Source organism: Meinhardsimonia xiamenensis (assembly GCF_900102905.1).
Lineage (GTDB): Bacteria > Pseudomonadota > Alphaproteobacteria > Rhodobacterales > Rhodobacteraceae > Meinhardsimonia > Meinhardsimonia xiamenensis.
Genome location: NZ_FNFV01000001.1, coordinates 173,530 through 227,959, shown reverse-complemented (window position 1 = coordinate 227,959; position 54,430 = coordinate 173,530). Strand labels below are relative to the sequence as shown.

55 protein-coding genes and 1 tRNA gene (1 of these 56 cut by a window edge) are annotated in these 54,430 nt (G+C 67.9%); 27 read left to right on the top strand and 29 right to left on the bottom strand.

Annotated elements, in window-relative coordinates; all coding sequences use genetic code 11:
- Together BLQ14_RS01110 and BLQ14_RS01105 are read left to right on the top strand one after the other, a co-directional pair.
- Window positions 1–500: the 3' portion of an ActR/PrrA/RegA family redox response regulator transcription factor gene (locus BLQ14_RS01110; protein WP_092497333.1), read on the top strand. The gene continues 55 nt to the left of window position 1, outside the view; the window shows 500 of its 555 coding nt (coding positions 56–555); its start codon lies beyond the left edge, outside the window; the stop codon is at window positions 498–500.
- Window positions 497–844, top strand: coding sequence for a hypothetical protein (locus BLQ14_RS01105; protein WP_092497331.1), 348 nt, complete (start codon window positions 497–499; stop codon window positions 842–844). The genes BLQ14_RS01110 and BLQ14_RS01105 overlap by 4 nt, the downstream gene beginning before the upstream one ends.
- Window positions 845–856: 12 nt before the next feature.
- Here the strand turns inward: BLQ14_RS01105 and BLQ14_RS01100 are convergent, their stop codons facing one another.
- Window positions 857–1,453 carry an HD domain-containing protein gene (locus BLQ14_RS01100; protein WP_092497329.1) on the bottom strand — a complete coding sequence of 199 codons (597 nt, stop codon included), beginning with the start codon at window positions 1,451–1,453 and terminating at the stop codon, window positions 857–859.
- 115 nt (window positions 1,454–1,568) lie between these two features.
- On the opposite strand from BLQ14_RS01100, the gene ahcY reads away from it, so the two are divergent.
- Together ahcY and BLQ14_RS01090 are read left to right on the top strand one after the other, a co-directional pair.
- Window positions 1,569–2,963: an adenosylhomocysteinase gene (gene ahcY, locus BLQ14_RS01095; RefSeq protein WP_092497327.1), complete on the top strand. Its 1,395-nt coding sequence runs from the start codon at window positions 1,569–1,571 to the stop codon at window positions 2,961–2,963.
- 172 nt (window positions 2,964–3,135) lie between these two features.
- Entirely contained in the window at window positions 3,136–3,477 is a 342-nt protein-coding gene (locus tag BLQ14_RS01090) for a DUF2853 family protein (RefSeq protein WP_092497325.1), read from the top strand.
- Between the two features lie 218 nt (window positions 3,478–3,695).
- Here the strand turns inward: BLQ14_RS01090 and BLQ14_RS01085 are convergent, their stop codons facing one another.
- From BLQ14_RS01085 to tsaD, 4 genes are all read right to left on the bottom strand, one after another.
- Entirely contained in the window at window positions 3,696–4,079 is a 384-nt protein-coding gene (locus BLQ14_RS01085; RefSeq protein ID WP_092497323.1) for a DUF1761 domain-containing protein, read from the bottom strand.
- Window positions 4,080–4,158: 79 nt separating this feature from the next.
- Window positions 4,159–4,578, bottom strand: a complete 420-nt coding sequence (locus tag BLQ14_RS01080; RefSeq protein ID WP_092497321.1) for an EVE domain-containing protein — start codon at window positions 4,576–4,578, stop codon at window positions 4,159–4,161.
- Window positions 4,579–4,589: 11 nt separating this feature from the next.
- Window positions 4,590–5,555 carry an NAD(P)H-dependent glycerol-3-phosphate dehydrogenase gene (locus tag BLQ14_RS01075; protein ID WP_092497319.1) on the bottom strand — a complete coding sequence of 322 codons (966 nt, stop codon included), beginning with the start codon at window positions 5,553–5,555 and terminating at the stop codon, window positions 4,590–4,592.
- The gene (tsaD, locus tag BLQ14_RS01070) at window positions 5,552–6,649 is read right to left on the bottom strand and encodes a tRNA (adenosine(37)-N6)-threonylcarbamoyltransferase complex transferase subunit TsaD (protein ID WP_092497317.1); all 1,098 of its coding nucleotides are present in this window, start codon (window positions 6,647–6,649) and stop codon (window positions 5,552–5,554) included. Before tsaD ends, BLQ14_RS01075 begins: the two co-directional genes overlap by 4 nt.
- A gap of 94 nt (window positions 6,650–6,743) precedes the next feature.
- Here tsaD and BLQ14_RS01065 point away from each other — a divergent pair, with 94 nt between their 5' ends.
- The 4 genes from BLQ14_RS01065 to BLQ14_RS01050 all read left to right on the top strand — a co-directional run bounded on the left by BLQ14_RS01065 (window position 6,744) and on the right by BLQ14_RS01050 (window position 10,732).
- Window positions 6,744–7,511 (top strand): uroporphyrinogen-III synthase, encoded by a 768-nt coding sequence (locus BLQ14_RS01065; RefSeq protein WP_092497315.1) that lies wholly within the window; start codon window positions 6,744–6,746, stop codon window positions 7,509–7,511.
- A gap of 62 nt (window positions 7,512–7,573) precedes the next feature.
- Entirely contained in the window at window positions 7,574–9,010 is a 1,437-nt protein-coding gene (locus tag BLQ14_RS01060; protein WP_092497313.1) for a COG4223 family protein, read from the top strand.
- 10 nt (window positions 9,011–9,020) lie between these two features.
- Window positions 9,021–10,613: a heme biosynthesis protein HemY gene (locus tag BLQ14_RS01055; protein ID WP_092497311.1), complete on the top strand. Its 1,593-nt coding sequence runs from the start codon at window positions 9,021–9,023 to the stop codon at window positions 10,611–10,613.
- Between the two features lie 43 nt (window positions 10,614–10,656).
- A tRNA-Thr gene (locus BLQ14_RS01050) sits at window positions 10,657–10,732 on the top strand.
- 44 nt (window positions 10,733–10,776) lie between these two features.
- Here BLQ14_RS01050 and BLQ14_RS01045 read toward each other — a convergent pair.
- Window positions 10,777–11,580, bottom strand: coding sequence for an alpha/beta hydrolase (locus BLQ14_RS01045; RefSeq protein ID WP_092497309.1), 804 nt, complete (start codon window positions 11,578–11,580; stop codon window positions 10,777–10,779).
- Window positions 11,581–11,670: 90 nt separating this feature from the next.
- Between BLQ14_RS01045 and BLQ14_RS01040 the strand changes: the two genes are divergently transcribed.
- The 3 genes from BLQ14_RS01040 to BLQ14_RS01030 all read left to right on the top strand — a co-directional run bounded on the left by BLQ14_RS01040 (window position 11,671) and on the right by BLQ14_RS01030 (window position 16,013).
- On the top strand, window positions 11,671–13,149 hold the full coding sequence (locus BLQ14_RS01040; protein ID WP_092497307.1) for an NAD-dependent succinate-semialdehyde dehydrogenase: 1,479 nt from the start codon (window positions 11,671–11,673) through the stop codon (window positions 13,147–13,149).
- 143 nt (window positions 13,150–13,292) lie between these two features.
- The gene (locus BLQ14_RS01035; RefSeq protein ID WP_092497305.1) at window positions 13,293–14,270 is read left to right on the top strand and encodes a threonine dehydratase; all 978 of its coding nucleotides are present in this window, start codon (window positions 13,293–13,295) and stop codon (window positions 14,268–14,270) included.
- A 60-nt stretch (window positions 14,271–14,330) separates the two neighbouring features.
- Window positions 14,331–16,013 (top strand): Na/Pi cotransporter family protein, encoded by a 1,683-nt coding sequence (locus tag BLQ14_RS01030; RefSeq protein ID WP_245656800.1) that lies wholly within the window; start codon window positions 14,331–14,333, stop codon window positions 16,011–16,013.
- 14 nt (window positions 16,014–16,027) lie between these two features.
- On the opposite strand, the gene BLQ14_RS01025 is transcribed toward BLQ14_RS01030, so the two are convergent.
- A complete protein-coding gene (locus BLQ14_RS01025) occupies window positions 16,028–17,326 on the bottom strand; it encodes a PP2C family protein-serine/threonine phosphatase (RefSeq protein WP_092497301.1) in 1,299 nt (432 codons plus the stop codon).
- Window positions 17,327–17,382: 56 nt separating this feature from the next.
- Between BLQ14_RS01025 and BLQ14_RS01020 the strand changes: the two genes are divergently transcribed.
- Window positions 17,383–17,856 carry an Hpt domain-containing protein gene (locus BLQ14_RS01020; protein ID WP_245656798.1) on the top strand — a complete coding sequence of 158 codons (474 nt, stop codon included), beginning with the start codon at window positions 17,383–17,385 and terminating at the stop codon, window positions 17,854–17,856.
- Window positions 17,857–17,863: 7 nt separating this feature from the next.
- Here the strand turns inward: BLQ14_RS01020 and ilvA are convergent, their stop codons facing one another.
- Both ilvA and BLQ14_RS01010 read right to left on the bottom strand, forming a co-directional pair.
- Complete coding sequence (gene ilvA, locus BLQ14_RS01015) at window positions 17,864–19,111, bottom strand: threonine ammonia-lyase IlvA (RefSeq protein ID WP_092497299.1); 1,248 nt, start codon at window positions 19,109–19,111, stop codon at window positions 17,864–17,866.
- Between the two features lie 49 nt (window positions 19,112–19,160).
- On the bottom strand, window positions 19,161–19,589 hold the full coding sequence (locus tag BLQ14_RS01010) for an acyl-CoA thioesterase (protein ID WP_170068375.1): 429 nt from the start codon (window positions 19,587–19,589) through the stop codon (window positions 19,161–19,163).
- Between the two features lie 118 nt (window positions 19,590–19,707).
- Here BLQ14_RS01010 and BLQ14_RS01005 point away from each other — a divergent pair, with 118 nt between their 5' ends.
- Window positions 19,708–20,937 carry an argininosuccinate synthase gene (locus tag BLQ14_RS01005; protein ID WP_092497296.1) on the top strand — a complete coding sequence of 410 codons (1,230 nt, stop codon included), beginning with the start codon at window positions 19,708–19,710 and terminating at the stop codon, window positions 20,935–20,937.
- A gap of 4 nt (window positions 20,938–20,941) precedes the next feature.
- On the opposite strand, the gene BLQ14_RS01000 is transcribed toward BLQ14_RS01005, so the two are convergent.
- Window positions 20,942–21,664 (bottom strand): sulfotransferase-like domain-containing protein, encoded by a 723-nt coding sequence (locus tag BLQ14_RS01000; RefSeq protein ID WP_092497294.1) that lies wholly within the window; start codon window positions 21,662–21,664, stop codon window positions 20,942–20,944.
- Between the two features lie 19 nt (window positions 21,665–21,683).
- Complete coding sequence (locus BLQ14_RS00995; RefSeq protein ID WP_092497292.1) at window positions 21,684–23,939, bottom strand: NADP-dependent malic enzyme; 2,256 nt, start codon at window positions 23,937–23,939, stop codon at window positions 21,684–21,686.
- Between the two features lie 131 nt (window positions 23,940–24,070).
- On the opposite strand from BLQ14_RS00995, the gene mutS reads away from it, so the two are divergent.
- Window positions 24,071–26,737 (top strand): DNA mismatch repair protein MutS, encoded by a 2,667-nt coding sequence (gene mutS / locus BLQ14_RS00990; RefSeq protein WP_245656796.1) that lies wholly within the window; start codon window positions 24,071–24,073, stop codon window positions 26,735–26,737.
- Here mutS and grpE read toward each other — a convergent pair.
- Together grpE and hrcA are read right to left on the bottom strand one after the other, a co-directional pair.
- Entirely contained in the window at window positions 26,722–27,312 is a 591-nt protein-coding gene (grpE, locus tag BLQ14_RS00985) for a nucleotide exchange factor GrpE (RefSeq protein ID WP_143004449.1), read from the bottom strand. The two genes, mutS and grpE, sit on opposite strands and share 16 nt — an antisense overlap.
- A 9-nt stretch (window positions 27,313–27,321) precedes the next feature.
- Window positions 27,322–28,389 carry a heat-inducible transcriptional repressor HrcA gene (gene hrcA, locus BLQ14_RS00980; RefSeq protein WP_092497288.1) on the bottom strand — a complete coding sequence of 356 codons (1,068 nt, stop codon included), beginning with the start codon at window positions 28,387–28,389 and terminating at the stop codon, window positions 27,322–27,324.
- A gap of 118 nt (window positions 28,390–28,507) precedes the next feature.
- Between hrcA and rph the strand changes: the two genes are divergently transcribed.
- From rph to hemW, 3 genes are read left to right on the top strand one after another with little or no spacing between them, the layout of a single operon-like run.
- The gene (gene rph / locus BLQ14_RS00975; RefSeq protein WP_092497286.1) at window positions 28,508–29,218 is read left to right on the top strand and encodes a ribonuclease PH; all 711 of its coding nucleotides are present in this window, start codon (window positions 28,508–28,510) and stop codon (window positions 29,216–29,218) included.
- Between the two features lie 28 nt (window positions 29,219–29,246).
- Window positions 29,247–29,828, top strand: a complete 582-nt coding sequence (rdgB, locus tag BLQ14_RS00970) for an RdgB/HAM1 family non-canonical purine NTP pyrophosphatase (protein ID WP_245656795.1) — start codon at window positions 29,247–29,249, stop codon at window positions 29,826–29,828.
- Complete coding sequence (gene hemW, locus BLQ14_RS00965; protein ID WP_092497282.1) at window positions 29,806–30,984, top strand: radical SAM family heme chaperone HemW; 1,179 nt, start codon at window positions 29,806–29,808, stop codon at window positions 30,982–30,984. The genes rdgB and hemW overlap by 23 nt, the downstream gene beginning before the upstream one ends.
- A gap of 16 nt (window positions 30,985–31,000) precedes the next feature.
- Here hemW and BLQ14_RS00960 read toward each other — a convergent pair whose 3' ends face one another.
- The 7 genes from BLQ14_RS00960 to hemJ form a co-directional block, all read right to left on the bottom strand.
- Window positions 31,001–31,909: a ParB/RepB/Spo0J family partition protein gene (locus BLQ14_RS00960; protein WP_092497280.1), complete on the bottom strand. Its 909-nt coding sequence runs from the start codon at window positions 31,907–31,909 to the stop codon at window positions 31,001–31,003.
- Window positions 31,906–32,730 carry a ParA family protein gene (locus BLQ14_RS00955; RefSeq protein WP_092497278.1) on the bottom strand — a complete coding sequence of 275 codons (825 nt, stop codon included), beginning with the start codon at window positions 32,728–32,730 and terminating at the stop codon, window positions 31,906–31,908. Before BLQ14_RS00955 ends, BLQ14_RS00960 begins: the two co-directional genes overlap by 4 nt.
- On the bottom strand, window positions 32,723–33,331 hold the full coding sequence (rsmG, locus tag BLQ14_RS00950) for a 16S rRNA (guanine(527)-N(7))-methyltransferase RsmG (protein WP_092497276.1): 609 nt from the start codon (window positions 33,329–33,331) through the stop codon (window positions 32,723–32,725). The genes BLQ14_RS00955 and rsmG overlap by 8 nt, the downstream gene beginning before the upstream one ends.
- Window positions 33,332–33,356: 25 nt before the next feature.
- A complete protein-coding gene (gene mnmG / locus BLQ14_RS00945; RefSeq protein WP_092498278.1) occupies window positions 33,357–35,225 on the bottom strand; it encodes a tRNA uridine-5-carboxymethylaminomethyl(34) synthesis enzyme MnmG in 1,869 nt (622 codons plus the stop codon).
- Between the two features lie 12 nt (window positions 35,226–35,237).
- The gene (mnmE, locus tag BLQ14_RS00940; RefSeq protein WP_092497274.1) at window positions 35,238–36,518 is read right to left on the bottom strand and encodes a tRNA uridine-5-carboxymethylaminomethyl(34) synthesis GTPase MnmE; all 1,281 of its coding nucleotides are present in this window, start codon (window positions 36,516–36,518) and stop codon (window positions 35,238–35,240) included.
- Window positions 36,519–36,542: 24 nt separating this feature from the next.
- The gene (rho, locus tag BLQ14_RS00935) at window positions 36,543–37,814 is read right to left on the bottom strand and encodes a transcription termination factor Rho (RefSeq protein WP_092497272.1); all 1,272 of its coding nucleotides are present in this window, start codon (window positions 37,812–37,814) and stop codon (window positions 36,543–36,545) included.
- Window positions 37,815–37,934: 120 nt separating this feature from the next.
- Complete coding sequence (hemJ, locus tag BLQ14_RS00930) at window positions 37,935–38,387, bottom strand: protoporphyrinogen oxidase HemJ (protein WP_092497270.1); 453 nt, start codon at window positions 38,385–38,387, stop codon at window positions 37,935–37,937.
- A gap of 411 nt (window positions 38,388–38,798) precedes the next feature.
- On the opposite strand from hemJ, the gene BLQ14_RS00925 reads away from it, so the two are divergent.
- Genes BLQ14_RS00925 through dnaQ form a run of 4 tightly spaced genes read left to right on the top strand, consistent with a single transcriptional unit; the run spans window position 38,799 to window position 41,527 of the window.
- Window positions 38,799–39,398: a Maf family protein gene (locus BLQ14_RS00925; protein ID WP_092497268.1), complete on the top strand. Its 600-nt coding sequence runs from the start codon at window positions 38,799–38,801 to the stop codon at window positions 39,396–39,398.
- Entirely contained in the window at window positions 39,395–40,234 is an 840-nt protein-coding gene (locus tag BLQ14_RS00920) for a shikimate dehydrogenase (RefSeq protein WP_092497266.1), read from the top strand. The genes BLQ14_RS00925 and BLQ14_RS00920 overlap by 4 nt, the downstream gene beginning before the upstream one ends.
- Window positions 40,231–40,851 carry a dephospho-CoA kinase gene (gene coaE / locus BLQ14_RS00915; protein ID WP_092497264.1) on the top strand — a complete coding sequence of 207 codons (621 nt, stop codon included), beginning with the start codon at window positions 40,231–40,233 and terminating at the stop codon, window positions 40,849–40,851. The genes BLQ14_RS00920 and coaE overlap by 4 nt, the downstream gene beginning before the upstream one ends.
- Entirely contained in the window at window positions 40,832–41,527 is a 696-nt protein-coding gene (gene dnaQ / locus BLQ14_RS00910) for a DNA polymerase III subunit epsilon (protein ID WP_092497262.1), read from the top strand. The genes coaE and dnaQ overlap by 20 nt, the downstream gene beginning before the upstream one ends.
- A gap of 4 nt (window positions 41,528–41,531) precedes the next feature.
- Here dnaQ and secB read toward each other — a convergent pair whose 3' ends face one another.
- Window positions 41,532–42,059: a protein-export chaperone SecB gene (secB, locus tag BLQ14_RS00905; protein ID WP_092497260.1), complete on the bottom strand. Its 528-nt coding sequence runs from the start codon at window positions 42,057–42,059 to the stop codon at window positions 41,532–41,534.
- Between the two features lie 54 nt (window positions 42,060–42,113).
- The gene (locus BLQ14_RS00900) at window positions 42,114–42,608 is read right to left on the bottom strand and encodes an FxsA family protein (RefSeq protein WP_092497258.1); all 495 of its coding nucleotides are present in this window, start codon (window positions 42,606–42,608) and stop codon (window positions 42,114–42,116) included.
- A 108-nt stretch (window positions 42,609–42,716) separates the two neighbouring features.
- Here BLQ14_RS00900 and BLQ14_RS00895 point away from each other — a divergent pair, with 108 nt between their 5' ends.
- Genes BLQ14_RS00895 through BLQ14_RS00885 form a run of 3 tightly spaced genes read left to right on the top strand, consistent with a single transcriptional unit; the run spans window position 42,717 to window position 45,054 of the window.
- Window positions 42,717–43,379: a Tim44/TimA family putative adaptor protein gene (locus tag BLQ14_RS00895; RefSeq protein WP_092497256.1), complete on the top strand. Its 663-nt coding sequence runs from the start codon at window positions 42,717–42,719 to the stop codon at window positions 43,377–43,379.
- Window positions 43,376–44,422, top strand: coding sequence for a murein transglycosylase A (mltA, locus tag BLQ14_RS00890; RefSeq protein WP_092497254.1), 1,047 nt, complete (start codon window positions 43,376–43,378; stop codon window positions 44,420–44,422). Before BLQ14_RS00895 ends, mltA begins: the two co-directional genes overlap by 4 nt.
- Window positions 44,419–45,054 (top strand): Smr/MutS family protein, encoded by a 636-nt coding sequence (locus tag BLQ14_RS00885; RefSeq protein WP_092497252.1) that lies wholly within the window; start codon window positions 44,419–44,421, stop codon window positions 45,052–45,054. The genes mltA and BLQ14_RS00885 overlap by 4 nt, the downstream gene beginning before the upstream one ends.
- Window positions 45,055–45,096: 42 nt before the next feature.
- Here BLQ14_RS00885 and BLQ14_RS00880 read toward each other — a convergent pair whose 3' ends face one another.
- From BLQ14_RS00880 to BLQ14_RS00855, 6 genes are all read right to left on the bottom strand, one after another.
- Entirely contained in the window at window positions 45,097–46,107 is a 1,011-nt protein-coding gene (locus BLQ14_RS00880) for an alpha/beta hydrolase (RefSeq protein ID WP_170068374.1), read from the bottom strand.
- A 148-nt stretch (window positions 46,108–46,255) separates the two neighbouring features.
- Window positions 46,256–47,560 carry an ATP-dependent protease ATPase subunit HslU gene (gene hslU, locus BLQ14_RS00875; protein ID WP_092497248.1) on the bottom strand — a complete coding sequence of 435 codons (1,305 nt, stop codon included), beginning with the start codon at window positions 47,558–47,560 and terminating at the stop codon, window positions 46,256–46,258.
- Between the two features lie 77 nt (window positions 47,561–47,637).
- Window positions 47,638–48,204 (bottom strand): peroxidase-related enzyme, encoded by a 567-nt coding sequence (locus BLQ14_RS00870; protein WP_092497246.1) that lies wholly within the window; start codon window positions 48,202–48,204, stop codon window positions 47,638–47,640.
- A complete protein-coding gene (mtnA, locus tag BLQ14_RS00865) occupies window positions 48,201–49,319 on the bottom strand; it encodes an S-methyl-5-thioribose-1-phosphate isomerase (protein ID WP_092497244.1) in 1,119 nt (372 codons plus the stop codon). The genes BLQ14_RS00870 and mtnA overlap by 4 nt, the downstream gene beginning before the upstream one ends.
- A gap of 36 nt (window positions 49,320–49,355) precedes the next feature.
- A complete protein-coding gene (locus tag BLQ14_RS00860) occupies window positions 49,356–50,072 on the bottom strand; it encodes a type 1 glutamine amidotransferase (protein WP_092497242.1) in 717 nt (238 codons plus the stop codon).
- Window positions 50,073–50,096: 24 nt separating this feature from the next.
- Window positions 50,097–50,306: a SlyX family protein gene (locus BLQ14_RS00855; RefSeq protein ID WP_245656792.1), complete on the bottom strand. Its 210-nt coding sequence runs from the start codon at window positions 50,304–50,306 to the stop codon at window positions 50,097–50,099.
- Window positions 50,307–50,396: 90 nt separating this feature from the next.
- Here BLQ14_RS00855 and hisS point away from each other — a divergent pair, with 90 nt between their 5' ends.
- From hisS to hisG, 3 genes are read left to right on the top strand one after another with little or no spacing between them, the layout of a single operon-like run.
- Window positions 50,397–51,911, top strand: a complete 1,515-nt coding sequence (gene hisS / locus BLQ14_RS00850; protein WP_092497240.1) for a histidine--tRNA ligase — start codon at window positions 50,397–50,399, stop codon at window positions 51,909–51,911.
- Complete coding sequence (locus BLQ14_RS00845) at window positions 51,908–53,026, top strand: ATP phosphoribosyltransferase regulatory subunit (RefSeq protein ID WP_092497238.1); 1,119 nt, start codon at window positions 51,908–51,910, stop codon at window positions 53,024–53,026. Before hisS ends, BLQ14_RS00845 begins: the two co-directional genes overlap by 4 nt.
- A complete protein-coding gene (gene hisG / locus BLQ14_RS00840) occupies window positions 53,023–53,721 on the top strand; it encodes an ATP phosphoribosyltransferase (protein ID WP_092497236.1) in 699 nt (232 codons plus the stop codon). The genes BLQ14_RS00845 and hisG overlap by 4 nt, the downstream gene beginning before the upstream one ends.
- Here the strand turns inward: hisG and BLQ14_RS00835 are convergent.
- A complete protein-coding gene (locus BLQ14_RS00835) occupies window positions 53,718–54,347 on the bottom strand; it encodes a TetR/AcrR family transcriptional regulator (RefSeq protein WP_092497234.1) in 630 nt (209 codons plus the stop codon). The genes hisG and BLQ14_RS00835 overlap by 4 nt on opposite strands.
- Window positions 54,348–54,430: the final 83 nt, after the last annotated feature.

Here is a 54,430-nt window from a genome sequence, read left to right as displayed (position 1 = left end):
ACGACGACGAGCCGTTTCTAAAGCGACTCGCGCGGGCGATGGAAAAGCGCGGCTTTCGGCCCGAGACGGCGAATTCGGTGGCCTCCGGCAAGGCCATCGCCACGGCCCGCCCGCCCGCCTACGCCGTGGTCGACCTGCGGCTCGAAGACGGCAACGGGCTTGACGTGGTCGAGACCCTGCGCGCGCGCCGGCCGGATTCGCGCATCGTCGTGCTGACCGGCTACGGCGCCATTGCCACGGCCGTGGCGGCGGTGAAGATCGGGGCGACCGATTACCTCGCCAAACCCGCCGATGCCGATGACGTGATCGCCGCGCTGCTCGCGCCCGAGAACGCATTGCCGCCGCCCCCCGAGAACCCGATGAGCGCCGACCGCGTGCGCTGGGAGCACATCCAGCGTGTCTACGAGCTGTGCGACCGAAACGTGAGCGAGACCGCGCGGCGGCTGAACATGCACCGCCGCACTCTGCAGCGCATCCTCGCCAAGCGCAGCCCGCGGTGAGGACCAGCATCTTCACGCTGGTGCTGCTCGCGGCCTGCGCCGCACCGCAAGAGCAGGCCTCAACGCGCGGGCTCACCCCTGATGAAGGGGGCCTTCAGCCCCACGGAACCGAGCTGCGAATCGACTTCGGCCGCGCCCGCGACGGGGTGGTGGAAACGGTGGAAGAGTTGATTGGCGGTCCGCCCCGGTCCCGAACCCTGCGCACCGATTGTGCCTTGATGCCGGTGGAAATCGTCTCATGGAAGGGGCTCGAGCTTGTGTTTCTCGACGGCACCTTCCGCGGCTGGCGCAAGACGGAAGGCCCGCCACCTCTGGTCGCCGGCATGACCTGCGATCCGGGCTGAGATCGTCCCCGATCAGGAAATCTGCCGCATCAGCTCGGCATGGCGGGCGGTGTAGGCCTTGCGCACCTCGACCGGCGGGCGCAGCCGGATGCGCGCGCCCTCGATGAGCGCAGCGTCGGGACGCCCGAAGAAGCGGTCGGCCTCTTGCTCGGTGAAGCCGGCAATCTGCACCGCCTCTAGCCAGGCCGAAACACGGTCGGCCCGCTTTATGCGGCGCTTGACCTGCTGGGGCAGCACCGCAGGCAGGCCGAAGCGCAGGTGAATCGCTGCCGAAAGCCGCGCCTCGAGCTCGGCATACCCGGCCCCGACGGCGGCCTTCACCGGCGAGATCATGTCGCCGATCACATATTCCGGCGCGTCATGCAGAAGCGCGGCAAGCCGCCAGCGCGGCTCCCCGCCGCCGGGCAGGCGGGCGAAGATCTCCTCCACCAGAAGCGAGTGTTCGGCCACCGAATAGGGCCAGTCGCCGCGCGTCTGCCCGTTCCAGCGGGCGACGAAGGCAAGACCGTGGGCGATGTCTTCGATCTCCACGTCCACGGGCGTGGGATCGAGCAGGTCGAGCCTGCGGCCCGAAAGCATGCGTTGCCAGGCGCGGGGGGGTGTCTTCATGACGGCGAGCTTTTAGTGCACCTCGGCGCGGGCGCAAGGGCGGCCAGCCGTGTTGCCGCCCTCGCCCGCCGGTGCTAGAGCCTGCGGCAACACGGAGTTGAGGAGCCGCCGGAACATGGCCAAGGATTACGTCGTCAAGGACATCAAGCTCGCCGATTTCGGGCGCAAGGAAATCGAGATCGCCGAAACCGAGATGCCGGGGCTGATGGCCCTGCGCGCCGAATACGGCGAGGCAAAGCCCCTGAAGGGCGCGCGCATCGCCGGCTCGCTGCACATGACCATCCAGACGGCGGTGCTGATCGAGACCTTGGTGGCGCTGGGCGCGGATGTGCGCTGGGCGTCGTGCAACATCTTCTCCACCCAGGATCATGCCGCCGCGGCGATTGCCAAGGCCGGCGTGCCGGTCTTCGCGGTGAAGGGCGAGAGCCTCGAGGACTACTGGTCCTACACCGACCGGATCTTCCAGTTCCCCGAGGGGGGCGCGAACCTCATTCTCGACGATGGCGGCGATGCGACGCTCTACATCCTGCTCGGAGCGCGGGTGGAGGAAGGCGAGGAAGACCTCATCGCGGTGCCGACCTCGGAGGAGGAGGAATACCTTTTCGCCCAGATCCGCAAGCGCATGAAGGAGACGCCCGGCTGGTTCGTGAAGCAGCGCCACATGATCCGCGGCGTGTCGGAGGAGACGACCACCGGCGTGCACCGGCTCTACAAGATGATGGAGAAGGGGCACCTTCCCTTCCCCGCCATCAACGTCAACGACTCGGTCACCAAGTCGAAGTTCGACAACAAGTATGGCTGCCGCGAGAGCCTCGTCGACGGCATCCGCCGCGCCACCGACACGATGATCGCGGGCAAGGTTGCGGTGGTCTGCGGCTATGGCGATGTGGGCAAGGGCTCGGCGGCGAGCTTGCGCGGTGCCGGCGCGCGGGTGATCGTGACCGAGGCCGACCCGATCTGCGCGCTGCAGGCGGCGATGGACGGCTACCAGGTCACCACGCTCGAGGACGTGGTCGAGACGGCCGACATCTTCATCACCGCGACCGGCAACAAGGATGTCATCCGGCTCGAGCACATGCGCCGCATGAAGGACATGGCGATCGTCGGCAACATCGGCCATTTCGACAACGAAATTCAGGTGGCCGCGCTGCGCAACCACAAGTGGACGCGGATCAAGGATCAGGTGGACATGATCGAGATGCCCTCGGGCAACCGGATCATCCTCTTGTCCGAAGGCAGGCTCCTGAACCTCGGCAACGCCACCGGCCACCCGAGCTTCGTGATGTCGGCCTCCTTCACCAACCAGGTGCTGGCCCAGATCGAGCTGTGGACGAAGGGCGATCAGTACGAGAACAAGGTCTACATCCTGCCCAAGCACCTCGACGAGAAGGTCGCGCGTCTGCATCTCGACAAGATCGGCGTGAAACTGACGAAGCTGACGCCCGAGCAGGCCGAATACATCGGGGTGAGCCCCGAGGGGCCCTTCAAGCCCGAGCATTACCGCTACTGAGGGCGGCGACGCCCCTCGAGGGTTTTCACCGTGTGCCGAAGCCACAGCCGGGACGCCGCGACGCGCCCCGGCTGCGGTTTTTTGTTGCCTCCCCGGTCGGCTCCCGTTTTCATGCCCTCAACGCCCGGTCTCAGCGCCAGGGCGAACGCCGGAACCGCAGGGAGAGAGCAAGATGGGCCGACGCGACGAGCTGATTCAGAAATATGCAGAGGATCTGCGCACCAAGTGCGGCGTGACGCCGGACATGGATCTTCTGACCAAGGTCACCATCGGCTGCGGGCCGTCGATCTATGACCCCGACGCCTCCACCGTCGCCGCCACCCAGCCGGGGGAGCTCGAGACGGTGAAGAACAACTTCCTGATCAAGAAGCTTGGCCTGCCCGACGGGCCGGAGCTGATGGACGCGATCAACGCCGCCATCGACACCTACGGCCGTTCGGAGCGCAACAAGTACCGCGCCGTGCTGTACTACCTTCTCGTCAAGCACTTCGGCAAGGAGTCGGTCTACGACTGACCGGCGGCATTTCCCGCGAAGTGTCGTGCAATTTTAGGCACTTGGCTTTTGCCCCACGCGGCCCGAACGTGTATATCCGGGTCCACGGCCAGGACGGTCGGGACCTCTGGACAGAACACGTGTGGTGCTGAGGGAGCACGTGGGGTGATGGAGGGTCCCGACCGGGGGGACGGGGCCCTCCATTCGCATCCGGGCGCGCCTCCCCGTCCGCGGGCACGTCAGAACAGGTTCAGCACCAGCCCGATCAGCGTCATGCCGATGACCGGATAGCCGCCATCGATCCAGATCAGCCGGCGGTCGCGCTGTCCGTAGAGCACATTGTTGACCATCCACGGCAACACCAGAAACAGCCCCATGCCAAGCCCGGCGACGACGCCGCCGCCGATGCTCACGATGCCGGAGCTGGCAAAGATGTGGCGCATCATCCCCGCCACCAGCAGCGCGCCGATGAAGCTGACGATGAAGGGAAAGGGATCCTTGCGGTTGATGTCCTCGGGCTTGAGGCCGGAGGCTTCCATCCATTGCCGGGCAAGGGCGCTGTACCAGATGGCACCGAACACCCACGCCACCGCGGCGGCGACGATCACGTTGAGCACTTCCATCGCGTCTCTCTCCCTGTCTGACGGCCGGGCCGGAACCGCGGCCTGGCCCGCAGCATAGCGCAAGCCGCGCCCGCCTGTCTCAGGGTTCGACGCCGCCCATCTCGCAGATGATCCGCCATTGCCTTTCGGTCACGGGCTGCACCGAAAGCCGGCTGTTGGTGACAAGCATCATGTCGGAAAGCTCCGGGTTTGCCTTGATCTCGGCCAGTGTCACCGGCCGGGCGAGCGGCTTGAGCGCGCGCACATCCACGCATTCCCAGCGCGGGTCGTCGGTGGTGGGGTCGGGATGGGCCTCGGCAATGACCTCGACGATGCCGACAATCGCCTTGTCCTTCTGCGAATGGTAGAAGAAGCCGCGATCACCCACCTTCATCTCGCGCATGAAGTTGCGCGCCTGATAGTTGCGCACCCCGTCCCACGGCGTGCCGGCCGCGCCGGCGGCAACCATGTCGTCCCACGACCATGTGGAAGGCTCGGACTTGAACAGCCAGTAGCGCATGTATCCTCTCCCTATTCCGGGCGCAGCGGGCGCGAAAGCAGCCGCTCCGCCGCCTCGGCCACGCTCACGCGCCCGTCCACGAGCGCCGCCACAAGCTCGGTGATCGGCATCTCGAGCCCCGCAGCCCGCGCGCGCGCGGCCACGGCACGGGCGGTGGCGATGCCTTCGGTGGTCGCCAGCGTCTCGGCCCGGCCGGCCGCGCCAAGGCGCTTGCCGAAGGCGAAGTTGCGGGACTTCTCCGAGGTGCAGGTGAGCGCCAGATCGCCAAGGCCCGAGAGTCCGGCCAGCGTCTCGGCCTGCGCGCCCTGGGCTTCCGCATAGCGCCGCATCTCGGCGAAGCCGCGGGTGAGCAGCGCCGCCCGGGCGCTTTCGCCAAGGCCCGCGCCGATCACCACGCCGCAGGCGATGGCGATGACGTTCTTGAGCGCCCCGCCCGCCGCGACGCCTTCGAGATCGGTGGAGCGGTAGAGCCGCAGCACCGGCGTGCTCAGCTCCCTCTGCAACGCCTCGGCCCGCGCCTCGTCCGCCGCGGCGATGGTCAGCGCCGTGGGAAGGCCGGCGGCGATGTCATCGGCGAAGCTCGGGCCGGAGAGCAGCGCGGGGCTGGCCTCTGGCGCATCGCGGGCGATGATCCGGTGCGGCGGCAGGCCCGACTCGAGGTCGATCCCCTTGCAGCAGGCCACCAGCGTTTTCTGCCGGAACAGGGTCGCATTCTCCCGCAGGAGCGGCGCGAGCGCCTGCATCGGCACGGCCAGAAGCAGGGTCTCGGTGGCGCTTGCTTCCGCGATGGAAGCGGTTGGATGCATCCCCTCCGGCAGGCGCGCACCGGGCAGGCGTGGCGACTGCCGCGTCTCGCGCATGGCCGCCACCGCTCCGGCATCCCGCGCCCAGAGCGCCACCTCGTGCCCCGCGCGGGCGAGCGCGATGGCCAGAGCCGTGCCGAAGGCGCCGGCGCCCAAGATGCCGATGCGGCTCATGCCTTTGCCCCCCGCTTGCCGCCGCCCAGCATCGCCGGGCTCGCCGCATCGAGCGGCCAGCGGGGGCGGGCCGAAAGCGTCATGTCGTCGCGCCGTCCGAGGCGGAAGCGCTCAAGCCCCGCCCAGGCGATCATCGCGGCGTTGTCGGTGCAAAGGCTGAGCGGCGGCGCAAGAAACCGCGCCCCCGCCTCTGCCGCGACCGCCTCGAGCGCGGCGCGAATGGTGGCATTGGCCGCCACCCCGCCGGCCACGGCAAAGGCGGGCTCGGCCGGCGCCTCGGCCATGTAGAGCGCAAGCGCCCGGCGGGACTTTTCGGCCAGCACCTCCGTCACCGCCGCCTGAAAGCTCGCGCAGAGATCGGCGCGGTCCTGCTCCGTCAGCCCGCCTTGCGCTTCCATCAGCCGGTCACGCTCGCGCAGAAGCGCCGTCTTGAGCCCGGAAAAGGAAAGGTCGCACCCCGGCCGGTCGAGAAGCGGGCGCGGCAGGGCGAAGCGGCGCGGGTCGCCCGCGCGCGCGGCCGCCTCCACCGAGGGCCCGCCGGGCTGGGGCAGGCCGAGAATCCGGGCGGTCTTGTCAAAGGCTTCGCCGGGCGCGTCGTCGATGGTGCCGCCGAGACGGGTGAAATCCTCCACCCCCCGGGCCATGAGAAACTGGCAGTGACCGCCCGAGACGAGAAGCACGAGATAGGGGAAGGCAAGGCCATCGGTGAGCCGCGGCGTCAGCGCGTGGCCGGCAAGATGGTTGACGCCCACCAGCGGCAGGCCGGCGCCGGCGGCGATGCCCTTGGCCATCATCACTCCGGCAAGCAGCCCGCCGATCAGCCCCGGCCCGGCGGTGACGGCAACCGCGTCGATGGCCGAAAGCCGCAAGCCCGCCTCGCTCAGCGCCGCTTCCACGCAGAGGTCGAGCTTTTCCACATGGGCGCGCGCGGCGATCTCGGGCACGACGCCGCCGAAGGCCGCGTGCAGCTCCGTCTGACCCGCGACGATGGAGGAGAGAATCTCCGGCCGCCCACCCGCGCGCTGGCGCACCACGGCCGCCGCGGTGTCGTCGCAGCTGCTCTCGAGCCCCAGCACCGTGAGTGTGTCGGCCATATCCTGCCCATTGCGCCCTGGCGTCCCGGCGGGTTAGCACCGGCGGGAGCCGCACACAATCCTGCCCGCGGCCAGCCGGGAGGAGAAGGCCCCCGTGAGCGACCCCGAGAAGAGCGCCGCAATGAGGCCCGACCTGCCTGCGCCGGAACGGTTGCCGCCGCTCCTTCTCACACGGCCGGCGGACCGCGCGCGCGGGTTCCTGCAACGCCTCGAGGCGTGCCTGTCGCCTCTGCCGCCGGTGCTGATCGCCCCGGTCATGGAAATCCTGCCGCGGCCGCTGCCCGAAGACCTTTCGCGCTATCGCGGGCTGATTCTGACCTCGGCGCAGGCCGCGCGGCTCCTGGCCGCACCGCTGAGCGCGCCCGCCTTCGTGGTCGGCGAAGAAACCGCCCGGGCTGCACGCGCACGCGGCCTCGACGTGCACGCCGTGGCCGAAACGGCCGAGGATCTTCTGGCGCTTCTGCGGGCGCGGCCGCTCGCGGCGCCGCTCATTCACCTGCGCGGCACCGAAACCCGCCTTGACCTCGCCGCGGCGCTTTCCTCGGCCGGCACAGAGACACATGAGGCGGTCGTCTACGAACAGCGCCCGATCCCGCTCGGCGAGGCCGCGCGGGCGCTTCTGGCCCGTCCGCACGCGGTGGTCGCGCCGCTGTTCTCGCCGCGCAGCGCCACGCTTTTCGCCAGGGCGGCGGAGGGGGCGCGGGCGGCGCTTCATCTCGTGGCGATGAGCCCCGCCGTCGCGGATGCGTGGCGCGCGCACTGGACGGGGCCGGAGCCGGAGCGGCTTGCCATCCTTCCCGCGCCGAGGGCGGCGGAAATGGTCCACCATGTCGCGGAGCTCTACCGAAACTGGCCGGGTTGAGCGACAATGACCCCGCGCATAAGTAGGCACGAAGCGCGCGATCTGGACGAAGGGATTGAAGGGTGAAGAAGCAGAGCACCGCTGACGGCACGGCGGAAGAAGCCGGCAGGGAGGCGAACGCCACCGCCGCCGAGGCGTCGGAGGGGCGCTCGGAGGCGGACGAGCGGCACGGCCTTCCCGAAGACGTGGCTGCAGCGAGCACCGGCAACGAGACCGCTCCGCCCAGCGAACCGGAAGGAGGCTCCGACGGGAAGGGCGCGGCCACAGCCGAACCGGCGGGCGAAGCAACGGGCGAACTGGCGGGCGAGTCGGTCGACGACTCGGCCGAAGGGAAAGCGGGCGGCGCGCCGTCTGCGCCTTCGGCACCCGTCGCCACCGAGGTGGCGCCCGAACCCCGGCGCGGCGGCGCTCTTGGCGCCGCGCTAGCCGGTGGCGCGGCTGCGGCGGTCATCGGGGCGGGGCTGATGTGGCTGGCCGCGGAGCGCGGCCTCATCGGCGCCAACACGCAGCTGGCACAGTCCCTCACGCGGCTGGAGGAGCGCCTTGCGGCGCACGAGGCGCGCCTCACCGAGCTGCAGGCACGGCTGTCGGAAAGCGCCGCGACCCTCGGCGGCAGCCTCGACTCGCTCTCGGGCAACCTCGAAGAGGTCACGACGCGGGTCTCGGCCGTCGAGAACGCGCTCGCGGCGAAGGCCGACGCCACCGCGCTCGCCGCTCTGACCGACCGCCTTGCGGCTCTCGAGGCGCGGCTCGCGGCGCTGGAGGTCCAGCCGATCCCGCAGGCGGAGCTGCCCGAAGAGATTGCCGCCGCCTACGAAGCGAAACTCGCGGAGATGAGGGAGCAGCTGGCCGCGGAGGTCGGCAGGCTCAAGGCCGATCTCGAGGCGCGCGTGAGCGCGCTCGAGGCCGAAGCGGCGGCGCGGCTGGCTGCCCTTGCCGAGGCATCCGCGCGCGCCGAGGCACTCGAGAAAGCTGCCCGGGAGATGGAGAACATCGCCGCAGCCCGTGCTGCCCATGCCCGGCTTCTTGCCGCCATCGACGCGGGCCGACCCTTTGCCGAGGAGCTTGCCGAGATCACCCGCCGCACCGGCGCGCAGGTGCCCGAAGCGCTGGCCGCCGCTGCCGAAACCGGCGTGCCCACCGAGGCGATGCTGGTCGAGCGCTTCCCCGAGGCCGCCCGTGCCGCACTGGTCGCCGCAACGCGCGCGGCCGCCGAGCGCGGCGAGATCGACCGCTGGACGGCGTTCCTGCGCATCCAGCTCGGTGCGCGCTCGCTGGAGCCGCGCGAAGGCGATGACCCCGACGCCATCCTGTCCCGCGCCGAGGCGGCGCTGAAGGCGGGCGACCTCAGGGGCGCTCTCGTCGAGATCGAGGCGCTGCCGCCCGAGGGCCGTGCCGCGATGGCCGACTGGGAGGCCAGAGCGCGGGCGCGCCTGAAGGTGCTCGAGGCGGCAGAAGCCCTCGCCGCCAGCCTTCCCACCACCGCGCAATCCAACTGAGGACGACGACATGCTCTGGTCACTCGTCAAGATACTTCTCTTCGTCGTCCTCGTGGGCGCGCTGACCTATGCCGCGGGATGGCTGGCGCAGCTGTCGGGCGGCGTGCGGGTCGATCTCGGCAGCATCGAATTCACCCTCGGGCCGCTGCAGGCGGCGATTGCGGCGCTGGCGTTGATGCTGCTTCTGTGGGTGGTCTTGAAATTCGCCGGTCTTGTCGTGGCCTTCGTCCGCTTTCTCGCCGGCGACGAGACGGCCATCACCCGCTATTTTCAGCGCAACCGCGAGCGGCGCGGCTTCGAGGCGCTGGCCGATGCGCTGGTGGCGCTCGCCTCGGGTGAGGCGCGGGTGGCGGCGGCCAAGGCCCAGAGGGCGGAAAAGCTGCTGCACCGCCCGGAGCTGACCAGCCTCATCGTTGCCCAGGCCGCCGAGATGACCGGCGACCGGAAACGCGCCGAAGACGCCTACAAGGCGCTTCTGGCCGATGAACGCACGCGTTTCGTGGGCGTGCGCGGGTTGATGAAACTGCGCCTCGCCGAAGGCGACACCGACACCGCCCTGAAACTGGCCGAACGTGCCTTCGCGCTGAAGCCAAAGCACGAGGAGGTGCAGGACATCCTGCTTCGGCTCCAGGCGCAGAAGCACGACTGGAAGGGCGCGCGCAAGACGCTCGGCGCCAAGCTTCGCCACGGCCAGCTGCCGCGTGACGTGTTCCGCCGCCGCGACGCGGTGCTGGCGCTCAGCGAGGCGCGCGAAGTGCTGGCCGAGGGCAACTCCATCGAGGCGCGGGAAGCGGCGATCGAGGCCAACCGCCTTTCGCCCGATCTGGTGCCTGCCGCGGTGATGGCCGCGCGCGCCTATATCGAGCAGGGCAAGCCGAAACTCGCCACGCGGATTCTGGTCAAGGCCTGGGAGGCGCAGCCGCATCCCGATCTTGCCGCCGCCTTCGCCGAGATCGTGCCGGACGAGACCCCGGCCGAGCGGCTTCATCGCTTCCAGGCGCTGGTGAATGCCAACCCCGACCATCCCGAAACGAAGATGCTCCTGGCCGAGCTCTACATCGCCGCGGAGGATTTTCCGGCCGCGCGCCGGGCGCTCGGCGATCTGCCCGAGCGGGAACCGACGGCACGCGTTCTCGCGCTCATGGCCGCCATCGAGCGCGGCTCGGGCGCGCCCGAATCGGTGGTGCGCGGCTGGCTGGCCCGCGCCGTCACCGCACCGCGCGGGCCACAGTGGGTGTGCGACAACTGCCAAGCGGTGCATGCCGAGTGGGCGCCGGTATGCGCCAGCTGCGGCGCCTTCGACACGCTGAGCTGGCGCACCCCGCCCGAGGGCGCAATGCACATGACCGGCACGGCGGGGATGCTGCCCCTTCTTGTCGGCGACGACCGCGCGGCGCCGACACCGCTTCCGGCCGATGGCGATGCCGACGCCGGGCCAGCCACCGCGCCGTCCGAAGCGCAGGAGGCGGAGAAGGGCGCGCCATCGGCGCCACGGGCGGATTCCGGCCGGCCGGAGGCGGAATCTCTCGGCGAGGCGGAAGCCGCGCCGGTGCTCGAAGCCGAACTTCTCGAAGACGACTCGGACGCGGAAGACAAAAAATAGGGCTACACAGCCGCGAAATCGGGTGATAAGGAGCGGCCCGTCGGCCGGTGTAGCTCAGCTGGTAGAGCAACGCATTCGTAATGCGTGGGTCGGGGGTTCGAGTCCCTTCACCGGCACCACCCCTCCCTCCCGGAAAGATGCCTTCCTTGCCGGAACGGCGCCTTCAGGCAAGGCCGCCGACAATATCGGCAACCATGGGCGACCCGGGCTCCGCAAGCGCATCGATCACGTCGAAATGGTGCCTGCCCGGCGCGATGCGCAGCCGTGCGCGCGGCCAGCCCCCGGCGGCCCAGCGCGCCTGATCGAGAAACACCGGCCGCTCCTCCGCGCCGACCCAGACGATCGTTTCCACCTCGTCGCGCGGCTGTGCGAGGAGCGGGCTTTCCGCCGCCGCCTCGTCGGCGTCGAGATGCAGATCATCGTTGATGACGGTCTTGAGAAGCGGGCGCAGATCGCACAGGGGCGAGATCGGCACCACTCGTCGCATCCGCGCGGTCACATCGGCCGAAAGTGCCACGTCGCGGCAGGCCATCCGCAGCGACAGGTGCCCCCCGGCACTGTGCCCGGTGACCACGAGCGGCCCTTCGGGAACGCGCTCCGCCGCAGCTTCCAGCGACGCGGCCACCTCGCGCGTGATCGCCCGGATCCGCGCCCGGGGCGCCAGCGTGTAGGAGGGCATCGCCACCGCGAAGCCGTGCGCCAGCGAGCCCGCGGCCAGATGCGACCACAGCGACTTGTCGAACCGCCGCCAATAGCCGCCGTGAACGAAGACAACGAGGCCCCGCGCCTTCTCTTCGGGGCGGAACAGGTCAAGTCTCTGCCGCTCCCCGGCACCATAGGCGATGTCCAGCTCCGCGCGCCGCCCAAGGCTGGCGCGAAACGCCGCCGCCTCCGCCTCCCAGCGCGGCGGGTAGCCCTCGGCACCGGGAATGTAGCGCGCGTTCTCGTAGTCGTCCGAAAGGTCCATGGCCGCTTCCCTTGCATCCGTCCCGCTTTGGAACGACAACAAAGCCAATGCTACCGCGCGCCGCAAGGCGACAGCCAGAGGGAGACAGCCATGCTCGACAGCCGCACCGACCTTTCCGCCCTGCTGAAGGACCCGGGCCTGCTGGAAACCCGCGCCTATCTCGCCGGTGAGTGGTGCGCGGCCGATGACGGCAAGACCTTCCCGGTCAGAAACCCCGCCCGCGGCGATGTCATCGCCGAGGTCGCCGATGTCGGCCGTGCCGAGACCGCCCGCGCCATCGCCGCCGCCAACGAGGCGATGAAGGGCTGGGCCGCGCGCACCGCCAAGGAGCGGGCGCAGATCCTGCGCCGCTGGTATGACCTGATGGTGGAGCACGCAGACGACCTTGCCGCCATCCTTACTGCCGAGCAGGGCAAGCCGCTGGCCGAGGCGAAGGCCGAGATCCTCTACGGCGCGAGCTTCATCGAATGGTTCGCCGAGGAGGGCAAGCGCGTCTATGGCGAGACCATCCCCGGCCATCAGCCCGACAAGCGGCTTCTGGTGCTGCGCCAGCCCATCGGCGTGGCCGCGGCGATCACCCCGTGGAACTTCCCCAACGCCATGATCACCCGCAAGGTCGGCCCCGCGCTCGCTGCAGGCTGCTCCATCGTCGTGCGCCCGGCCGCGCTCACACCGCTCTCCGCGCTCGCGCTCGGTGTTCTGGCCGACCGCGCCGGCCTGCCCAAGGGGGTGCTGTCGATCATCACCTCGACCGACTCGGCGGGCATCGGCAAGGAGTTCTGCGAGAACGAGACGGTGCGCAAGCTCTCCTTCACCGGCTCCACCGAGGTCGGCCGCATCCTGCTGCGCCAGGCCGCCGATCAGGTGAAGAAATGCTCCATGGAGCTCGGCGGCAACGCGCCCTTCATCGTCTTCGACGACGCCGATCTCGACGCCGCCGTTGAAGGGGCGATCGCCTCCAAATACCGCAACAACGGCCAGACCTGCGTGTGCGCCAACCGCATCTATGTCCAGGCCGGAGTCTACGACGCCTTTGCCGAGAAGCTCGCCGCGCGGGTGCGGCAGATGCCGGTCGGCGACGGGCTCGAGCCCGGCACCGTGCTCGGCCCCCTCATCAACGCCGATGCGGTGGCGAAGGTGCAGGAGCACATCGAGGATGCCGTGTCGAAGGGCGCGAAGATCGTCACCGGCGGCAAGCCGCATGCCTTGGGCGGCACCTTCTTCGAGCCCACCATCCTCACCGGCGTGACCCAGGAGATGAAGGTGGCGCGGGAAGAAACCTTCGGCCCCCTCGCCCCCCTCTTCCGCTTCGAGCGCGACGAGGACGTCATCGCCATGGCCAACGACACCATCTTCGGCCTTGCCGCCTATTTCTACGCCCGCGACCTCTCGCGCGTATGGAAGGTGGCCGAGGCGCTCGAATACGGCATCGTCGGGGTCAACACCGGCATCATCTCCACCGAGGTGGCGCCTTTCGGCGGCGTCAAGCAATCGGGCCTCGGCCGCGAAGGCTCGCGCCACGGCATCGAGGAATATGTGGAGATGAAATACGTCTGCATGGGGATCTGACCGGAAAGGCCAGGCACCGGCGCCGCCCCTCTCACCCTGGGTGCAAATACCCCCGCCGGAGGCAGCCGAGCCGTCGCCCCGCAAGGGGCGGCGGCGAGAGGAAGGACTTGCGCCGCAGGCGCGCAACCGAGCAGGGAGCCAGCATGGCACTCTTCACCACCGCCGAGCTCGAGGCCGCCGCGCGGCTCGTCCACGCCCAGGTTCCGCCCACCCCCACCCACCGCTGGCCGCTTCTGGCCGAAGCCACGGGTGCGGAGGTCTGGGTCAAGCACGAGAACCACTGCCCGACCGGCGCCTTCAAGGTGCGCGGGGGCGTCACCTTCATCGACTGGCTGAAGCGCAGCCAGCCGGGCATTGCCGGCATCTGCACCGCCACCCGCGGCAATCACGGCCAGTCCCAGGCGCTGGCGGCCACGGCCGCGGAGCTCAGGGCAAAAATCTACGTCCCCCGCGGCAATTCGGTGGAGAAGAACGCCGCCATGCGCGCCTACGGCGCCGAGCTCATCGAGTTCGGCGATGACTTCGACACCGCCCGCGAGGAGGCCTTCCGCGTGGCCGAGGCCGAGGGGCTCGCCATCGTGCCGCCCTTCCACCGCGAACTGGTGCGCGGGGTGGCAACTTACGCCTTCGAGATGTTTCTCGAGCACCGCGATCTCGACGCCGTCTATGTGCCGATCGGCTGCGGCTCGGGCATCTGCGGCACGATCGCGGCGCGCGATGCGCTGGGGCTCTCCACCGAAATCATCGGCGTTGTCGCCGAGGGCGCGCCCTGCGTGAAACTCTCGGTCGAGGCCGGCCGGCTGGTGGAGAGCAACGCCGCCCGCACCTTCGCCGATGGCGTCGCGGTGCGGGTGCCGGTGCAGGAGGCCTTCGATGTCTATTCGCGCGGCGCCTCGCGCATTGTCGCGGTCGGCGACGACGAGATTGCCGCGGCGATCCGGCTGATGTTCCGCGCCACCCACAACATGGCCGAGGGCGCGGGCGCCGCCGCCCTCGCTGCGCTCATGGCCGAGCGCGCGCGCATGGCCGGGCGCAAGGTGGCCGTCATACTCTCGGGCGGCAACATCGACACGCCCTGGGCGGTCGAGGTGCTCTCGGGCGGCACGCCGGTCCCCGCCTGAAGGGGCGATTGCAGGGGGCGCGGCGAAATGTAACAGTCCCGCAACGGGCTTTGCGCGCGCATGCGCGAAGCGACGATGGCGGGGGCATTGGGCCGGATGTCGCTGACGCTTCTCAACATCGCCGGCGCGGCGGCGCTTCTGATCTGGGCGGTGCGTCTTGTGCGCACCGGGGTCGAGCGCGCCTTTTCGGTGCCGCTGCGCCGCTTCCTCAGGAAGAGCGGCGACAGCCGCGCGCTTGCCGCCCTGAGCGGGGCTGGTGCGGCGCTGGCGCTGCAGAGCGCAACGGCGGTGGCGGTGCTGGCCACGGGCTTTGTGGCGGCGGGGACGCTCGCGCCGGTCACGGGGCTTGCGATCCTGCTCGGCGCCGATGTCGGCTCGGCCGCGATCACCCAGCTTCTGGTGCTCAAGCCCGCCTGGCTGCCGCCGCTTCTCCTCCTCACCGGGGTTGCGATCTTCATGCGGGGGCGTCGGCGGACCATGCGCCAGACCGGCCGTATCCTGATCGGGCTTGGCCTTGTCTTCATCTCGCTGTCCATGATCCGCGAGGCTGCCGCGCCCATCCGCGAAAGCGCGGTGATGATGGAGGCCATCGAGGCGCTGTCACGCGACTCCATCGCCCTCTTCGCGCTGGCCGCCGTCTTCACCTGGCTCGTGCACTCGTCGGTGGCCGCCGTGCTCCTCATCGTGACCCTCGCCGGACAGGGTGCGATCGGTGTTGAGGCCGCCGGTGCCATGATCCTCGGGGCCAATCTGGGCGGCGCCTTCATCGCCTGGCCGCTCACCGCCGGGGCACCGCTTCCCGCACGCCGCGTGGTGCTCGGCAACCTCGCGCTGCGCGGCGGCGGGGCGCTGATCGCGCTCATGCTCGCGCCGCATGTTCTGCCGTTTTTGGGCCCCACGCCCGAGCGCGCCGCCCTCAACCTCCATCTCGCCTTCAACGGCGTGCTGGCACTCCTCGCCATCCCCCTTGCCGGCGCGACGCTGGGCCTTGTCGCGCGGCTCATGCCCGATCCGGTGGAGGGCGCGGCGCTCGAGCGCGCAAGCGCGCTGGACGAATCCGCGCTCGACCAGCCTGCGCGGGCGCTCGCCTGCGCGCGGCGCGAGATCCTCCGGCTCGGCGAGGAGGTCGAGGCGATGCTGCGGGCGATCATGCCGCTCTACGCGCGCTGGGATGAAGCCGCCGCCCAAGGCATCCGCGAGAAGGGCAAGGAGGTCGCGCGCATGCACATGGGCGTGAAGCTTTACCTCGCCCGTCTGCAGAAGGCACACCCGCAGGATGAGGCGCTGGCGGAGAAGGCGCTGACGCTGACGCGGCTCTCGACCCATCTGGAGAGTGCGGCCAACACCATCGCCTGGAAACTCCTGCCGCTGGCCGAGCGGCTGCACGCCAAGGGTCTGCGGTTCTCGGCCGAGGGGCTCGAGGAGATCACCGACTTTCACGACCGGGTTCTGTCGAACGCGCGCCGCGCGCTCGATCTGCTGATCACCGACGATCCGGGCGCGGCGCGGGCGCTGGTGGAAGAGAAGGCGCGCGTGCGCGCCCACGAGGAGGCGCTGGAACGCTCGCACATCGAGCGGCTCAGGCGCGGTCAGTCGGAAAGCATCGACACCTCCAACATCCATCAGGAAACCCTGCGCGAGCTCAAGGCGATCAACTCCGATTTCGTGATGCTCGCCTACCCGATCCTCGCCGGCACGGGTGATCTGCTCGATACGCGGTTGCGGGGCGCGGAGACATCCTGACGGGCCCCGCCCCGTCAGCCCGCCCCCGGCCGGTAGTCGACCAGCACCGCGGATATGTCATCGGCAAAATCCTCCCGGCCCGTGCGCGCCTCCAGCTCCCACAGCAACGCATCGAGGAAATCCCCGGCGCCAAGCGCGGCGTGATGGCGCATGAGCCGGGCGAGCGCGGCTTCTCCGAGAATCGCGCCGCCTATGTCCCGGCACTCCGAAATCCCGTCGGAACAGATCAACAGCCGATCCCCCGGCCTGAGCACGACCTCGAAGCTCTCATGGCGCGCCTCGGGCAGCAGCCCGATGGGCAAGCCTCCCTCGCCGAGCAGCGTCACATCACCCCCCGAGCGGAGCAGCATCGGATGCGGGTGACCGGCCTGCACCATTTCCAGCCGCGCGCTGGGCACATGCAAGGTGGCATAGAGAAGGGTGAAGTAATGATCGGTCTTCATCTCCTCGAGAAGGAGGCGGTTGAGGCTGTCGGCCACCTGATCGGGAGGACGCAACCGCGTCTGCCCCCGCCGCGTGCCTTCGAGGGCAATGTTTTGCCCCGGTGAGTCGCCCGAGAGGTAGGAGACAAGCCGCGCGGTCATCAGCGCCGAGGCGATTCCATGCCCCGACACGTCGATCGCATAGAGCCCGATCGAATCGCCCCCCGCGTCGATCACGCCGATCATGTCCCCGCCGACGTGACCGGACGGCTGCAGCAGCAGGTTCACGGCAAACGGGCCGAACCTGTGACTGCGTTCGCGCACCAACGCCTGCTGAAGCGCCCGCGCCTCCTGCAGGTCATGTTCCAGCGTGTTGTTGAGGTTCTGCACCCGGGCAAGCGCCGCCTGCAGCGCGTGATTCTTGGCCTTGAGCTCCTCCTCCATGCGCAGGATGCGCTCTCCCGCCCTGATCCGGGCGCGGAGTTCATTGAGGTTGACCGGCTTGCCGAGAAAGTCGTCAGCGCCCACCTCGAGCCCCTCGGCGACCTCCTCGCTGGAGTTGCGTGCCGTGAGCAGCACGAAATAGCCATAACCGGCGCGGGGCAAGGCCCGGAACTGCCGGCAGAACTCGAGCCCGCTCATCCCCGGCATCATCCAGTCGCTCAGAATGATCTCGACCGGATGCGCGCGGCACAGCGCAAGCGCCGCCTGCCCCGACTCTGCCTCGATGACGCGATAGCCCCAGCGTTTGAGCACCGTAGCCAGCACCCGTCGCTGCGCGCGGCTGTCATCGACCACGAGGACGAGGCGGCTTTTCCTGACCGCCGGCGCCGGATCGGGCGGTGGGCATGTTGCCGGCGGGGCTTGCGGCCGCGGTTGGCTGACACGCATCGAAATCACTCCCTGAAAAACGGCCGTGCAGCCCCCTCTTCGCAGGGCAGCGGCTAATGGCCCGTAAAGAGGAAATTTCGCCGAAAAATCCGAGCATCATCGCGCGCCGCGCCACAATTCCGCCGTGCATGCTTAAGGCCGCTGAAAGGATCTGGTCGCAGCCTGCTCTTGCGGTGGGGGTGCCGCTTGTGGAGCGTGCCGTGATTGACTGGAAACGCGTCGAAGAGCTGAAAGACGAGGTGGGGCCTGAGGACTTTGGCGATGTGCTCGAGGTCTTCCTGGCGGAGATGGACGAGATGATGAACCGCTTTGCCCGCGCGCCACAGACACCGGTCACCGCCGAGGAGCTGCATTTTCTCAAGGGCTCGGCACTCAACCTCGGCTTTGCGGCCCTCGGCGCCCTCTGCACTGAACTTGAGCCCGCCTGCCGGTCTGGCGAACCGGTGTCAACCGCGCGGCTGACAACCTGTTACCAGCGTTCAAGGGCCTGCTTTCTCGCCAATCTCGACTCCGGGCCCGCAGCGGCGTGAAACAGTGTCAGATCACGAATTCGGCCAGCGTCTCGTCGCTGGTGATGTCAGTGTAGACCATCCCGGCCCGGTCCATCCGCTCCATGAGCGCGTCGAAATTCTCGGGCCGGGACGTCTCGATACCGATGAGAACCGAGCCGAAGTTGCGAGCCGACTTCTTCAGATACTCGAAGCGCGCGATGTCGTCGTCGGGGCCGAGAAGCTCGAGAAAGTCGCGCAGCGCGCCGGGCCGCTGCGGCATGCGCAGGATGAAATACTTCTTCACCCCCGAATAGCGCTGGGCGCGCTCCTTCACCTCGGGCAGCCGCTCGAAATCGAAATTGCCACCCGAGGTCACGCAGACAACCGTGCGCCCGCGGATCGCCTCGGCGATGTCGCCCAGCGCATCGACCGAAAGCGCGCCCGCCGGCTCAAGCACGATGCCCTCATGATTGAGCATCTCCATGATCGTGGTGCAGATGCGATCCTCGGGCGCCACCAGCACATGGCCGGGGTCGATGTCGCGCAGATGGGCAAAGGTCTGCTCGCCGACCCGTGCCACCGCCGCGCCATCGACGAAATTGTCAACCTTGGGCAGCGTCACCGGCTCGCCAGCCATCAGCGCCGCCGTCAGGCTCGCCCCGCCCTTGGGCTCGACCAACCAGAACTCGGTGTCGGGCGCCTCGGCGCGCAGGAAGCTGCGCACCCCGGCCGAAAGCCCGCCACCGCCCACTGGCAGCACGACGACATCGGGCGCGCGCCCGAGCTGGGCCAGAATCTCCACCCCCACCGAGGCCTGCCCCTCGATCACGTCGGCATCGTCGAAGGGGGCCAGAAAATGCGCCCCCGCCTCCTCGCAATAGCGGCGCGCGGCGGCAAGCGTGTCGTCGAAATAGTCGCCCACAAGGCGGATCTCGATGGCATCGCCGCCGAAAACCTCCGTCTTGGTGATCTTCTGCCGCGGGGTGGTGACCGGCATGAAGATCACCCCGCGCACGCCGAAATAGCGGCACACATAGGCCACGCCCTGCGCATGATTGCCCGCGCTCGCGGCAACGAACACGCGCTGGTCGGGGCTCTCCGACAGCACCTTGCGCATGGCGTTGAAGGCGCCGCGGATCTTGTAGCTGCGCACCGGGCTCAGATCCTCGCGCTTGAGCCAGATGTCGGCGTCATAGCGCTGGGAGAGAAAATCGTTGCGCGCGCAGGGGGTCGGGGGAAACAGCGAGCGCATCGCCGTCTCCGCAATCCGCGCCTTCTGGGAAAACTCGCTCATCCAGCCCCGCTAGCAGAGCGCGCGCCCCGCGCCAATGCGCCAGATCGGCTCACGCCTCGGCCACAACACGCGCCTCGAGCTTCTCGCGCACCTGCGGCGGAATCGGCGCCGAGCCACGCGTCTCGGGGTCAAAGAAGACCTCGACGAGGTCGTAGGTGGCGTGAAGCTCGCCCGTATCGGCGTGAAACATGCGCAGGTGAAACGTCACGCTGCGCCCGCCCACCCGCTTCACCGCCCCGTCGATGCGGATGAGATCGCCCGCCTTCAGCTCGCGGATGAAGGTCGTGGTCGCCCGTGCGGAGACCGTGTGCACACCATGCTCGGCCAGCATGCGCGAATAGGGCAGGTCCAGAAGCGTCCACATGTGATATGTGGCGTCATCGAAGAAGGGCGCGTAATGGCGCACGTTCATGTGTCCGAAATGGTCGTGATGCCAGGGGTGAACCACCCCGCGGAAAAGCTCTATCCAGTTGCTCATGGCCTCCTCCGTTTGGCCGCAACGAACCACCCCCGGCGCGGCTTGGCAAGCCCGCCTTGCCCGCGCGCGAGCGTCCATGTAAACGGCGCGGCGACCGCAAGTTGCCGGAGAACACCCGATGTCCGCGCCCAGATCCAAGCCCCGCAAGGTCGTGCTCGCCTATTCCGGCGGGCTCGATACCTCGATCATCCTCAAATGGCTGCAAACCGAGTATGGCTGCGAGGTCGTCACCTTCACCGCCGATCTCGGCCAGGGCGAGGAGCTTGAGCCCGCCCGCAAGAAGGCCGAGATGCTGGGCGTGAAGGAGATCTACATCGAGGATCTGCGCGAGGAATTCGTGCGCGACTTCGTCTTCCCGATGTTCCGCGCCAATGCCGTCTACGAGGGCCAGTATCTTCTGGGCACCTCCATCGCCCGCCCGCTCATCGCCAAGCGGCTGGTGGAGATCGCCGCCGAAACCGGGGCCGACGCCATTGCCCACGGCGCCACCGGCAAGGGCAACGATCAGGTGCGCTTCGAGCTCGCGGCCTATGCGCTGAACCCCGACATCAAGGTGATCGCGCCCTGGCGCGAGTGGGATCTGACCTCGCGCACGAAGCTCATCGAGTTTGCCGAGAAGCACCAGATCCCGATTGCCAAGGACAAGCGCGGCGAGGCGCCCTTCAGCGTGGATGCGAACCTTCTGCACACCTCCTCCGAGGGCAAGGTGCTGGAAGACCCGGCCGTCGAGGCGCCCGATTACGTCTATCAGCGCACGGTCAACCCCGAGGACGCGCCGGATGCGCCCGAATATGTCGAGGTCGGCTTCGAGCGCGGCGATGCCGTGAGCGTCAATGGCGAGCGGCTGAGCCCCGCGGGCGTGCTCACCCGCCTCAACGAGCTTGGTGGCAAGCATGGCGTGGGGCGGCTCGACCTCGTCGAGGGGCGTTTCGTGGGCATGAAGTCGCGCGGCATCTACGAGACGCCGGGCGGCACCATCCTTCTCGAGGCGCATCGCGGGGTGGAGCAGATCACGCTCGACCGCGGCGCGGCGCATCTGAAGGACGAGCTGATGCCGCGCTATGCCGAGCTCATCTACAACGGCTTCTGGTTCTCGCCCGAGCGCGAGATGCTGCAGGCGGCGATCGACAAGAGCCAGGAGCATGTCACCGGCACCGCGCGAATCAAGCTCTACAAGGGGCTTGCCCGCTGCGTTGGCCGCTGGTCCGATCACAGCCTCTACTCGGCCGAGCACGTCACCTTCGAGGATGACGCCGGCGCCTATGACCAGAAGGATGCCGAGGGCTTCATCAAGCTCAACGCGCTGCGGCTGCGGCTTCTGGCGATGCGCAACCGCAAGTTCCGCTGAGGCGTCAGGCGGCCTGTTCCCGCGCCGCCTGCGCCATGCGCTCGTAATACGGCAGGGCGCGCTCCGCGAGTTCGGCGGCGCGCCCCTCAAGCACCGGCAGCGGGCCGGGGTCGGCCGGGGCGAAGCCGGTTGAGCGATGCACCGCCCCATACCAGTGCCGGGCCCACACGCCGTCACTCGGATGCCCGCCCGCGGGCCAGCGCAGCATCTTCTCCGTCCAGTCAAGCCCGAGGGCGGAACAGACCCGCTTCAGCACCCCCTCGGGGTCGCGGCGCAGCGCGTCGGAATCGATCACCGGCGGGGTCTGGCCCAGCGCGCGGACCTGATCGTAAAGCGCCGCGAGCTGCGCAAAGCCGAGCTCCTCGAACCGCGGGTTCTCGCGCTTGGCGGTGAAGCTTGCCACCACCCGCGCCGGATGGCGGATGAGAAAGGCATGGCGCGCGCCCTGCATCCAGCCGGTGTCAAAGCCCTCCAGCATGTGCTGGGCCATGAGCTTCAGATAGAGATGTGGCGCACCTTCCCGTGCCTCGATCTCGCGCGCGACCTCCGAGGCGTCGGTGATGCCGGCGGCGATCACCTCCTCGCGCATCGGATGATCAAGTCCCGTCGCCACCAGACAGGCGGCATAGAAGGGCTCGTCCCACACCGCGCAATCGCCGCGCGCGGCAAAGGAATACATCAGCGCCGTCGAGATGTTCCGCGGCCCCGACCACATCGCAATCTTCATTGGCGACCTCCGCCCGATCTCACCGCGCCTTGCACGCCGCCAGCAGCGCCATGTTGAGAATGTCGTTCGCCGTCTGCGCGTTCGAGCAGATCTGAATCGACTTCTCCACCCCGGCAAGGATCGGCCCCACCAGCGTGGCGCCGGCCATCTCCTGCATGAGCTTGGTCGAGATCGAGGCAGAATGCCGCGCCGGCACCACCAGAATGTTCGCTGGCCCCGACAGCCGCTGGAACGGGTAGCGCGCCTGAATCGCCGGGTTCAGCGCCACGTCCACCGTCATCTCGCCCTCATACTCGAAATTCACCCCGCGCCGGTCCAGCACCTCCGGCGCCAGATGCATCTTCTCCGCCCGCTCGCTGACCGGATAGCCGAAGGTCGAGAAGCTCACGAAGGCCACCCGCGGCTCGAGCCCCAGCATCCGCGCCACCTCGGCCGCGCGCTCGGCGATGTTGGCGAGGTCTTCCTCGTCGGGCCACTCATGCACCAGCGTGTCGGCGATGAGCACGATGCGCCCCTGGTGCAGCACCGCCGTCACGCCCACCGCGCCGGCCTCGGCGGTGGCGTCGAAGACGTGGTTGATGAGACCCAGCACATGGGCCGACTTGCGCGTCGCCCCCGTGACCAGCGCATCGCCATGGCCATGCGCCAGCATCAGCGCGGAGAACACATGCCGGTCGCGCGCGGCGAGCCGGTGCACATCCTGCTGGTCGAAGCCCCGGCGCTGCAGACGGCGGTAGAGAAAATCCTTGTAGGTCTCGAGATAACGGGTGTTCGCGGCATTGACGACCTCGAGCTCGCGCACCGCGTCGCCAAGGCCGGCCGCCTCGAGCTTGCCCTTCACATCGGCCTCGCGCCCCACCACGAGCGCCCGGCCGAATCCCTGCCGCTGGTAGGCCACCGCCGCGCGCAGCACGCGCGGATCATCCCCCTCGGCAAAGATCATCCGCGCCTGCGCCTTGCGCGCGCGGGCATGGATGCCATGCAGGATGGAAGCCGTCGGGTCCATCCGCTGCTTCAGCGACAGCTCATAGGCCTCCATGTCGACGATCGGGCGGCGGGCAACGCCGGTGTCCATCCCCGCCTTGGCGACGGCGGGCGGAATGCGGTGAATGAGCCGCGGGTCGAAGGGCGTGGGAATGATGTAGTCGCGCCCGAAGCTCAGCTTCTTGCCGTAAGCGATGGCCACCTCGTCGGGCACATCCTCGCGGGCGAGCTCGGCGAGCGCCCGCGCGCAGGCGATCTTCATCTCGTCATTGATGGCGCGGGCGTGAATGTCGAGCGCGCCGCGAAAGAGATAGGGAAAGCCCAGAACGTTGTTCACCTGGTTGGGGTAGTCCGACCGCCCGGTCGCGACAATCGCATCGGGCCTGACCGCGCGCGCCTCCTCGGGGGTGATCTCCGGGTCGGGGTTGGCCATGGCGAAGATGATCGGGCTGTCGGCCATGCTCTCGACCATCTGAGGCGTCACCGCGCCCTTGACCGACACGCCGAGAAACACATCCGCCCCCGCCATCGCCTCCTCGAGCGTGCGCAGATCCGTCTTCACCGCGTGGGCGGATTTCCACTGGTTCATCCCCTCCTTGCGGCCCTGGTAGATGACCCCATTCGAGTCGCACAGGATCACGTTCTCGGGCCGCGCGCCCATGGCCTTGAGAAGCTCCACGCAGGCGATGCCGGCTGCGCCCGCGCCATTGGCGACGACACGGCAGTCTTCGAGCTTCTTGCCGGCGATGTGCAGCGCGTTGATGAGCCCCGCCGCGCAGATCACCGCCGTGCCGTGCTGATCGTCGTGGAAGACGGGAATGTCCATCTCCTCCTTCAGCCGCTGTTCGATGATGAAGCACTCGGGCGCCTTGATGTCCTCGAGGTTGATGCCGCCGAAGCTGGGGCCCATCAGCTTCACGGCATTGCAGAAGGCGTCCGGGTCTTCGGTGTCGAGCTCGATGTCGATGGAGTTGATGTCGGCAAAGCGCTTGAACAGCACCGCCTTGCCCTCCATCACCGGCTTGGAGGCGAGCGCGCCGAGATTGCCGAGGCCGAGCACCGCCGTGCCGTTCGAGATCACCGCCACGAGGTTGCCCTTGGCGGTGTAGTCATAGGCCGTCTCGGGCGCCTCGGCGATGCGCTTGCAGGGCTCGGCGACGCCCGGCGAATAGGCAAGGCTCAAATCGCGCTGGGTCGCCATCGGCACGGTGGCGACGACGGCGAGCTTGCCGGGTGTCGGCTCGAGATGAAAGGCCAGCGCCTCTTCGGGCGTGAACTTCTGACTGGTCATGCGCGCGCTCCTCCCTGACGCGAGACATCAGTGTTAGACAGACGGGCGCCGACCCTCAAGCCGCGCCGCGCCCCTTTTTCCCCGCCGCCGCGCCAGTTAGTGTCGCGCCCATGACGAAGCCGGAGAAGAACATGACCGCCGCCGCCACCCCGATGATGGCGCAGTATCTGGAGATCAAGGCGCAATACCCCGATGCGCTCCTGTTCTACCGGATGGGCGACTTCTACGAGATGTTCTTTGACGATGCCGTCGCCGCGGCAGAGGCACTCGACATCGCGCTCACGAAGCGCGGCAAGCATCTCGGCCAGGACATTCCCATGTGCGGGGTGCCGGTGCATTCGGCCGAGAACTATCTTCTCACGCTCATCCGCAAGGGCTTCCGCGTCGCCGTCTGCGAGCAGATGGAAGACCCCGCCGAGGCGAAGAAGCGCGGCTCGAAGGCGGTGGTGCGCCGCGAGGTCGTCCGCCTCGTCACCCCCGGCACGCTGACCGAAGACAGCCTTCTCGAGGCCCGCCGGCACAACTACCTTGCCGCCTTCGCGCTCGTCCGCGACGAGGGCGCGCTCGCCTGGGCCGACATCTCCACCGGCGCGGTGCACGTCGCGCCCTGCCCGCGCCTCAAGCTCGGCCCGGAGCTCGCGCGCCTGAGCCCGAGCGAGGTGCTCCTGCCCGAGACGCTGGCCGAGGAAATGGCCGATGTGATCACGGATGCGGGCGCCGCGCTCACCCCGCTGCCGCGCGCGAGTTTCGACAGCATCGCGGCCGAACGGCGCCTGCGCGAGCTCTACCGCGTGCAGTCGCTCGATGCCTTCGGCAGCTTCTCCCGCGCGGAGGTGGCCGCGCTTGGCGCGCTTGCCGACTATCTCGACCTCACCCAGCGCGGGCGCATGCCGCGCCTTGCGTCGCCGGCGCGCGAGGCGGCGGGCGGTGTGATGCAGATCGACGCCGCAACGCGCCGCAACCTCGAGCTGACCCGCGCGCTCTCCGGCGGGCGCGCGGGCACCCTCATCGCCACCATCGACCGCACCGTGACCGCCCCCGGCGCCCGGCTTCTCGAGTCGCGCCTCGCCAGCCCCTCGCTCGATCTGCGCGTGATCCGCGAGCGTCAGGATTCGGTGCAATTCCTGCTGGAACAGTCTCGAATCCGCGACGATCTGCGCACCGCGCTCCGCCGCGTGCCGGACATGGACCGCGCCCTCTCCCGCCTCGCCCTCGACCGGGGCGGCCCGCGCGACCTTGCCGCCATCCGCGACGGCATCGCCCAGGCCGCAACCATCGCGCAATTCTTCGCAGGCCTCGAGCCACCCGAGGAGATCGCCCGCGCGCTTGACGATCTTGAGGGTCATGACACACTCGCCGCTCTGCTGACCCGAGCGCTTGTCGAGGAGCCGCCGCTCAGGCTCTCCGACGGCGGCTTCATCGCGCCCGGCTTCGACGCCGATCTCGACGCCGCCCGCGCCTTGCGCGACGAGACCCGCAGCGTGATCGCGGCCATGCAGGCCGAGCTCGCCGAGGAGACCGGCATCGCCTCGCTGAAGATCAGGCACAACAATGTGCTTGGCTATTTCGTCGAGACGACCACCACGCATGCCGAAAAGATGCTCTCGCCGCCGCTGAGCGAGCGTTTCATCCACCGCCAGACCACCGCCAACGCAGTGCGCTTTACCACCGCCGAGCTCTCGGCGCTGGAGACGCGCATCCTGAACGCCGCCGCCGAGGCCGAGGCCGCCGAGAAGCGGCTCTATGAAAGCCTGAAGGCGGAGATTCTCGACCGCGCCGCGCCGCTCTCGCAGGCCGCGCGCGCCCTCGCGGTGCTCGACGTCTCCGCCGCGCTTGCCGATCTTGCTGCCGAGCGCAACTGGTGCCGCCCGCAGGTGGAAGCGAGCCGCGCGTTTCACGTGGAAGCGGGCCGTCACCCTGTTGTGGAGGAAGCGCTCCGGCGCGAGGGCAACACCCCGTTCATCGCCAATGACGCCGATCTCACGGCCGAGGGCGAGGCGGCGGCGATCCGCCTGCTGACGGGGCCCAACATGGCCGGCAAGTCAACCTATCTGCGCCAGAACGCGCTGATTGCCATTCTCGCGCAGATGGGCGCCTTCGTGCCGGCCGATGCCGCGCGCATCGGCCTTGTCACGCAGCTTTTCAGCCGCGTGGGCGCGGCCGACGATCTTGCGCGCGGCCGCTCCACCTTCATGGTCGAGATGGTGGAGACGGCGGCCATTCTCAATCAGGCCGGCCCCGGCGCGCTGGTGATCCTCGACGAAATCGGCCGCGGCACCTCCACCTGGGACGGGCTTTCCATCGCTTGGGCGGTGCTTGAGCACCTGCACGACGTCAACCGCTGCCGGGCGCTCTTTGCCACCCACTACCATGAGCTGACGCATCTGGCCGAAAAGCTCGACGGGGTCGAAAACCTCACCGTTGCCGTGCGCGAGTGGGAAGGTGAGGTGATCTTCCTTCACGAGGTTCTCCCCGGTGCCGCCGACCGCTCCTATGGCGTGCATGTCGCCCGCCTTGCCGGGCTGCCGGAGGCGGCGGTTGCGCGCGCGCGCGTCATTCTCGACGCGCTCGAGCGCGGCGGGCGCGAGGGCGGCGACAAGGCCGCGCTCATCGACGATCTGCCGCTTTTCTCCGCTGCCGCGGCCGCGCCGCCGCCACCGCCGCCTGCACAAGAGAAAAGCCGCTCGGCACTGGCCGAGCGGCTCTCGCAAATCTTCCCCGATGACCTCACGCCCCGCGAGGCGCTGGCCATCCTCTACGAGCTCAAGGCGCTCGCGGACGATCAGCCTTCGGACTGATCCTTCGGTGTCGAGCTCACCCCCACCTGCGCGGGACGCAGGAGGCGATCGTGCATCTTGAAGCCGTGCTGCATCACCTCGATGATGTCGCCCGCCTTCGTCTGCGGCACCGGCGCCTCGAACATCGCCTGATGCGCGTTCGGGTCGAACTTTTCTCCGATCTCCGGCACGATCCGTTCGATGCCATGGCGCGCGAACACGTTGAGCAGTTCGCGCATGGTCAGCTCGACCCCCTCGATCAGCGCCGAAGCCGCCTTGCGCTGCTCCTCGCTGACGGTTTCGAGCGCCCGCCAGAGGCTGTCATAGACAGGCAGCAGATCCCGGCTGAGCTTGGCGCCGCCGTATTGTTCGGCTTCACGCCGCTCGCGCTCGGCGCGCTTGCGCAGGTTCTCGGTTTCGGCCAGGGCGCGCATCAGCCGGTCGCGCAACTCGTCACGCTCGGCCTGCAGTGCCGCCACCGGATCGGCGGCCTCGTCCTGCCCCTCGCCCGACTGCGCCTCTGCCTCTGCCGCGGCCTCTGCCGCCGCCATAGCCGCAGCCATGGCGGCCTGTTGTGATCTTTCTTCGTCGTTCATGTCCTGATCCTATCCACGCTCGGATAACAGCTTGCCCACCAGCTGTGCCGTGTAATCGACGATCGGCACCACCCGGCCATAGTTCAGCCGCGTCGGCCCGATCACGCCCACGGCGCCGATGATCTTGCGTTCGGCGTTCATATAGGGACTGACGACCAAAGAGGAACCCGTCAGCGAGAAAAGCTTGTTCTCCGAGCCGATGAAGATGCGCACGCCCTCGCCCTGCTCGGTGAGCTCGAGAAACTCGGCGATGTCACGCTTGCGCTCGAGGTCATCGAACAGCCGGCGAATGCGCTCGAGGTTCTCGACGTCCTCGTCGGTGGGCAAAAGGTTCGACCGGCCCCGCACGATCAGCCGCTCGTGGGGCTCGCCCTCGTTCTCCCAGATGGCAAGCCCCTGTTCCACGAGATCGCGCGCAAGCTCGTCGAGCTCCTGCCGGCGGCGGGCGATTTCCTCGGCCATCACCGCGCGCAGCTCGGCAATCGTCCTGCCTTCGGCGAGCGCATTGAGAAAATTCGCCGCCTCCCGCATCGAGGAAGGCGTCTGCCCCGGCGGCGGGGTGAAGACGCGGTTTTCCACCTGCCCGTCGGCAAAGACCAGCACCACGAGCGCGCGGTCGGGGGCGAGGCTGACAAACTCGATATGGCGAATCGGCGCCTCGTGCTTGGGTGCGAGGACGAGACTCGCGCCGTGCGTCAGCCCCGAAAGCGCCGAACCGACACGATCGAGAAGCCCTGCCACATCGCCGGCATCCTGCCCGTTCAGCGAGGCATCGATCTGCCGGCGGTCTTCCTCGTTGAGCTGGCCCACCTCGAGGATGCTGTCGACGAACACGCGCAAGCCAAGCTGCGTCGGCACGCGCCCGGCCGAGACGTGCGGGGAGTCGAGAAGCCCCAGATATTCGAGATCCTGCATCACGTTGCGGATCGTCGCCGGCGACACCTTCTCGCTCATCGACCGCGACAGCGTGCGCGAGCCGACCGGATCGCCGGTGGCAAGATAGCCTTCCACCACCAGCCGGAAGACCTCGCGGCTGCGCGCGCTGAGTTCGCTCAACAGTCTGGAACGGTCGTCCATCGCCCTGCCCGAAGATCGGTCTGCCATTTATGGAACACGCCGCTCTGGCGTCAATCGCCCTTGAAGTTCTGGTCGCACGGCGGATATCAGGCCCGAAATCCAAAGGAGTATCGGCACCATGCGCCCATCGCACCGGAATCTAGACGAGATGCGCCCGATTTCAATCGAGACAGGCGTCACTCGCCACGCCGAGGGCTCATGCATCATCCGCATCGGCGACACGCATGTGCTCTGCACCGCCACCATCGAGGAAAAGGTGCCGCCGTTTCTCAAGAACACCGGCCTTGGCTGGGTCACCGCCGAATACGGCATGTTGCCCCGCGCCACCAACACGCGCATGCGCCGCGAGGCGAAGGTGGGCCAGTCCGGCCGCACGCAGGAAATTCAGCGCCTGATCGGCCGGGCGCTCAGGGCCGGGGTGGACCGCGTGGCCTTGGGCGAACGGCAGATCACGGTGGACTGCGACGTGCTGCAGGCGGATGGCGGGACGCGTTGCGCGGCAATCACCGGTGGATGGGTGGCGCTGCGTCTGGCCGTGAACAAGCTGATCAAAGCCGGCGAGGTCACGACCGACCCGATCACCGACCACATCGCCGCGGTCAGCTGCGGAATTTATGCCGGGCAGCCGGTGCTCGACATGGATTATCTCGAAGACAGCGAAGCCGGGGTTGACGGCAATTTCGTGATGACCGGCTCGCTGCGGCTGGTCGAGGTGCAAATGTCGGCCGAGGGGGCGACGTTCTCCCGCGAAGAAATGTCAGAATTGATGACCCTTGCGGAAAAGGGCGTGAAGGAGCTGGTTGAAGCCCAGGAGGCGGCCGTTGGTTGACCGTTGCAACCTTCGAGGCGAGCGACTCGTGATTGCCACGCACAACGCGGGCAAGCTGCGCGAGATTCGCGCTTTGCTTGAACCTTACGGGGTCACGGTAACCTCCGCTGGCGAACTCGGCCTGCCGGAACCCGCGGAGACGGAGGAAACCTTTGCCGGCAACGCGCGGATCAAGGCCCACGCCGCGGCGCGCGCCTCGGGCCTGATTGCGCTTTCGGATGACAGCGGCATCGAGGTCGAGGCGCTGGGCGGCGCCCCCGGCGTGCACACCGCCGACTGGGCCGAAACACCCTCGGGCCGCGATTTCCGACTCGCGATGGAAAAGACATGGACGCTCCTCGAACAAAGGAACGCCCCCTTCCCCCGGCGGGCGCGGTTTGTCTGCACGCTGTGCCTTGCCTGGCCGGATGGGCGCGACCAGATATTCGAAGGCGCCGTCGAGGGTCAGGTGGTCTGGCCGATGCGCGGGGAGCGGGGCTTCGGTTATGACCCCATCTTCCTGCCCGATGGCGAGACCGAAACCTTCGGCGAAATGGCGCCGGAGAAAAAACACGCCATGAGCCATCGTGCCCGAGCCTTTGCGAAACTTGTCGACGCCTGCTTCCGTTGAAAACTGGCAAACCGCCGGTTTCGGGCTCTATGTGCATTGGCCGTTCTGCCAGGCCAAATGCCCCTATTGCGACTTCAACAGCCACGTCGTGGCCAATGTCGATCAATCCCGCTGGCGCGCGGCGCTTCGTGCCGAAATTGCCCGTTACGGAAATGAACTGTCAGGGCGCCGGCTCGACAGCATATTCTTCGGCGGCGGCACGCCCAGCCTGATGGAGCCCGAGACCGTTGCCGATGTCATCGAGGCGGCGTTCTCCGCCTGGGAGCCGGCAAGCGGGATCGAGATCACGCTCGAGGCAAATCCGACCTCCGCCGAAGCCCGCCGCTTCCGAGGTTACGCCGATGCCGGGGTCAACCGCCTGTCGATCGGGGTGCAGTCGCTTGACGATGCGGCGCTGAAACTACTCGGCCGCCTGCACAGTGCCGAAGAGGCGCTCGCCGCGCTGAAGCTGGCGCGCGGCATCTTCGCGCGTGTCAGTTTTGATCTGATCTACGCCCGCCAGCATCAGACACTGGAGGACTGGCGCGAGGAGCTGACGCGGGCCATCGGTCTCGGACCCGATCACCTGTCGCTCTATCAGCTGACCATCGAAGACGGCACCGCCTTTGGTGACCGATTGCGGCGGGGGCGCCTGCCAGGGCTGCCGGATGATGATCTTGCCGCCGAAATGTACCTGCTCACCCAGGACATATGCGCCGCGGCGGGGCTGCCCGCCTACGAGATCTCCAACCACGCCCGGCCCGGGTTCGAGGGACGCCACAATCTCATCTACTGGCGGCAGGGCGATTATGTGGGCGTCGGACCGGGGGCGCACGGCAGGTTCACCCGCGAAGGCCGCCGGCTTGCCACCGAAACCCCGCTTCAGCCCGGCGCATGGCTCGAGGCCGTGGAAACGCGGGGCTCAGGGGAAACGCTGCGCGCCGAAATCGGGCCGGAAGAGCAGGCCGGCGACTATCTGATGATGTCGCTGCGCCTTGCGGAAGGCTGTGACCTCGGCCGCCTCGCCTCGTTCAATGCCTGGGAGCCGGATCAGGCAATTCTCGAAACGCTCGTCGGGGAGGAGCTTTTGCGTCTCGATTCCGGCCGACTCCGGCTCACCGGCCGTGGCCGGCCGGTGTTGAACGCGATTCTCCGGGAACTGCTGCCGGACGGCTGAGCGCTGCGCTCCGCGCTCAGATGCGGCTGCCCGACAGCAGCGCGCAGAGCGTGTCCAGCTGGTCGAGCGAGCGGTAGCGGATCACCATGCGGCCCGAGCCATCGTCGCCGCCATGTTCGATGGAAACGCTCATCCCGAGATTGGCCGAAAGATCAGCTTCGAGCGCGCGGGTATCGGCATCCTTCTCCGCCTTGACGCGCGGCTTCTTCTGTTGCGTCGGCTCCTCGCCCTTCGCGGTCTTCGCAAGCTTTTCCGTCTCCCGAACCGAGAGGCCCTTCGTCACCACCTGCCGCGCGAGCTCAAGGGGATTGTCGGTGGTGATCAGCGCGCGGGCGTGGCCGCTTGAGAGTTTGCCCTCCCGCACCATCTGCTGCACCTCCTCGGGCAGCTGCAGCAGCCTCAGCATGTTGGCCACATGGCTGCGGCTCTTGCCAAGCGCCTCGGCAATCTGCTCCTGGGTGTGGCCGAACCGCTCCATCAGTTGCCGGTAACCCCACGCCTCCTCGATCGGGTTCAGGTCGGCACGCTGAATGTTTTCGATGATGGCGACTTCGAGAACTTCGGAGTCATCAAGGTCGCGGATGATGGCGGGAACTTCGTGCAGCTGGGCGAGTTGCGCCGCGCGCCAGCGGCGCTCGCCGGCGACAATCTCGTATTCTCCCGGATTCCGCTTGCTGCGCCGCAGGATCAGCGGCTGAATGATTCCCTTCTCCTTGATCGAGCGCCCCAACTCCGCGAGCGCCTCTTCCGAAAAGCTGCGCCGCGGCTGATCCGGATTGGGATGGATCTTTTCTATCGGGATGAATTGTTCGGGCTTGGGCGCCGGACCTTCCGGTGTCTGCACCATCTCGTTCGGTGTGACGTCGCCGATAAGCGCAGAGAGACCCCGCCCAAGGCCACGCCGTTCCGGTTTCCTGTCGTTCATGCCTGCACCCGCTCCTTCTGTTCAATACCGTTCCTGGCCAGCAGTTCTCGCGCAAGATCGCGGTATGCCAGCGCGCCTTTCGACGCCGGATCGTATTCGAGCACCGGCATGGCGTAGGACGGGGCCTCGCTGATCCTCACATTGCGCGGGATGATGGTGTTGAACACCAGCTCGCCGAGGTTTTCCCGTGCATCGCTTTCCACCTGCTGCGAAAGATTGTTGCGCCGGTCATACATGGTCAGCACCACACCCTCGATGCGCAGCGCCGGATTCGCGCTTTGCCGCACTTGGCGCACCGTCAGCAACAGCTGGCTAAGGCCTTCCAGGGCATAGAATTCGCTCTGCAAGGGCACCAGAACCGAGTCCGCCGCCACCATGGCATTGACGGTCAGAAGGCTGAGGGATGGGGGGCAATCAATCAGGATGAAACTGAAACGATGCCGTCTGAGCGCGGGTTGGCGCAATGCGTCGCGCAACAGAAAGCTTCTTTTTTCGTTGGCCACGAGCTCGATGTCGGCAGAACTGAGATCGGTTGTTGCCGGGGCAATCGACAGGCCCGGAACCTTCGTTGGCCGGATCACCTCGTCGATCGGCGCATCCTCGAGAAGCAGATCATAGGTGGTGAGACCGCGCGCGGCGCTTTCCAGACCCAGGCCGGTTGAGGCGTTGCCCTGCGGGTCAAGATCGACAATGAGTATGGGAAAGCCCTCCGCCGCGAGCGCGGCGCCAAGGTTGATCGCTGTCGTGGTCTTTCCCACACCGCCTTTCTGGTTGGCGATGGCGATGATTTTCGACAATGTTCCGCTGCTCGGGTCAGGCACGTTCGATCTCTCCGATCTTGAGTATGGCCGCGTCATCCTCGACTCTGCTGGGAATGGCCTCGCATGTGAAGTGCCATTCTTTTCGCGCGCGCTCGATTTCGCTTCTGAAATTCCGGCCTTTCGGAAACAGGCAGACGCCGCCAGGCGCGAGGTGGCGCGAAGCGTGGTCCAGCAGATCAGGCAGGGGTGCAAAAGCCCGCGCGCTCACGATTCGCGCCCCAAGAGGCGGGACGCGCTCGACACGATCGGCGATGATCCGGACGGGCGTCGATGTTTCACGTGAAACGCTCCGCAGAAACGCAGCCTTCCGCTGATCGGCCTCGATCAGCGTTACCGACATGTCGGGGAACCGCCTCTTGGCGAGAATGGCCACCACAAGCCCAGGAAACCCGGCACCAGAGCCCAAGTCCACCCAGGTGCCATCCGAATTTCCGACCAGTTCGACCAGTTGTGCGCTGTCGAGAAAATGCCGGCGCCACACATCGCCCAGCGTCGATCGCGCCACCAGGTTGATCGCGCCCGACCACCTTTGCAGCAAGTCCGCATAGCGTTGGAATGCCTCGAGCTCGCCCTCATTCAGGCTCAAGGCGAGACGAAACATTTCCTTATACTGCTGCGACTGTGACTCAGCTTGCACAGCGGCGCTCATGTTTCTTGATAGCACCGATGATCAGCGTGAGCGCGGCCGGTGTCATGCCCTCAATCCGCGCTGCCTGCGCTACGGTTTCCGGGCGCACCCGTTTCAGCTTTTCCCGCAGTTCGCCGGAAAGGCCGCCAAGCGCGTCGTAATCAAGCGCCTCGGGTATCGCGCGCGCCTCGTCCCGCCGCAAAGCCTCCACATCTCGCTTCTGGCGCTCGACATAGCTGGCATAGAGCGCATCGCACTTGAGTTGGCGGGAAATCGCAGGGTCAACCGCTGAAAGCCCTGAATCGAGCGCTCGCAACTGCTCCCAGGAAACGCCGTTGAGCGCCAGCAGCTCGACACCGTTCCTGCGCTTTCCATCCTGGCTCAGATTGATCCCGACGCGCTGCGCTTCCCGGGGTGACACAGACATCGCTTCAAGCCGCTGCCAACCATCGCGCAGGCGTTCCATCTTGCCGAGGAACGCCCGGCGACGCGATTCCTTGACGAGCCCGAGATCGATACCGAGCGGGGTCAGCCGTTGGTCTGCATTGTCGGCCCGGAGCGACAGGCGATATTCGGCCCGGGACGTGAACATGCGGTACGGCTCCGTGACGCCGCGCGTCACCAAGTCGTCGATCATGACGCCAATGTAGCTCTGGGCTCGGCTGAAGTGCTGCGGCGCCTCGCCAAGGACCTTGCGCGCCGCGTTCAACCCGGCAACAAGCCCTTGCGCGGCGGCCTCCTCGTAGCCGGTCGTGCCATTGATCTGGCCGGCCAGAAACAGCCCCGGCAGCTCGCGCAGCTCAAGCGCACGGGTGAGGGCCCGGGGATCGATATAGTCGTACTCGATCGCGTAACCCGGCTGGAGGATCCTAGCCTGCTCGAGCCCGGTGATCGACCGGATATACGCTTCCTGCACCTCGACCGGCAGTGAAGTCGACAAACCATTGGGATAGACCGTTGAGTCGTTCAGGCCTTCTGGCTCGAGAAACACCTGATGTGACGTCTTCTCCGCGAAGCGCACGATCTTGTCCTCGATGGACGGGCAGTAGCGCGGCCCCACGCCCTCGATCCTCCCGCCGTACATCGCTGAGCGCCCAAGGTTCGTGCGGATGATCTCGTGGGTCCGCTCATTGGTATGAGTGATCCCGCAAGCGACCTGCCGGACGAACGGTCTCGTGTGAAGAAACGAGAACATGACGGGGTCCCCGTCCCCCGGCTGCGCCTCGAGACGCTCCCAGTCTATGGTTCGCCCGTCGAGGCGCGGCGGCGTCCCCGTCTTCAGCCGTCCCTTGGGAAGACCCAAGTCGTCGAGCCTCTCCGCCAGACGAACGGCGGGATCCTCTCCCATTCGACCACCGGCGCGCCGCTCCTCCCCGATATGAATGACGCCGCGCAGGAACGTCCCGGTTGTCAGAACCACGGCTCCCGAAGTTATCGTGTCGCCGGACCCGAGCAAAACACCGGCAACCGCACCCGACTCCACCTTGAGATCAACAACCTCGCCCTCGATCACCGTCAATCCGGGCGTCGCGGCAATCTCGCGCTGCATGGCCTCGCGATACAGCTTGCGGTCCGCCTGTGCGCGCGGTCCCTGAACCGCCGGTCCCTTGCTGCGGTTGAGGAGCCGAAACTGAATGCCTGCCGCATCGGCCACCCGACCCATCACGCCGTCGAGCGCATCGATTTCGCGCACGAGGTGCCCCTTGCCAAGACCACCGATCGCCGGATTGCAACTCATCACGCCAATGGCGGAAGTCTTCAACGTGACCAGCGCCGTAGGCGCCCCCGCGCGCGCCGCCGCAGCGGCGGCCTCGCATCCGGCGTGTCCGCCACCAACCACGATCACGTCGAACCGCTCGTGTTTCACGTGAAACACCTCTCACTTCCCAAGGCAGAACCGCGAAAAGATCTCGTCAAGCACATGCTCTACGTCGATGTAGCCGACAAGACCGCTCAACGAGGCGACCACTGCCCGCAACTCCTCTCCTGCGATCTCCAAACGCGCCTCGCCCTGTCTCACCTCCTCCACGGCACGATCGATTCCCGCAACAGCCGCCTGCATCGCCTGACGATGCCGCTCCCGCGTCGCCGTCACGGGTAGCGACGCGATCCTGCCGAGCTTTTCCTTCACCTCATCGAGAAGCCGATCGACGCCCTCGCCGGTGAGCCCCGACACGCCCTCGCGCGAATCCCGCAGATCGGCCTTTGCCGCCACGACAATATCACCCGGCCGCAGCTCGGGGAACACCTCGTCCTCGACCTGGAGGAATATGCGCAGATCCGCCGCCCGCGCCCGTTCAAGCGCGCGCCGGACGCCCATCGCCTCGACCACATCATCCGTCTCGCGCAACCCTGCCGTGTCGAGAAACGTCACCGGAAGACCGTCGAGATCTATCCTCACCTCGATCACGTCGCGCGTCGTCCCCGCGATCTCCGACGTCAGCGCCGCCTCGCGCCCGGCAAGCCTGTTCAAGAGAGTTGATTTTCCCGCATTCGGACGACCCAGTATCGCGACCTCGAAACCTTCCCGCAGTCGTTCCGCTGCACGAACACCCTCGATCTCGCGCGTAAGCTCGGCGCGGACGTCCTCCAGAAGCGCGGTGACTTCTTCCGATACGTCTTCCGGAACCTCCTCGTCGGCAAAGTCGATCACCGCCTCGACAAGCGCCATGGCCCGGATCAGCCTCTCCCGCCAGCTTTCGACCCGCTGCCGCATCTCCCCCGAGAACACGCGCAGCGCAAGCCGCCGCTGAAGTTCGGTTTCCGCCTCGATGAGGTCGGCAAGCCCCTCGACCTGGGCAATGTCGAGCCGCTCGTTCTCGAGGGCTCGCCGGGTGAACTCGCCCGGCTCCGCCAGCCTCAGGCCCTGCTCCTCAAGCAGAACGCGCCGCATCCGCGCCACCACCGCCGGGCTGCCATGGAGCTGAAACTCCGCCGATGGCTCGCCGGTGAAGCTCCCGCCGGGCGCAAACACCAGAACCAGCGCCTCGTCGATCACCGCCCCCGAGCGATCGCGCAATCGTCGCAGGCTCGCACGCCGCGGTTCCGGCACGTCGCCGGCAAGCGCGCGCACCACCTCATGCGCGCGCGGACCGGACACGCGGACAACCGCCACGCCCGACTTGCCGGGCGGCGTTGCTGGGGCAAAGATCGTGTCCATCGTGACGTGACGGCCTGGCCGCCATCAGGCGTTCATGGAATCGAAGAATTCCGCGTTGGTTTTCGTCTGCTTCAGCTTGGAGAGCAGAAACTCGATGGCGTCGGTGGTTCCCATCGGGTTGAGGATACGCCGCAGCACATACATCTTCTGAAGATCCTTGGGCGGCACCAGGAGCTCCTCCTTGCGCGTGCCGGACTTCAGAATGTCGATGGCCGGGAACACCCGCTTGTCGGCCACCTTCCGGTCAAGGACGATCTCGGAGTTGCCGGTGCCCTTGAACTCCTCGAAGATCACCTCGTCCATCCGGCTGCCGGTCTCGATCAGCGCCGTGGCGATGATGGTCAGGGATCCGCCCTCCTCGATGTTCCGGGCAGCGCCGAAGAAGCGCTTGGGCCGCTGCAACGCATTCGCGTCGACACCGCCGGTCAGCACCTTGCCGGAGGACGGCACGACGGTGTTGTAGGCCCGACCGAGACGGGTGATCGAATCGAGCAGGATGACGACATCGCGCTTGTGCTCGACGAGGCGTTTGGCCTTCTCGATCACCATTTCGGCCACCGCCACATGCCGTGCTGCCGGCTCGTCGAAGGTCGAGGAGATGACCTCGCCCTTCACGCTCCGCTGCATGTCGGTCACCTCTTCGGGCCGCTCGTCGATGAGCAGCACGATGAGGTAGCACTCCGGGTGGTTGCGCTCGATGGAATGGGCGATGTTCTGCAAGAGCACCGTCTTGCCGGTCCGGGGCGGTGCAACGATGAGCGAGCGCTGCCCCTTGCCGATGGGTGCGACAAGGTCGATGACCCGCGCCGAACGGTCCTTGATGGTCGGATCCTCGATCTCCATCTTCAGCCGCTCGTTCGGGTACAGCGGCGTCAGGTTGTCGAAGTTGATCTTGTGCCGCGCGCGTTCGGGATCCTCGAAGTTGATCTGCTCGACCTCGACCAGCGCAAAGTAACGTTCATTGTCCCGCGGGGCGCGGATCACGCCCGAAACAGTGTCGCCGGTGCGCAACGAATAACGGCGGATCATGTCCGGCGAGACGTAGATGTCATCCGGGCCCGGCAGATAATTCGCTTCCGGCGAACGCAGGAATCCGAAGCCATCCTGCAGCACTTCCAGCACACCGTCGCCGCCGATCGTCCAGCCTTCCTCCGCGCGTTCCTTGAGGATGGCGAACATCATGTCGCCCTTGCGCATGGTCGAGGCGTTCTCGATCTCGAGCTCCTCCGCCATGGCCAGAAGGTCTGCGGGGCTTTTCGCCTTCAGATCGGAAAGGTTCAGACGCGTTTCGTTCATGGAAAACCTCTGTCGCGGGCAGCGATGTCGGGCGCGACGTGCAATGGGGAGAGCGACGCACCGGCCGGCGCGCTGCCGCTCACCTAAGCGCTCGCCGCCTGTCTGTCAATCGCGTATCGCTCAGAACGGACGCGCGATCACCGAGATCACGATGACGACGAGCATCAGTGTGGGGAATTCGTTCATCACCCGGTACTGGCGGCCTGATCGCGTGTTCTGTCCGCTGGCAAATTCCTTGCGCCTGCGCGCCAGCCAGTGGTGGAACCAGGTGAGCCCGACGATGCCTACCGCCTTGCTGTAAGGCCAGACGGCCCCCCAATCCACGATGCCCGGCGTGAGGGCCAGAAGGATTCCGAACACCCAGGTCGCCACCATCGCCGGGTTCATGATCACCCGGAGCAGTTTCCATTCCATGGTCTGGAACAGCAGATCGGTTTCGCTTCCGGCGCGCACGGACTCTGCGTGATACACGAACAGGCGCGGCAGGTAGAACAACCCGGCCATCCACGCCACCACGGAAATGACGTGCAGGCTCTTCACCCACGGATAAGCCGCGATCAGAAACTCGGACATCCCTGCTCTCCTGCGCTGACGGCCAGTCTCAGAAAAAAGAAAGGAAAAGAAAAGTGGTTGTCTATGGTAGGTGCCGTGGATGGTGTGGATTAACGCATATTCCCCAGAGTGGTGCACAGGCAAGCCTTGCCTTGCTCGTGCAGCAAAGCTGCCACGCCTCCCGATGCCACATAAAAAACTCATAAAAATCAGTCTCTTGGATGAGAACAACCGAAACGTGAATCACTTGCATTTCGCGAAAGGGCACGTTCGCAGCCGATTCTTCCACAGGCGGCAAAAACCGCTTTCCCTGTGGAGCGAAAGCTGCCAAATCGAGCCATGCGCCGGGGGATACACCGCAAGCCACCGGCGCCGCCGGGATATCCGGCGACTGACCCGAGCCAGATCACAGGGAAATCCACAGAGTCATTCATGAGCCAGGAGATCATCCTCGCCTCGTCGTCAGCGATCCGCGCGGCCATGCTGCGGCAGGCCCGGGTCGAGGCAGCGGTGAGACCGGCACGCATCGACGAGGCGGCGCTGCGCAGCGCGATGCAGGCCGAGGGTGCCCGCGCGCGTGACATCGCCGCCGAACTTGCGGCCCAGAAGGCGCGCAAGGTTTCGGCCGCGCATCCGCAGGCGCTGGTGATCGGCAGTGACCAGATTCTCGAACATGCCGGGCGCATTCACTCCAAGGCTGGAACGCCCGAAGAGCTTCGCGGCCAGCTTGACGAGCTGGCGGGCCAGACCCATCATCTGCACGCGGCGGCCGTCATCTGCGAGGCGGGCCGGCCCGTGTGGCGCCACGTCTCGAGCGTGGCGCTGACCATGCGGCGGATGTCGCCCGGCTGGCTTGATGATTATGTGGCGCGAAACTGGCCGGAGATCCGCCATTGCGTGGGGGGGTTCATGCTCGAGGGCGAAGGTATACGGCTTTTTTCACGCATCGAGGGGGACTGGTTTTCCGCCCTCGGCATGCCGCTTCTCGAAGTGCTTGACTATCTGGCCGAGCGTGGCGCCATAAGCTCATGAACGACCATCCGCGCATTCCTCTCGCCGCCGTGATCGGCTCGCCGGTGGCGCACAGCCTGTCGCCGCGTCTGCACGGGTACTGGCTGAGGAAGTATGGCCTGAAAGGCCATTACGTGCCGCTCGATGTTTCGCGGGCCGATCTTGAATCGGTGCTGCGCGAGATGCCCAAGATGGGTTTCGTGGGCGCCAACGTGACCATACCGCACAAGGAGGCGGCGCTGCGGATCGCCGATCTCGTTACCGATCGAGCGACGCTGATCGGCGCGGCCAACACGCTGATCTTCCGGCCCGACGGGTTCATTCACGCGGACAACACCGACGGCTACGGATTTCTGCAGAACCTGCGCGAGAACGCCCCTGGCTGGGATCCGCGTGCCGGACCGGCGGCGGTCATCGGGGCCGGTGGCGCGGCGCGCGCGGTGATCGCGGCGCTGAGCGAGGCGGGCGCGCCCGAGATCAGGCTTGCCAACCGCACGCGCGCGCGCGCCGAAGCGCTGCATGACGATTTCGGCAACAAGGTCGTCGTGCATGACTGGGTGCAGGCCGGCAACATGCTTGAAGGCTGCGTGACCGTGGTCAATGCAAGTTCCCTCGGCATGACCGGCAAGCCGCCGCTGCGCATCCCGCTTGATGCGCTCTCGCCGCAGGCGGTGGTCAACGACCTTGTCTACACACCGCTTGAGACCGAATTTCTCTGCCGGGCGCGCGAGCTCGGCTGCACCGTGGTGGACGGCCTCGGAATGCTGCTTCATCAGGCGGTGCCGGGCTTCGAGCGCTGGTTCGGCCGGCGGCCCGAGGTCGACGAGGAACTCAGGCGCATCGTGCTCGCCGAATGAAGAAGGCGCATCGACCCTTCCGCATTGGCCTGACCGGTTCCATCGGCATGGGCAAGTCGACTACCGCCGCGATGTTCCGCGAGGAGGGCCTGGAGGTATGGGATGCGGATGCCGCCGTGCACCGCCTCTATTCGCCGGGAGGCGCGGCGGTCGCCGAGATCGCGCGGCTTTTCCCGCAGGCGATCGTCGATGGCGCGGTCGATCGCGCGGCTTTGCGGGCGATCATCGCGCGAGAACCCGAAGCGCTGGCCATGATCGAGAAGGTCGTGCACCCCTTGGTCGCGAGGGACAGGGAGGTGTTTCTGCGAAATGCCAGGGGTGACATCGTGGTGCTCGACATCCCGCTGCTGTTCGAGACGGGTGCGGAAGATGAGGTTGACGCGATCGTCGTGGTCTCCGCCCCGCCGGATGTGCAGCGGCGGCGGGTGATGGCGCGGCCGGGGATGACCGAAGAGCAGTTCGAGACGATTCTGGCCAAGCAACTGCCCGACGCGGAGAAGCGGCGACGCGCCGATTACGTGATCGAGACAACCAGCATGGAACACGCGCGCGCCCGGGTGCGTCGCGTGATCGAAGACATAAGAAGGCGACTGGATGATGCGCGAGATCGTGCTTGACACCGAAACCACCGGGCTTGACCCCGACGCGGGAGACCGGATCGTCGAGATTGGTGCAGTGGAGCTGGTCAATCACCTTCCGACAGGGCGGACGTATCACCAGTACATCAACCCCGAGCGCGACATGCCCGAGGAGGCCTTTCAGGTGCACGGGCTGAGCAACGAGTTCCTGGCCGACAAGCCGCGTTTCGCCGAGATCGCGGGCGAATTTCTCGACTTCATCGGCGATGCGAAGCTGGTCATCCACAACGCCAGCTTCGACATGCGTTTCCTGAATGCCGAGCTCGACTGGGCGGGGTTTCCCCGGATCGAGTGGAGCCGTGCCGTCGACACGCTGGCCATCGCCCGTCAGAAGTTTCCGGGCGCGCCCGCTTCGCTTGATGCCCTGTGCCGCCGCTTCGGCGTCGACAACTCGAACCGCACCTTGCACGGCGCGCTTCTCGACTCGCAGATTCTCGCCGAGGTCTATCTCGAGCTGATCGGCGGCCGACAGCCCGATTTCGGCCTTGCCGGCGCAGGATCGGCGGCCGCGGGTGCTGGCACGCGCGAAGATGACTGGCGTGCCGGCCCACGGCCCAGGCCGCTGCCCTCACGGCTGAGCGCTGCCGAAGCCGCCGCGCATGAAGAGGCGGTCAAGAGGCTGGGTTCCGAGGCACTGTGGAGACGCTTCGCCTGAGCCGTCAGGCGGTGCCGGCTGCGCCTCCGCCCTGCTGCTCGGCCGCGCGGCGCATGATTTCCTGCCGGTAAAGCGCCACCCAGTCGATGTTCTCGAGATTGAGCGGCGGGAAGCCGCCGTCGCGGGTGAGGTCGGCGACGATGCGGCGCACGAAGGGAAACAGCATGCGCGGGCACTCGATGAGCAGGAAGGGATGAAGCTGCTCCTCGGGGATGTTCTCGATCTGGAACAGCCCGCCATAGTCGAGCTCCAGAATGAAGAGGATGCCCTCGGCCGCCTTGTTCTTCGAGGTGATGGTGAATTTGGTGTACACCTCGTACTGGTTCGGTGTCGGCCGCTTGCGCGCGTCAAGCTTCACCTGCACCTCGACATCGGGCTGAACCTCGCCCTGCGCGCCCTTCGTGGCCAGCACATTCTCGAAGGACAGGTCGCGGATGAACTGCCCCAGAACCTGCATGCGGGGTTGCGCGGGTTGTTGCGCCTCGTTGCCTTGCGCGCCTGGCTGGGGCGCGCCATTGCCGGTCTCGGCCATGAGTCTCTCCCTGAATCCGGTTCCCCTGCCCTCTAGCAAGCGAACCGGCCGGGCTCAATGCCGTGTCCAGCCCGAAGGCGGCCGGGCGGGGCGATGGGTGGGGCGGCGGGGCGCCTCGGGGCCGACTTCCTCGTAATCACCGTCAATCACCTCGCCCTTCGGCTGGCCCGGCGATGCCGCGACGTGGGCGCTGAAGGCTTCGACGCGAGCATGGGAGACGATGACCCTGAACAGCGCCTCGCGGATACCGGGCACGAGAAGCAGGAACCCGACCGTATCGGTGAAGAAGCCCGGCGTGACCAGAAGCGCCCCGGCGAACAGGATCATCGCGCCATGCCCCAGGGGGCGGGTCGGATCATCGAGCCTGTCGAGTGCCCCGCGCAGGGCGCGAAGGGTCTGCAAACCCTGACTGCGCACGAGCCATGTGCCGACAAGCGCGGTGAGCACGACGATGGCAAGTGTCGGCCACAGCCCTATGGCGCCGCCGACGGTGATGAAAAGCGCGATCTCCACCAGCGGAACCGCGAGAAAGATGGCAAAAAGCCACATGGCAAAACCTCCAGCCGCGTCTGCCTCCGGTGGACAGGGCTCAAGCCAGACCCTACATAGGGTGCGAAAGGCGGCGATTTAAGCCGCGCCGGGCGAAAGAGGTCGTGAATGGGCTCCTCCCTGATCCAGCTGCTGGTGCTTGCCGCCATTGCGGTCTTCCTGATCCTGCGGCTTCGCAGCGTGCTCGGCACGCGGGAGGGTTTCGAGAAACCACCCGCGCCCCTGCCGCGTGAAGACGCAGCCCCGCGGCGCCCCGGCTTCGAGGTCATCGAGGGCGGACCTGATCGCGACATCACCGACCATGTTCCCGCCGACAGCGACGCCGCCCGCGCTCTCGCGGCGATGAAGGCGGTGGAGCCTGACTTCTCCGTCACCGAATTCCTGCAGGGCGCGCGCGCGGCGTACGAGATGATCCTCATGGCCTACGAGCGCGGCGAGATCGACGAGCTTCTGCCCCTGCTTGACCGGGAGGTTTACGAAAGCTTTGCCGAGGTGATCGACCAGCGCCGCCAGCAGGGTCTGACCATCGAGGCGAATTTCGTCGGGATCCGCGACATCCAGATCGTCGATGCGCACTTCGACCCCAAGACGCGGGAGGCGGAGATCACCGTGCGCTTCGTCGCGGAGATCACCAGCGTGGTGCGCAACGCCGAGGGCGAGATCGTGGAGGGCAGCCCGACCGAGATAAAGAAGCAGCGCGACACCTGGACGTTCGCGCGGATCATGGGCGACGAAGATCCGAACTGGAAGCTGGTCGCCACCGGCGAATGAGTCGCGCCCGCCTTGCCGCCGTGGTTGCCGCAGGGCTCGCGATGAGCGCCGCGCCCTCGGCAGGTGAGGTGCGCCATACCGTGCTCACCTTCGCAGACCTCGAGGGCTGGAGCGCCGACGACCATGCCGAGGCGCTGTCCGTGTTTCTCGAGACCTGCCCGGATCTCGATGGCCCCGACTGGCCGGCGCTCTGCGCACTCGCCACCCAGACGAAGCCCGAGGCGGCTCGCAGCTTCTTCGAGCTCTTCTTTCGCCCGGTGCTCATCGAGGATGGCGCCGCGCCGCTCTTCACCGGCTATTTCGAACCCGAGCTGAACGGTTCGCCGGTGCCGACGGCACGTTATCGCTATCCGCTCTATCGGCTGCCGCCGGAGCTGCGCGACAATCCCGGCCCGTGGCTGACCCGCGCGGAAATCGAATCGGGCGCGCTCGAGGGACGCGGACTGGAAATCGCCTGGGTGGATGACCCCGTGGAGCTGTTCTTTCTGCATGTCCAGGGTTCGGGGCGCATCCGCTATCCCGACGGCAGCGGCATCCGGGTCGGCTACGCCGGCAGCAACGGCAGGCCCTATCGTTCGATCGGCGAAGAGATGGTGCGCCGCGGCATCTACGCGCCGCATCAGGTCTCGGCGGCGGTGATCCGCAACTGGGTCCGGCGCAATCCCGTGGAGGGGCGCAGGCTTCTGCAACACAACCCGTCCTTTGTCTTTTTCCGCGTCATCGATGACCTCGCCGACCATGAAGGGCCGCGCGGCGCGATGAACCGGCCGCTCACGCCCCTGCGCTCGCTGGCGGTCGACCCGGCCTTCGTGCCGCTTGGCGCCCCGGTTTGGATCGAAAAGGCCGGGCGCGCGCCGATGCGGCGGCTGATGGTGGCGCAGGACACCGGCTCGGCCATCAAGGGCGCTCAAAGGGCGGATATCTTCTTTGGCACCGGGCGCGCCGCGGGGCGGGCGGCGGGCAAGATCCGCGATCCCGGCCGGCTGGTGGTGCTGCTGCCCATCCCGCAGGCCTATGCGCTGGCACCGGAGGGGCAGGGATGAGCCGGCGCCGCGAACGCAGGCTTACCGAGGAGGAGCGCCGGCTCTGGAGCCGGGTGGCCGCTTCGGCCAGGCCCATGCGGGCCGGCAACGGGGCGGGGCCGCTGGAAGGCCTGCCAGAGACCCTCGCCCCGCGCGAGCTGGAGCCGCCGCGCGCTGCCGTCCTGCCCGGCGCGGTGCCCGATACCCCGGAGCACGTGGAGCGGGTCGAGCCTTTCCGCATCGGCGAGAAGGCGCAGACATGGGCGACGACGGCCGCCGAACCCCGGCGCGAAGAGGCGACGATCTCCCTCGATCGCCGGAGCCTGCGGCGGCTCGCCCGGGGCAAGACCGCACCCGAGGCCCGCATCGACCTGCACGGCATGACACTTGACGAGGCGCATGAGGCGCTGACGCGCTTCATTCTCTCGGCGCAGGCGCGGGGGCTGCGGCTTGTGCTGGTCATCACCGGCAAGGGATCCGGGCGTGAGGAGCCGCCCTTTCCGTACCGGCGGGGAATCCTGCGCCGTCAGGTGCCGGTCTGGCTTCGCACCGGCCCGATGGCGCTGGCGGTGGCCGAGGTCGGCACCGCCCACCGCCGGCACGGCGGCGAGGGTGCCCTCTACGTGCGCCTGCGAAAGACGCCGAGGCGCTGAAGGGCGGGCACGGCGCCGAGCCGTGGCCGGCGCGGAGGCCGGCTACTGCGCAAGCAGCGGATTGACGATGATTGCCGTGGCATTGCGCACGGTCAGCACGGTGCCCATGGCCAGCCCCGCGTTGCCCGCACTGTCGCCGCGGAAGGCTGCCTCGAAGGCATCGGCACGCGAGAACAGGCTGATCAGCGCCGGCGAATTGCCCAGGGTGAAATGGCCGGCGGCATCGGCCGAGAAGGCGGTGATGTCGATGACGGTCACGTCAAGATCGGCGACCCGGTCGAAGGAGCGCAGGTTGCCCAGCCTGTCACGCCGGCCGGTGAGCGAGGCCGAAAGGGTCAGCACCCGGTCGCGGCGGGAGACGAAGATGCCGAAGGGCTGTGGAAGCCTCCCGATGCGCCGGGCCTGGGCGCGGAACAGATCGACATCGAGATCGGGGGAGATGAGGATGACCCCGCCGATGCGCCGTGCGACGCTGCCCGGAGCCTCCACCGCCATCTGGCGCAGCGCCTCCATCACCAGCATCGAGCCAAGCGAGTGCCCGACCAGCACGATGCGCCGCACGCCGGCCCTCTCGACCTCGGCGATCAGCCGCAGCAGCCCATCGCGGGAATACAGCACGCTGTCGCGGTCATAGGCGTAGCCCACGGGCGTGCCCGCACTGGGCCATGAAAAATGCACCGCAACCGCGGGAAGCTCGAAATCCTCGGCCAGCTGCACGAGCCGCAGAACCGCTTCATCGAAGGTGTTGTTGAAGCCGTGCACGTAGATGACCGCCTCGCGATCGCTGCGCGGGCGCGCGGCAAGAGCGCGGGCCAGATCGGCGCGGAAAGGCCGCGCGCCGTCGAAGATCTCGCCCCCGGCGAGCAGGAAGTGGCGCGCAGGATCGGGCGCCTCGCGCCCGACCGGCCAGTCGAATTCTCCGGGCTGACGCTCGGGCGGCACGGACACGTCGTAGCGCGCAAAGGCGATTCCGGCGCTGCGCCCGGCGCCAAAGCCGAGGCCACCTTCGTAGCGCCGCGTCGTGCCGACATAGACGGAGCGCACCCTCGACATCTCCGCCGCAGGGCCGGCCGGCACCAGGCGCGGACGGGCCGCGCAGCCTGCAAGCGCCGTCCCGGCGAGACCGGCAAGCACCCATCTGCGCGACGGATGGGCGGGAGGGGCAGCGGCCGGGCGGGACATGGCGGTAGCCTTTCGCGGTTCAGAGCACGTAGCGGCTGAGATCGGCCGAGCGGGTCAGTTCGCCGAGGTTCTTCTCGACGAAGGCGGCATCCACCACAACCTCCTCGCCGGCGCGGTCGGGCGCGGTGAAGCTGAGTTCCTCGAACACCCGTTCCATCACCGTATAAAGCCGCCGCGCGCCGATGTTCTCGACGGACTTGTTCACCTCGGCGGCGATGCGCGCGAGCGCCTTGATGCCGTCATCGGTGAAGCGCACGTGAACGTCTTCGGTTTCCATGAGCGCGGCATACTGGCGCGTGAGCGCATTGTCGGTTTCGGTGAGGATGCGCACGAAATCGGCCTCGGTCAGCGCGCGCAGCTCCACCCGGATGGGCAGGCGGCCCTGAAGCTCGGGCAGAAGGTCGGAGGGCTTGGCGATGTGGAAGGCCCCCGAGGCGATGAAGAGGATGTGATCGGTGTTCACGGGGCCGTACTTGGTGGAAACGGTCGTGCCCTCGATCAGCGGAAGAAGGTCGCGCTGCACGCCCTCGCGGCTGACATCGGCGCCGCGCGTTTCGGCGCGGGCGCAGACCTTGTCGATCTCGTCGATGAAGACGATGCCGTTTTCCTGCGCCGCCTCGAGCGCTGCACGCGTGACGGCCTCATCATCAAGAAGCTTGTCGGCTTCCTCGGCCACGAGCACGTCGTGACTGTCGGCCACGGTCATGCGCCGCCGCGTCCGCCGCCCGCCGAAGGCGCGGCCGAAGATGTCGCCGAGGTTGAGCATGCCCATGCCGCCGGGCTGGCCGGGGATCTCCAGCATCTGCATGGGGTTGGAGTGGTCGGCCACCTCGATCTCGATTTCCACCTCATCGAGCTCGCCCGCGCGCAGCTTCTGGCGGAAGCGCTCGCGCGTGGCCTCGCGCGCATCCGGCCCGGCGAGGGCCTCGATCACGCGATCCTCGGCCGCCTTCTCGGCGCGGGCGCGCACCTCCTCGCGCATCCGGGCGCGGGTCATGGTCATCGACGCCTCGACGAGATCGCGAATGATCTGTTCCACGTCGCGGCCGACATAGCCCACCTCGGTGAACTTGGTCGCTTCCACCTTGATGAAGGGCGCCTGGGCGAGCCTGGCGAGCCGACGGCTGATCTCCGTCTTGCCGACGCCGGTCGGCCCGATCATGAGGATGTTCTTCGGGTAGACCTCCTCGCGCAGCGCCGGGTCGAGCCGCTTGCGCCGCCAGCGGTTTCTGAGCGCCACGGCGACGGCGCGCTTTGCCTCCTGCTGGCCGATGATGAAACGGTCAAGCTCGGAGACGATCTCGCGTGGGGTCAGGTCGGTCATGGCCATCCTCTGGTGAAGTCCAGCCGCAGGTAGGGTGGCGGCGTGGCCGGTGCAAGGCGGTGCGCGGACGCCCTGCCCTACCGGCCCATGGCATAGAACTCGTCGTTGGGGCGCATCGACAGGAAATTCGCCATCCTGTTCGACAGCCCGAACAGGGCGGTGATGGCGGCGATGTCCCAGATCGCCTCGTCGTCAAAGCCGTGGGCGCGCAGCCGCTCGAAATCCGCCTGGTCGATGGCGCGGGAGTCGCGCGAGACCTTGAGCGCGAAATCGAGCATTGCCTTGTGCCGGTCGGAGATGTCGGCCTTGCGGTAGTTCGTCGCCACCTGGTCGGCGATGAGCGGGTTCTTGGCGCGGATCCGCAGGATCGCGCCATGCGCCACCACGCAGTAAAGGCAGTTGTTGTCGGCGGAGGTGGCGACGACGATCATCTCCTTCTCGGCGGGCGTCAGCGACTCGCGCATCATCAGCGCGTCGTGATAGGCGAAGAAGGCGCGGAACTCGTCAGGCCGGTGCGCAAGCGCGAGAAACACGTTGGGCACGAAGCCCGCCTTCTCCTGCACCTTGAGGATCGCCTCGCGGATGTCCTCGGGCAGATCGGCGATCTCGGGCACGGGATAGCGGCTGATCGGCCGGTCGGTCATCGGGCTGCCTCCTCGGCGGTTGTGGCGGCGCGTTCGGGGAAGAGCCGCGCGAGCCCCTCCGCCGAGGCCGGGCAGATGCCCCGCTCGGTGATCAGTGCGGTGACGAGCCGCGCCGGGGTGACATCGAAGGCCGGGTTGGCAACGCCGCTGCCCTCGGGCGTGACCTGAACCTCGGCGATGGCGCCCTCGGCGCCGCGGCCCTGCACATGGCTCACCTCGCGGCCAGGGCGCTCCTCGATGGGGATTTCGGCAAGCCCGTCGCGCACGCTCCAGTCGATGGTGGGCGAGGGCAGCGCCACGTAGAAGGGAACGCCGTTGTCGCGCGCGGCGAGCGCCTTGAGATAGGTGCCGATCTTGTTGCACACATCGCCCGTGGCGGTGGTACGGTCGGTGCCGGTGATGACCATGTCGACAAGGCCGCGCTGCATCAGATGCCCGCCGGCGTTGTCCACCACATATGAATGCGGCACGCCGGCCGCGCCCAGCTCCCAGGCCGTGAGCGCGCCTTGGTTGCGCGGGCGGGTCTCATCCACCCACACATGCAGGGGCATGCCGGCGGCATGGGCCTGATAGACGGGGCTTGTCGCGGTGCCCCAGTCCACCGTGGCGATCCAGCCGGCGTTGCAATGGGTGAGGATGCGCACCGGCTCGCCTGCGGGCTTGCGCGCCGCGATCTCGCGGATGAGGGCGAGCCCGTGTTCGCCGATGCGCCGGTTGATCTCGACATCCTCGTCGGCGATGTCCTGTGCGAGCTGCAATGCGGCTTCGGCGCGGCGTTCGGGCGGCAGGGAGGCAAGCGCGGCGCGGCAGCGGTCGAGCGCCCAGCGCAGGTTGATCGCGGTGGGACGGGTGACGTTGAGCACCGCCCAGGCCTCGTCAAGCGCGGCGTCGGAAGGGTCGCGCGCCATCTGCCGGGCGACGCCGAAGGCGGCGGTGGCGCCAATGAGCGGCGCGCCGCGTACCCACATGTCGCGGATCGCGGTGGCGAAGTCCTCAAGCGTCTCGAGCGTGGCGATGCGGAAGTCATGCGGCAGCCAGCGCTGGTCGATGATCCGCACCGCGCCGGCCTCCGCATCCCACCAGATGGAGCGGTAGTGCACCCCGCCAACCTGCATCGCCCGTCTCCTTCCGCTGCTCCGTGCCCTGCGCCCTCAGCCCTGCGCGGCCATCCTCATCCAGTTGCGATAGAGCCGTTCGGCCGCGGCTGCAAACGCGTCCGCCCGCGCGGCGACCTGCGCCTGAAGCTGCGCGGCGCCGTCATCGCCCAGCGTCGCCTGCAGCGCCTCGGCATAGGCCGGGATCGCTGCCCAGCTTTCCACCGTATCGGCCTCCACCTCCAGATGGAACTGCAGCGTCAACGCCCGCCCGCCCCAGGCCATGGCCTGCACAGCGCAATCGGGCGAGGCGGCGAGGCAGAGCGCTCCGGGCGGCAGGCGCGTGACCTCGGAGGAGTGCCACTGCAGCACGGCAAGGCGCTCGGGCAGACCCTCGAGGAAGGGGTGCCCCCGTCCCTCGCCCGTCAGCCTCACCTCCATCACCCCGACCTCGGGCACGCCCGGTGCCACCTCGCCGCCAAGCGCCTCGGCCAGAAGCTGATGGCCAAGGCAGAGCCCGAGAAAGGGCAGGCCGCGCTCAGTCACCGCCGCGCGGATCAGCCGCTTTTCCTCCGCAAGCCAGGGGAACTCCTCTTCCTGCCAGACATCCATCGGCCCGCCCATCACCCAGAGCGCATCGAAGCCGTCGAGCGGCGGCGGCGCCTCGCCCTCGTCAAGCTCGACCGTGTGCCAGAAGTGCCCGTCCGCGCGCAGGAAGCGGGCGAGGATGCCCGGATGTTCGGCCCGCGCGTGCTGGAGAACGAGAATCCGCATCTGCCTGCTCCGCGCTCCGCGTGCCTACCAGTGCGGCGGGCGCTCGTCGGCGAAGAGATGCGCGCCCGTGGCCTCGGCCTCGCGTTCGGCCTCGCGGCGGGTGAGCATCTCGACGAGCCGCGTGAGCCGTTCGATCTTGGCGCGCTGGGCGGCGACAACCTCGGAGAGCTCGTCGCTCACGCGGATGAGCTCGGCCACCCGTTCCTCGAGCGCGGTGATGCGATCTTCGCTCATTGCCTTCCTCCGCCCTCCTGTGCCCGCGGCTTGCCCCTTCTCCGGCCATCCGCTAGAGACGCGCGCGCAAGAGCGAGCGCAGGTCCAGCCATGGCCAAGACCAAGAAACCCCCCCGCCCCAAGGCCGAAACGCCAAAGGGCTTCCGTGACTATTTCGGCGAGGAGGTCCTCGAGCGCAAGGCCATGCTCGACGCCATCGCCGAGGTCTATCACCGTTACGGCTTCGACCCGCTCGAGACCTCGGCGGTGGAGACGCTCGAGGCGCTGGGCAAGTACCTGCCCGATGTCGACCGCCCCAACGAGGGCGTCTTCGCCTGGCAGGACGACGACGAGAAGTGGCTGGCGCTGCGCTATGACCTGACCGCGCCGCTCGCGCGCGTCTATGCGCAATACCGCAACGAGTTGCCCACCCCGTACCGCCGCTATGCCATGGGGCCGGTGTGGCGCAACGAAAAGCCGGGGCCGGGTCGCTTCCGGCAGTTCTACCAGTGCGATGCCGACACGGTGGGCGCGCCGACCGTCACGGCGGACGCCGAGATCTGCGCCATGCTCTGCGAGGTGCTCGAGGTCGTCGGCATTCCCCGCGGCGACTACATGGTGCGGATCAACAACCGCAAGGTCCTGAACGGCGTGATGGAGGTGGCCGGCATCCTCGAGCCTTCCGAGCCGGAGAAATTCGCCCATGAGCGCGGCATCGTGCTGCGCGCCATCGACAAGCTCGACCGGCTGGGCGAGGCGGGCGTGCGCGCGCTTCTGGGCGAGGGGCGCAAGGATGAAAGTGGCGACTTCACCAAGGGCGCGGGGCTTTCGGATGAGCAGGCCGAAACGGTGATGGCCTTCATGGCCGCGCGCCGCGAGGACGGGGCGGCGACGCTTGCGCGCCTGCGCGAGATCGTCGGCGCCTCGACCACCGGGCTTGAGGGCGTGGCCGAGCTCGAGACCATGGCCGAGCTTCTGCACGCGCAGGGGCTGGGGGCGGAGCGCTTCGTGCTCGACCCCTCGGTGGTGCGCGGGCTCGGCTACTACACCGGCCCCGTGTTCGAGGCGGAGCTGACCTTCGAGATCACCGACGAGAAGGGCCGGCCGCGCCAGTTCGGCTCGGTCGCGGGCGGCGGGCGCTATGACGACCTCGTGAAACGTTTCACCGGGCAGGCGGTGCCGGCCACGGGCATTTCCATCGGGGTGGACAGGCTTCTCGCCGCGCTGCGCGCCAAGGGCCGCATCGGTGGCGAGGCGGCGCGCGGGCCGGTGCTTGTGACGGTGATGGACCGCGACCGCATCGCCGAATATCAGGCCATGGCTGCCGAGCTGCGCGCGGCGGGCATCCGTGCCGAGCTCTATCTCGGCAATCCGAAGAACTTCGGCAACCAGCTCAAATATGCCGACCGGCGCATGAGCCCGCTTGCGGTGATCCAGGGCTCGGCCGAGCGCGAGCGCGGCGTGGTGCTGGTGAAGGATCTGGTGCTGGGCAAGAAGCTCGCCGCCGAGATCGAGACCAACGAGGAATGGAAGGCCCAGCCCGCCCAGGCGGAGGTGCCGCGCGCCGAGCTTGTGGGCCATGTGCGCGGCATTCTCGAGACGCTGGACGGGGGCGGCGGGGCATGATCCCGCTTGCCGACCGGCCGCTTGACGCGGAGATCGCGCGCATCCTGCGGCTTTTCGACGAGGCCGGGGCGGTGCTTGTCGATCTGCCGGTGCTCCTGCCCGCAGAGCGGCTTCTCGACCTCTACGGCGAAGACATCCGCGCGCGCGCCTACACCACCCGCGACCCCGAAGCGGGCGAGCTCATGCTGCGCCCCGACTTCACCGTGCCGGTCGTTGATCGCCACATGGCCTCGGGCGCGGAGCCTGCGCGCTACTCCTACGCCGGCAAGGTCTTCCGCGTGCAGGAGCCGGGCTCGAACCGGCCGCCGGAATACGATCAGGTCGGCTTCGAGCTTCTGGGCGCCGATGACCCCGCGGCGGCCGATGCCGAGGTTTTCGCGCTGATCGCCCGCGCGCTTGCGCATCTGGGCCTGAGGGCGGCGATGGGCGACATGGCGCTTCTGCGCGCGGCCGTGACCGGGCTGAAGACGAGCGCGCCGCGCAAGGCCGCGCTCCTGCGCCACCTGTGGCGTCCGCGCCGCTTTCGTGCGCTCCTTGATCGCTACGGCGGCGTGACGCCGGTGCCGCCCGCCCGCGCGGCGCTGGTGGCGGCGGCGCGCGAGGGGCGCGACCTTCTGAAGGGTGCCGGCCCGGCGATAGGGCTGAGAACGCGCGAGGAAGTGCGCGAGCGCATCGCCGCCCTTGTCGCCGATGCCGAGGAGCCGCCGATCAGCGAAGGCGAGCGCGCGCTTCTCGACGAGCTTTTGGGGCTGAAGGCCAAGGCGCCGGCCGCACTCACGCGGCTGCGCGATCTGGCCGTCGACATGGCGGCCATCGAGCCTGCCGTGAATGCGGTCGCCCGGCGGCTCGAGGCGCTTGCGGCGCGCGGTGTGGATGTCGAGGCGCTCGACTTCGAAGGCAGCTACGGGCGCACCTCGCTCGAGTATTACGACGGTTTCGTCTTCGGCTTCTACGCCGAGGCCCGGCCCGACCTGCCGCCGGTGGCCACCGGCGGGCGTTATGACGCGCTGACGCGCGCGCTTGGCGGCGGGCGTGCGATTCCGGCGGTGGGCGGGGTGATCCGGCCTGCGCTGAGCCTTGCGCTGGCCGAGCCGCAGCGGGAGGCAAGGCCATGACGCTGCGGCTCGCGCTGCCCTCCAAGGGGCGGTTGATGGAAAAGACCTTCGAATGGTTCGCCGAACGCGGCGTGCGGCTGGAGCGGACGGGTTCCGAGCGCCAGTATGCCGCGCGCGCCGAAGGCATCGAAGGCTTGCAGCCCGTGCTGATGTCGGCAAGCGAAATCCCCCGCGAGCTTGCCGCCGGGCGGGTGCATCTGGGAGTGACCGGCTCGGACCTCGTGCGCGAACAGATCCCCGACTGGGAGCGCAAGGTGGAGGCGCTCGTGCCGATGGGCTTCGGCCATGCCGATCTTGTCATCGCCGTGCCCGAGTTCTGGGTGGATGTCGACACGCTCGACGATCTCGATGCCGTCGCCGCCGCCTTCCGCGCCCGCCACGGCCACCGGCTCAGGATCGCCACCAAGTATCACCGTCTCGTGCGCGAGTTCCTGCGCGCCCATGGCGTGGCCGATTACCGCCTCGTCGACAGCCAGGGCGCGACCGAGGGCACCGTACGCCACGGCACCGCCGAGGCCATCGCCGACATCACCTCGACCGGCGAGACGCTCAGGGCCAATCACCTCAAGGTGCTCTCCGACGGCACCGTGCACCGCAGTCAGGCAACGCTCTTCCGCTCCCGCATGGCCGCGTGGGATGAGGCGGCAAGTGCCGAATATCGAGCACTGTGCGAAAGGCTCGGGATCGATCCCTAATCGCGGGCCGCGAACCCGTAGCGGGCCAGAAAGGTGGCGACCGCCCCCTCGGTGACGCGCGCGATCTCGGCTTCGGAGAAGCTCGTCTGCACACCGAATATCGCACGCTGAAAGAGATCGGCCTTGCTCAGCTCGACGAACTGGTCGGCGGCAAGGTCGAAATCCTCGATCACGAGCTCGCCGCGCGCCGCCGCGGCCTCCAGATAGCCGCGCAGCCGCGCGCGGCCCATCTCCGGCCCGCTCTCGTAGAAGGCCTGACCGAGCTCGGGGAAACGGTCGGCCTCGGCCACGCAGATGCGAAAGACGCGGTGGCCGAAGTCCGACAGCACGAAATCGACGATCTGGCGGGCCACATCGCGCAGCACCTGCGCCGGCGGCCGGGTGAGGTCGATGCGTTCGATGGCCTCCTCGGCCTGCCGGTCGCATTCGCGCCGCAGCACCTCGGAGAAGAGCGCCCGTTTGTCGGGAAAGTAGCTGTAGAGCGTGGCCTTGGAGACGCCGGCGAGGCGGGCGATCTCGTCCATGCTGGCGCGCTCGTAGCCCTCGCTGAGAAACGCGTGACGCGCGCCCTCGAGCACCTGGTCGAACTTGCGCCCCTTCCTGATGGTGCCGGCTGTCATTGTCATTGGTGGCAATCGTGATCCGCGGGAAGAGCGAAAAATAAACCGATCGGTTCAGCATCGGCAAGTGGCCGGTTCCAGCATAGCGG

Bases quoted from the DNA above. Each gene is read 5' to 3' on its own strand.
- mltA (WP_092497254.1), top strand. From the start codon at position 43,376: ATGAGTCGCGCCCGCCTTGCCGCCGTGGTTGCCGCAGGGCTCGCGATG.
- tsaD (WP_092497317.1), bottom strand. From the start codon at position 6,649: ATGGCCGACACACTCACGGTGCTGGGGCTCGAGAGCAGCTGCGACGAC.
- mtnA (WP_092497244.1), bottom strand. From the start codon at position 49,319: ATGCAGGTTGGCGGGGTGCACTACCGCTCCATCTGGTGGGATGCGGAG.
- BLQ14_RS00900 (WP_092497258.1), bottom strand. From the start codon at position 42,608: ATGTGGCTTTTTGCCATCTTTCTCGCGGTTCCGCTGGTGGAGATCGCG.
- BLQ14_RS01030 (WP_245656800.1), top strand. From the start codon at position 14,331: ATGCGCGAAGCGACGATGGCGGGGGCATTGGGCCGGATGTCGCTGACG.
- BLQ14_RS00895 (WP_092497256.1), top strand. From the start codon at position 42,717: ATGGGCTCCTCCCTGATCCAGCTGCTGGTGCTTGCCGCCATTGCGGTC.
- BLQ14_RS01010 (WP_170068375.1), bottom strand. From the start codon at position 19,589: ATGAGCAACTGGATAGAGCTTTTCCGCGGGGTGGTTCACCCCTGGCAT.
- mnmE (WP_092497274.1), bottom strand. From the start codon at position 36,518: ATGGACACGATCTTTGCCCCAGCAACGCCGCCCGGCAAGTCGGGCGTG.
- BLQ14_RS01055 (WP_092497311.1), top strand. From the start codon at position 9,021: ATGCTCTGGTCACTCGTCAAGATACTTCTCTTCGTCGTCCTCGTGGGC.
- BLQ14_RS01020 (WP_245656798.1), top strand. From the start codon at position 17,383: ATGGCCCGTAAAGAGGAAATTTCGCCGAAAAATCCGAGCATCATCGCG.
- BLQ14_RS01025 (WP_092497301.1), bottom strand. From the start codon at position 17,326: ATGCGTGTCAGCCAACCGCGGCCGCAAGCCCCGCCGGCAACATGCCCA.
- dnaQ (WP_092497262.1), top strand. From the start codon at position 40,832: ATGCGCGAGATCGTGCTTGACACCGAAACCACCGGGCTTGACCCCGAC.
- BLQ14_RS00925 (WP_092497268.1), top strand. From the start codon at position 38,799: ATGAGCCAGGAGATCATCCTCGCCTCGTCGTCAGCGATCCGCGCGGCC.
- BLQ14_RS00870 (WP_092497246.1), bottom strand. From the start codon at position 48,204: ATGACCGACCGGCCGATCAGCCGCTATCCCGTGCCCGAGATCGCCGAT.
- hrcA (WP_092497288.1), bottom strand. From the start codon at position 28,389: ATGGACGACCGTTCCAGACTGTTGAGCGAACTCAGCGCGCGCAGCCGC.
- BLQ14_RS00845 (WP_092497238.1), top strand. From the start codon at position 51,908: ATGATCCCGCTTGCCGACCGGCCGCTTGACGCGGAGATCGCGCGCATC.
- BLQ14_RS00860 (WP_092497242.1), bottom strand. From the start codon at position 50,072: ATGCGGATTCTCGTTCTCCAGCACGCGCGGGCCGAACATCCGGGCATC.
- BLQ14_RS00880 (WP_170068374.1), bottom strand. From the start codon at position 46,107: ATGTCGAGGGTGCGCTCCGTCTATGTCGGCACGACGCGGCGCTACGAA.
- hemJ (WP_092497270.1), bottom strand. From the start codon at position 38,387: ATGTCCGAGTTTCTGATCGCGGCTTATCCGTGGGTGAAGAGCCTGCAC.
- mutS (WP_245656796.1), top strand. From the start codon at position 24,071: ATGACCGCCGCCGCCACCCCGATGATGGCGCAGTATCTGGAGATCAAG.
- BLQ14_RS00835 (WP_092497234.1), bottom strand. From the start codon at position 54,347: ATGACAATGACAGCCGGCACCATCAGGAAGGGGCGCAAGTTCGACCAG.
- hisS (WP_092497240.1), top strand. From the start codon at position 50,397: ATGGCCAAGACCAAGAAACCCCCCCGCCCCAAGGCCGAAACGCCAAAG.
- BLQ14_RS00920 (WP_092497266.1), top strand. From the start codon at position 39,395: ATGAACGACCATCCGCGCATTCCTCTCGCCGCCGTGATCGGCTCGCCG.
- secB (WP_092497260.1), bottom strand. From the start codon at position 42,059: ATGGCCGAGACCGGCAATGGCGCGCCCCAGCCAGGCGCGCAAGGCAAC.
- BLQ14_RS00995 (WP_092497292.1), bottom strand. From the start codon at position 23,939: ATGACCAGTCAGAAGTTCACGCCCGAAGAGGCGCTGGCCTTTCATCTC.
- hisG (WP_092497236.1), top strand. From the start codon at position 53,023: ATGACGCTGCGGCTCGCGCTGCCCTCCAAGGGGCGGTTGATGGAAAAG.
- ahcY (WP_092497327.1), top strand. From the start codon at position 1,569: ATGGCCAAGGATTACGTCGTCAAGGACATCAAGCTCGCCGATTTCGGG.
- BLQ14_RS01085 (WP_092497323.1), bottom strand. From the start codon at position 4,079: ATGGAAGTGCTCAACGTGATCGTCGCCGCCGCGGTGGCGTGGGTGTTC.
- rsmG (WP_092497276.1), bottom strand. From the start codon at position 33,331: ATGTTTCGTCTCGCCTTGAGCCTGAATGAGGGCGAGCTCGAGGCATTC.
- BLQ14_RS01090 (WP_092497325.1), top strand. From the start codon at position 3,136: ATGGGCCGACGCGACGAGCTGATTCAGAAATATGCAGAGGATCTGCGC.
- BLQ14_RS01075 (WP_092497319.1), bottom strand. From the start codon at position 5,555: ATGAGCCGCATCGGCATCTTGGGCGCCGGCGCCTTCGGCACGGCTCTG.
- BLQ14_RS01000 (WP_092497294.1), bottom strand. From the start codon at position 21,664: ATGAAGATTGCGATGTGGTCGGGGCCGCGGAACATCTCGACGGCGCTG.
- BLQ14_RS00960 (WP_092497280.1), bottom strand. From the start codon at position 31,909: ATGAACGACAGGAAACCGGAACGGCGTGGCCTTGGGCGGGGTCTCTCT.
- BLQ14_RS00885 (WP_092497252.1), top strand. From the start codon at position 44,419: ATGAGCCGGCGCCGCGAACGCAGGCTTACCGAGGAGGAGCGCCGGCTC.
- rph (WP_092497286.1), top strand. From the start codon at position 28,508: ATGCGCCCATCGCACCGGAATCTAGACGAGATGCGCCCGATTTCAATC.
- BLQ14_RS01005 (WP_092497296.1), top strand. From the start codon at position 19,708: ATGTCCGCGCCCAGATCCAAGCCCCGCAAGGTCGTGCTCGCCTATTCC.
- hslU (WP_092497248.1), bottom strand. From the start codon at position 47,560: ATGACCGACCTGACCCCACGCGAGATCGTCTCCGAGCTTGACCGTTTC.
- rho (WP_092497272.1), bottom strand. From the start codon at position 37,814: ATGAACGAAACGCGTCTGAACCTTTCCGATCTGAAGGCGAAAAGCCCC.
- coaE (WP_092497264.1), top strand. From the start codon at position 40,231: ATGAAGAAGGCGCATCGACCCTTCCGCATTGGCCTGACCGGTTCCATC.
- BLQ14_RS01080 (WP_092497321.1), bottom strand. From the start codon at position 4,578: ATGCGCTACTGGCTGTTCAAGTCCGAGCCTTCCACATGGTCGTGGGAC.
- BLQ14_RS00855 (WP_245656792.1), bottom strand. From the start codon at position 50,306: ATGAGCGAAGATCGCATCACCGCGCTCGAGGAACGGGTGGCCGAGCTC.
- ilvA (WP_092497299.1), bottom strand. From the start codon at position 19,111: ATGAGCGAGTTTTCCCAGAAGGCGCGGATTGCGGAGACGGCGATGCGC.
- BLQ14_RS01045 (WP_092497309.1), bottom strand. From the start codon at position 11,580: ATGGACCTTTCGGACGACTACGAGAACGCGCGCTACATTCCCGGTGCC.
- BLQ14_RS01035 (WP_092497305.1), top strand. From the start codon at position 13,293: ATGGCACTCTTCACCACCGCCGAGCTCGAGGCCGCCGCGCGGCTCGTC.
- BLQ14_RS01040 (WP_092497307.1), top strand. From the start codon at position 11,671: ATGCTCGACAGCCGCACCGACCTTTCCGCCCTGCTGAAGGACCCGGGC.
- BLQ14_RS01100 (WP_092497329.1), bottom strand. From the start codon at position 1,453: ATGAAGACACCCCCCCGCGCCTGGCAACGCATGCTTTCGGGCCGCAGG.
- grpE (WP_143004449.1), bottom strand. From the start codon at position 27,312: ATGAACGACGAAGAAAGATCACAACAGGCCGCCATGGCTGCGGCTATG.